Below are 57671 nucleotides of genomic sequence, written 5' to 3'. Positions count from 1 at the left end.
CAAACACCAGTCGCTACACAGCCGGACACGTCGGACATCGGGTTATGGCTACGCGATGCAGCAAGGCGGGACAGGCGTTTTCTACGTTATTGGCATTGTGAGGTAAAATTGTTTCTTTTCATTTTGAGCAGTATTGTAATGGTTGCGGGTTTTATTACCAAGTATAGCCAATAAAGTAGAAAGCCACCGCCACGCATTACAGAATAAGCATTTGTTTGAAAATCCGTGAGTGGGCGAGCATAGCGTTGGAACGGAGACCCTTGTTTGAGCACGCAGCGCGTGCGAGTTTGGGCCGCAGTTCCAACAACAGGCGGCGCAGTCCACGAGCAAAAGGATTTTCACCAAAATGCGTTTCTGTAATGCGTGGCGGTGGCTTTCGGACCTTTATGAAAAACGGAAAACAGAATTGTTTTTTATGTAGAGATAAGAGGGTTTTATGGAACAAAAACAACATGGGGGAAAGCAGGAAATTGAGAAAAAAACTGTTAATAGAAGAAATATGCCGCCAAATACTGGGCAAAGACCGAAGCGTCCGCTTTCCGAGCGCGAACTTTATGAACTGCGCGCGCGCAAAGCACGGAAGATGAAGATCATGCGCCGCCGGCGCCGCATTCTGATTCTGGGATTACTTGCTGTCTGCATTCTGACGGGGGTGCTGGTGGCTGCAATCTCGGGGGCGGTGCGGAAACGGAAGGCGGAGAAAGCGGCTGTGGAGGCTGCGGATCTGCAGGAGAGCATGAGCGCGTCTGCTGCCGAGGAAGAAAGTAAGGAAGCGGAAGAACGGGCAGCATATGTCCAGTCCCTGCCGGATGTTGGTGCAATCTACGGCATTGCGGTCAGTGAAGTGGGCTGGAGCCATTTCTTTGCGGATAATTCCTACAGCATGGCACCGACAACCTCCTATGTGACGGCGATCCGTGCGACGTTAAATGGCCAGCCGGAGGGCATGAGCGGCACGATCCGCTACCGCGTGAATTTGAGCGGTACGGGCTGGCTGGACTGGCAGGAGGACGGCGCTGAGGCCGGGGATTCGGCTGGTACGGCTCCGCTTGAGGCATTGCCATGGAACTGACCGGAGACCTGGGAACTTATTATGAGGTGCTTTACAGCGTGCTTCAGGATTCTAAATGGACAGACTGGGTTTCCGATGGAGCCGAAGCCGGAACGGTTGGTGCGGGACTGCGGGTCGATGGCGTGCGTATTTCCGTGGTAAAGCGGACCGGCGATACGGTTTATGCGGGAAATATTGACCCGAACCGCCCTATGGTGGCGCTGACCTACGATGATGGCCCGTCCCCAACTGTGACGCCGCGTATTTTGAATTGTCTGAAAGAAAACGGTGGCCGCGCGACGTTCTTTATGGTAGGACAGAAGGTTATTAAGAGTCCGGATGTCTTAAACAGATGGTAGCGCAGGGCTGTGAGGTGGCAAACCATACCTTTGACCATACTCTTATGACGAAGGTGTCTCCGACCGATCTGGCGAATCAGCTGGTGGCTACGAACCAGGTGGTTTCCGATGCCTGCGGCATCTCGCCGGTGCTGATGCGCCCCTGCGGCGGAGCGAAGACAGATGCGGGTATGAACATTGCCGGAGCGATTTCCATGCCGGCTATTTTGTGGAGCGTGGATACGCTGGACTGGAAAACGCGTGATGCATCGCAGACAATCCAGACCGTGTTAGATAAGGTAAAGGACGGGGATATCATTTTGATGCACGATTTGTATGATGCCACCGGAGATGCCAGCGAGACGATCATCCCGGAACTGGTAAAGCGCGGGTTCCAGCTGGTGACGGTCAGCGAGCTGTCATCCTACCGGGGCGGTATGATACCGGGAAAAAGCTATTCGCAGTTTCGGCTAGTGAAGACAAATGAAAAATAAAAACAGATGGTAAATGCGGCCTGCCAGCTTTCACGATGGGGAAGCTGGCAGGCCGCATTTTTCATCTGTAGTCAGTGTCTGGCAGGAGAGCAGGAGGAAAGCCGACACCATAATGATTCCAGTAATCTTTTATTTTCTGTGCGTAGTTCTGAGAAAGCTGGATGAGATACCTGTCTGCCGCAGTTAGCATACGGTCTTTGGAGAAGATGATATACCAGTCCCAGGATGGTTCCTGTTCCGGATAAAACCAGACGGAGCCGCTGCCATTTTGTACATAGGACTGTGGCATAATGGTGCAGCACAGTCCGTTGCTGACCAGTCGGTACAGCACATTGTTCATATGGGTTTCGTAGCGGATTTTCGGGAGATATCCAGCATCCTCAAACAGCGGATCAATGACGTTTCGCATAGTGGAACCGGAGAACATGAAGGCAAAGGGATCATTTTTAAAGTGTTTTAAGTCCATTGTATTTAATGGTTTCCCCGTGGGGGCGGCATATTGTGCCATGGGATGTTTACGCGGAATGCCGAGAACCAGCCGTTCCGTGCAGAGGTGTACATAGTCAAAATGGCGGGAAGAAGGCTTGTCTTTTATCATGACAAAGGCCAGATCTAGCCGGTCAGTCTGGACATTTTCCTCCATCTCCCGTACATTTTGCTCAGTCAGAGTGATGGCTACGTTGGGAAAAGCATGGCTGAAATCCTTTGCAATATTAATGAATAGGTCAGCTCCGTGCTCATAGGGAAGTCCAAAGGAAATGGTGCCGCGGGGATTGTCGGACAGATCATTGATCTGGCTGATACAGTTTTGGGCCATCTTTAAAATTCTTCTTGCGTTTTCAATATAAATGAGCCCGGCGTGGGTTGGGCGCATTTCTCTTTTAGAGCGGTGAAAGAGTGGGGTTCCAAGTTCTGTCTCGAGTTTAATAAGCTGCTGGTTTAAACCAGATTGTGAAATGAATAGGCGCTCTGCTGCTTTGGTGACGTTTCCGCTTTCTGCAATTGCGACAATGTATTCTAGTATTTTAAAATTCATAATAAATTCCTTTCTGAAAATTTCTGGCAAATGTTGCAACATAATCTATTTTCAGACAAAATGCACAAAAATTCTCAAATATATTTTTATAAGATAAACAAAAAAGAAGAAGAACTTCTAGAGTGTATCACTATTAGCTGTTTTACTTATTTTAACTCGCATGATAGAATACAGTCAAGTGAGAAAAAGCAGTTTTAATACTACTTAAGGAGGGGAAAAAATGGTAGCTTTAAAATGGCTCGACAAGAATTTTGAAATCTGCTGTATGTCTGTGTTACTGGCAATTATGACAGTCCTTTCATTCACAAATGTTGTGATGCGTTATTGCTTCAACAATGCGTTAAGCTGGTCGGATGAGATCTGCTGTTACTGCCTGGCAATCAGCGCATTTCTTTCCTTGCCGGCAACAATCCGGAACAGATCTATGATCCGTGTGGATACTTTTACCACCATGCTCAGCAAACCGGTGCAGAAGATCATCACCATTGTATGTACGGTAATCGTGGGTGCGTTCACTGTACTTCTGGTAAAGGGCGGATTTGATCTGATTGCTGTTACCGCAAAGACCGGACAGCGCAGCCCGGCTTTACAGATTCCGGTAGCAAACTTCTACTGGATTATGACCATCTGCTTTGTACTGGCTGTACTCAGAGCAGTTCAGGTAGTATTTCTTGATGTGACTGGAAAGGAGAAAGAACAATGACAATCGGATTATTCTTTATTCTTCTTGCAATTTTCCTGGTAATCAGTCTTCCGGTTGGTGCCGTATTCGGACTGATGGCAATCCTTCCAGGGATGATGGGAACACTGAATTACGGAGCAATCGATGTAGCCAGAGCAATGTTCTCCGGTATGAACAGCTTCACTCTGTTAGCAGTGCCGCTGTTTATGGTTTCCGGCATGATCATGGCAGAGGGAGGTATTTCCAAACAGCTCTTTGAGTTCTTCGGATATTTCATCGGCAACAAGACCGCAGGTTTCCCGTGTGCAGTGGTTGTAACCTGTATGTTCTACGCAGCAATTTCCGGTTCCGCACCGGCAACTGTATCTGCAGTAGGTTCCATGACCATTCCATTCCTGGTAAACATGGGATATGATGTGGTATTCTCCACAGCAATCGTTACGGTAGCCGGAGCGCTGGGGGTTATCATCCCGCCGTCCATTTCCTATATTGTATATTCTGCAGCGGCAAACGCTTCACCGTCTGCTCTGTTCATTGCAGGTATCATTCCTGGATGTCTGATTGGTTTCTTCCTGATGGGATACTGCTGGTACTACTGCAAAAAGAATGGTGAGGACAAAGAAAAGCTGCAGGAGAACTACAACAAGATCCGCGAAAAAGGATTCCTGAAGTTATTCAGGGAAAGCTTTTTCGCCCTGATGACTCCGGTTATCATCCTTGGATGTATCTACTCTGGTATTTGCTCTCCGACTGAAGCAGCTGTTATCTCCGTTATCTACGGTTTCTTGGTATGCATTCTGGTTTACAAGAGCATCAAGATCCGTGAAATCCCGAAGATCTTCCTGGCAGGTTCCAAGACCTATGTTAACATTCTGTTCGTAATTGCAGCAGCATCCGCATTTGCAAGAACCATGACTCTGCTGAAGTACCCGCAGTCCATTTCAAAGATGGTACTGTCCGTAACAGACAACAAGATTCTGATTCTTCTGTTAATGAACCTGATCATGATCGTCTGTGGTATGATCATTGATAACATCCCGAACATCATGATCTTGACCCCGATTATGCTCCCAATCGCAAATGCACTGGGCATTAATCCGGTTCACCTTGGTATCTTCATGACCTGTAACCTGGCAATGGGCATGGTTACCCCGCCAATGGGCATCAACCTGTTCGTTGCTTCCGGCATGACCAAGATCCCGTTATTGAATCTTGCTAAGGCAACGGTTCCGTTCCTGATCGCGTTCCTGGTATGTCTGGCACTCATCGTATTTGTTCCGGGACTGAGCTTATGGCTTCCATCCATCCTTGGATAATACGAAACAAAAGGGAAAGTATAATATTTATATATTAAAAAGGAGAAGACTATTATGAAGAAAGCGTTATCTATGTTACTTGCAGGAACCATGGCCATGAGCCTGGTAGCATGTTCCTCCGGAAATTCCGGATCTTCCAGCACTGCAGATACTACAGCAGCTGCAGCAGCGGACACCAAGTCAGAGGGTGGAGACACCGCAGCAGACACCTCCGAGGATTACGGCGATTACAGCTGGAACTTGGCTATGACTGTATCTGAGACTACCACCAACTATAAGATGGTTGAGTACTTCGCAAACCTGGTAAAAGAAAAATCCAACGGCAGCATCAATATCGAGCTGTATCCGGGCGGACAGCTGGCAAACACCACTGAGCAGGATGAGGCCTGTGTATCCGGTTCTATCGAGATGGTCACCGGTATGACCGCTGATCTGACTGACTTCGTAAAAGAGATGGCTCTGTTCGATATGCCGAACGTATTCGATAACATCGACCATATGAGAAACTTCCTGGAAGGCGATTATGCAAAGAAGCAGATCAACGATTACTGTGAGGCATCCGGTATCCATATGCTTGCTTTCTCTGACGCTGGTTTCCGTGAGTTGACCACCAACGTTCCGACCAAATCTGTTGCAGATCTGGCTGGCCAGAAGATCCGTGTTATGACCAACAAATACCACATTGCATACTGGAACGCAATCGGTGCATCTGCAGTTCCGATGCAGTTCAATGAGCTGTTCATGGGACTTCAGCAGGGTACTGTTGATGGACAGGAGAACCCGTACATGAACATCGTTGGTAACAACCTGCAGGAAGTTCAGAAATACGTTGTTGAGACCAACCATGTAGGCCACATTATCGTATTCTTCATGAACAATGATCTGTACCAGAGCCTTCCGGACAACACCAAAGCCCTGTTAGACGAGTGTGCTGCTGAGGCTGCTGAGTATGCTAAGGGCGTTGCAAGTGAATCCATCGAGCAGGATAAGAAGACTGTTGAGGATGCAGGATGCGAGATCGTACAGTTCAGCGATGATGATCTGGCTGTATTAAGAGATAAAGCACAGGTTGTATACGACATGGTTAAGGAAGACCTTGGCGATGACGTAGTACAGGGATTCTTGGATGCAGTTGATGCAGCAAGAAACTAAGTATCACAAAAGAAATTCACAGTGTTAAACCTATGCGGAGAGGCAGAAATGCCTCTCCCTTTTAAAAGCATCAGTTTTTAAAACGATATTAACTCTTGAGAAGAGCCGGAGGATAAAAGATGGATTTTTTGATTAAAAACGGAACAATTTATGATCCTGCACAGCATAAGACATGGAAAGGTGATGTCGCCCTTGTGGATGGAAAAATTGCCGCACCTTCCGAAAACCATTCGTACAGACAGGTCATCGATGCAAAAGGCTGTATCGTCACGACAGGTTTGATCGACTACCATGTACATTACATGCGCGGCGCTTCTGAAGGTGGTGTACAGGCAGATGTTGTTTCCTTCTGCAGCGGCATTACGAGCGTAGTTGATGGTGGAACTGCAGGAACTGGAATGTTTGAGCATATTTACCGCACGATCGTGGCAAATTCCCAGGTGCGCTTCCTGAATATGCTTCTGGTTGCTTCCGGCGGACAGTCCAATAATCAGTATCCGGAAAACCTGGATCCAGCTTTGATGGATGAGAAAAAGATTGTAGAATTCTTTAAGAAATATCCGGAAAACCTGGTGGGATTGAAAACCAGAATCTCCCATGGAATCATTGAGGCAGATAAGGTAGAGGCTTCCATCTGCCGCACAGTTGAGATTGCCGAAAAGGCCGGAACCAGAGTCATTGTCCATGTGACGGACTGTCCGGTCGGACTGGACGAGCTGGCATCTTGGCTGCGTCCGGGCGATATGATCTGCCACATTTACCAAGGCAAGGATCATACCTGCTTAGGAGAGGACGGCAAGGTGCTTCCGGGCTTACTGGAAGCAAGAAAACGCGGCGTGCTTTTCGATGCATCCAACGGAAGAAGCAATTTTGACCTGGAGGTATGCCAGGCAGCAGTAGCCCAGGGCTTTGTCCCGGATGTGATCAGCAGCGATATCAATTCCTCCAGCTGCTTCTTACAGCCACTGCATTCCCTGCCGCGTATCCTTTCCAAGTTTGTGGATTTTGGTATGGACTGGATGGATGTTCTGGACTGCGCGACCAGAAAGCCGGCTGAGCTGATCGGTATGCCGGAGCTGGCTTCCATGGCTGAGGGAACTACTGCAGACGTTGTGATCTTAAAGCACAAGGAGAAAGAAATGCAGTACACGGATCTTGCAGGACATGAGTTTAAGGGCAATCAGGTATTTGTTCCGCAGATGACCTTTAAAGATGGGGAATGTGTTTACTGCCAGGCTGATTTCGCATAGTATCTGATACAGTATTTTCCAGTAGCACAGAAAGGAAAAGAATGAGATGAAATATTCAGATTATCAGACTATTGTGGAAAAGGAATATGAGAGGAACCGGAAGAATATTTTCACCTGTTATTTTTTCATCTTGCTCTCTGTCATATTCTTTGCGGTATTTTTCTTAAGTGTCCGGGAACTGCCAGTAGCAGGTGCCGCGTTCCTTCTGGATTTTGCTGCTGCAGTTTATGCGCTCCGGGCGTTTAAGGGACTGCATCCATACTGGGAAATGCAGCTCGCCTTAAAAGCAAAGGAGGAGCCTACGGAAATGAATGTGGGACGTTTTATTGCGGGTGTGGAGTTTGCCGGGAAAAAACGTCTTCCTTCTTTTCATGGAAGGGCACCGGAAATTTTTGCCGAGACATTTACTGCATTGAAAAAAAGCGGGAAGGTTTCCGTGGCAGATCTGGAGCATTTAAAGACTGTCCTGAAAGCAGTGGGCGTAACGGAGCTGTAACCGTTACTGTTCACGCATGCGTGTCCAGCAACGGGATTTTTAACTCAGAAAATTCCTACCTGTGAACAGGAAGAAATTGCTGACAAATTACTGCCTGTCGTTGGAAACAACTTGCGGACACTCCCTGTATATGGTATAATCAACGCGAAAATATGCCATTGCAGCCTTTTTCGGATCAGAGTGCATTTGCAGTCACGGAGGCGCCAGGTAGTGCGTTTGCTGACTCAGAAAGGCATTTGATCCCAAAAGAGCATAAGCAAAAGGCAACGACAATACAGGAGGTTAAGAATATGAAACATGTTAAGACTTTAAACAATAAAACTCTGAAGGAGTCCATGAAGAAGGGCGGATGCGGCGAGTGCCAGACTTCCTGTCAGTCTGCATGCAAGACTTCCTGCACCGTTGGCAACCAGAGCTGCGAGAACGCAAACAGATAATCAGTCTGTTAGATACTGGCATATAACGGTTTTTTACGATGGCAGAGGTAGACAGAGGTTCCGGAGAAACCGGAACTTTTGTCTGCGTCTGCCTATGTGTGTGTTAGGGACTTACACACATAGCGCTGTTTTCGTGGTTTTTGAGTGTGAAAATGGCAGTGATTGGTGATAAGAAGAAAGAAAAAGTTTCATTTAGAAGGAGAAATCGAGTGATTCATCAGTATAAGAATAACGGATATAACATCGTCATGGATATTGCCAGCGGCTCTGTCCATGTAGTCGATGATGTAGTTTACGATGCGGTTGCACTGTTAGAGCCGGTGATCGGCGAGGTAATGTCTCCGGTACAGATCCCGGAAACCGCAAGAAAGAATGCGGAGGCCGAGCTTTCTAAGACCTATCCGGCAGAGGATGTCAAGGAGCACTGGATGAGGTCCAGGAGCTGATCAATGCCGAGGAGCTGTATACAAAGGATATTTACCAGACCTATGTAACGGATTTCAAAAAGAGAAAAACCGTTGTGAAGGCACTCTGCCTGCACATTGCCCATGATTGTAACCTGGGCTGCAAGTACTGCTTCGCAGAAGAGGGTGAGTATCACGGACGCCGTGCTCTCATGAGCTTTGAAGTAGGTAAAAAGGCACTGGATTTCCTGGTAGCCAATTCCGGCAACCGCCACAACCTTGAGGTTGACTTTTTCGGCGGTGAGCCGCTTATGAACTGGGAAGTCGTAAAGCAGCTGGTTGAGTATGGCCGTTCTTTAGAGGAGCCGAACAACAAACGTTTCCGTTTTACCATCACGACCAACGGCGTGCTGTTAAACGACGAGATCATCGACTTCTGCAACCGGGAGATGAGCAATGTGGTCATGAGCCTGGACGGACGTAAGGAAGTAAACGACTACATGCGCCCGACCCGTAACGGCCACGGCAGCAGCTACGAGATCACGGTTCCGAAGTTCCAGAAGTTCGCAAAGAGCCGCGCCGGCAAGGATTATTATGTGCGCGGAACCTTCACCCGCAATAATCTGGACTTCTCTGAGGATGTAAAGCATTTTGCAGATCTTGGTTTTGACCAGATGTCCATTGAGCCGGTAGTCGGCGCGGAGGATGAGCCGTATGCGATCCGCGAGGAAGACCTTCCGAAGATCATGGAGGAGTACGACAAGCTGGCTGTTGAGTATATTAAGCGCAAGAAAGAAGGAAGAGGATTTAACTTCTTCCACTTTATGATCGATCTGAACCAGGGTCCGTGCGTGGCAAAGCGTCTTTCCGGCTGTGGCTCAGGTACCGAGTATCTGGCAGTTACCCCGTGGGGCGATTTTTATCCGTGCCACCAGTTTGTAGGCCAGGAGGATTTCCTGATGGGCAACGTAGACACCGGTATCACCAGAACCGATATCCGCGATGAGTTCAAGCTCTGCAATGTCTACGCAAAAGAGAAGTGCAGAAACTGCTTTGCAAGATTTTACTGCAGCGGCGGATGCGCAGCCAATTCCTACAACTTCCACGGAACCATTACCGATGCTTATGAGATCGGATGCGAGATGCAGAAAAAGCGTATTGAGTGTGCGATCATGATTAAGGCGGCTCTTGCCGATGAAGAATAAAAGGAGAAGAAAGATGAAGAACAGCAAAGTAAAAGGCCTGATTGGCCTGCTGGTCCTGCTCTTTGCAGTGGGGCTGTTCGGATTCTTCGGCTATGATACGATGGATGACATCAAGCTGGGTCTTGACCTGGCTGGTGGTGTCAGCATCACGTATCAGGCAGTAGAGGAGAATCCGACATCGGAGGAAATGTCCGATACCATTTACAAGCTGCAGCAGCGTGTACAGAATTACAGCACAGAGGCTGCAGTTTACCAGGAGGGAAATAACCGGATCAACATCGATATCCCGGGTGTTTCCGATGCAAACGCGATCCTGGAGGAGCTTGGTAAGCCAGGTTCCCTGATCTTTACCGATGAAACCGGTAAGACCATTTTAACCGGTGACCAGGTAGCATCCGCAAAGGCGGGCATCATTGAGCAGAATGGCCAGAAATCCTATGTGGTAAGCCTGACCTTTACTGAGGAGGGTACCAAGGCATTTGCTGACGCAACCTCCGCAAACGTGGGCAAGCGTATTGCCATTATCTATGATAACCAGATCTATTCCAACCCGGTTGTCCGTGAGGCGATCACCGGAGGCCAGTGCCAGATCGACGGCATGACCGATTACAACGAGGCTGAGAACCTGGCAGCCACCATCCGTATCGGTTCCCTTTCCCTGGAGCTGCAGGAGCTGCGTTCTAACGTAGTTGGTGCACAGCTTGGCCAGCAGGCAATCTCCACCAGCTTAAAGGCAGGTGCGATCGGTTTTGCGATCGTTGCCGTATTCATGATGGTGGTTTACCTGATCCCGGGCGTTGCAGCTGTCATTGCCCTGGCTCTGTATGTTGGCCTGGTACTGATCATGCTGACTGCATTTGATGTGACCCTGACCCTTCCGGGTGTTGCAGGTATCATCCTTTCTGTTGGTATGGCAGTGGATGCGAATGTCATCATCTTCACCCGTATCAAAGAGGAAATCGGTCTGGGACACAGTGTCAAATCTGCGATCAAGGCTGGTTTCTCCAAGGCACTGTCTGCAATCCTGGATGGTAATATCACCACCCTGATCGCTGCAGCAGTCCTGTATTTCCGTGGTTCCGGTACCGTAAAGGGCTTTGCAAGCACCCTGGCGATCGGTATCGTGCTTTCCATGTTTACTGCACTGTTTATCACCAAGGCGCCTGTACGCTTTATATGCAGCCGGCTTTGAGAATCCGAAATTCTACGGAACCAAGAAGGATGGCAAGGCCATCAACTTCCTTGGAAAGAAGAACCTGTGCTTCATCCTTTCCATCGTTGTGATCGTTGCAGGCTGGGCTGGCATGGCTCTGCATAAGGGACAGACCGGCTACATCTTAAATTACGGTATGGACTTTACCGGTGGTACCTCCACCAATGTTACCTTCAATGAGGATATGAGTCTGGATGACATCTCTGCAAAGGTTGTTCCGGTTGTTTCCAAGATCACCGGCGATGCCGATGTGCAGACCCAGAAGGTTTCAGGTACCAATGAGGTTATCATCAAGACTAAGACCCTGGATGTTGACCAGAGACAGCAGCTTGAGGATGCCATGGTTGAAAACTTCGGTGTTGACGCTGAGAAGATCACTGCTGAGAGTATTTCCGGTGCAGTCAGCACAGAGATGAAGAAGGATGCAGTATGGGCTGTTGCGATCGCAACCGTTCTGATGCTGTTATACATCTGGTTCCGGTTTAAGGATATCCGTTTTGCTGCCAGCGCGATCCTGGCTCTGGTACATGACGTACTGGTTGTTGTAACCTTCTATTCCCTTGCAAAGTGGTCCGTTGGTTCGACGTTCATCGCATGTATGCTGACCATCGTTGGTTACTCCATCAACGCGACGATCGTTATTTTCGACCGTATCCGTGAGAACCTGGCACTGAAGAAGGCAGGAAGCAAGCAGATCCTGGAGGAGATCGTAAACTTAAGTATCACCCAGACCTTTACCAGAAGTATCAACACTTCCCTGACGACCTTTATCATGGTATTTGTCCTGTTCTTACTGGGCGTATCCTCTATCCGTGAGTTCGCCCTGCCGCTGATGGTTGGTATCGTTTGCGGAACCTATTCTTCCGTATGCGTAACCGGTGCTCTCTGGTATGTCCTGACAACCAGAAAACAGAAAAAGGCTGAGAAATAATTATGAGATATAAACTGATCACAACGGACGGACGTGCCAAGCGGGCTGAGGTAGAGACCGTACACGGTACGATCCAGACTCCGGTTTTCATGAATGTAGGTACGGTGGCCGCCATCAAAGGTGCGGTTTCCACCGATGACCTGCGCCAGATCGGCACACAAGTGGAGCTGTCCAACACCTACCACCTGCATGTGCGGACTGGCGACAAGCTGATCAAGCAGTTCGGCGGACTCCACAAGTTTATGAACTGGGATAAGCCGATCCTGACAGATTCCGGCGGATTCCAGGTATTCTCCCTTTCTGGTCTGCGCAAGATCAAGGAGGAGGGTGTAACCTTCCGTTCCCACATCGACGGACACAAGATTTTTATGGGACCGGAGGAGAGCATGCAGATCCAGTCCAATCTGGCATCTACCATTGCGATGGCCTTCGACGAGTGTCCGCCGAGCCATGCAGAGCTTTCTTATATCCAGAACTCTGTTGACCGCACGACCCGCTGGCTGGAGCGCTGCAAAAAAGAGATGGCACGTTTAAATTCCCTGCCGGATACCATCAATAAAGAACAGCTTCTGTTCGGTATCAACCAGGGCGGAGTGGTAGATTCCATCCGTATCCAGCACGCAAAGACTATTGCAGATATGGATCTGGATGGTTATGCAGTAGGTGGCCTGGCTGTAGGCGAGACCCACGAGGAGATGTATCACATCCTCGATGTGACCGTTCCGTACCTGCCGCAGAACAAGCCGACCTACCTGATGGGTGTCGGAACCCCGGCAAACATCTTAGAGGCAGTAGACCGCGGTGTGGATTTCTTTGACTGTGTATATCCGTCCCGCAACGGCCGCCACAGCCATGTGTACACCAACCACGGAAAGCTCAATCTGTTAAACCAGAAATACGAGCTTGACCCGCGTCCAATCGAGGAAGGCTGCCAGTGTCCGGCATGCCGCTCCTATTCCAGAGCATATATCCGCCATCTGTTCAAGGCGAAGGAAATGCTGGGAATGCGTTTATGCGTCTTGCATAATTTGTATTTTTATAATAAAATGATGGAAGAGATCCGCGACGCGATCGAACAGCACCGGTACGCAGAGTACAAAGCACAGAAGCTTGCCGGTATGGAGGAGGGCCCGAAGGAGTGATCCGGTTCCTGCTTGCGTAATGCATGAACAGTAACGGGATCTGTGGATGGCTTTTGGGTGTTCCACAAAGGGATTGAAACAAAAACGAAAGTAGGCTGACCCGGGCGAGGCGCAGGTACAGCCGCAAGGAGGACAACATGTTATTAGCAACTTCAACCATGAACCCGACCATGATGATCGTGTTATACGTGGTAATCTTTGGTGGTATCTTCTACTTCATGGGATACCGTCCGCAGAAGAAAGAGAAAAAGAGAGTCGACGAGATGATGGCAAGCCTTGCTATCGGTGACAGCGTATTAACCAGCAGTGGTTTCTACGGCGTGATCATCGACATGACCGATGATACCGTGATCATCGAGTTCGGCAACAACAAGAACTGCCGTATCCCGATGCAGAAGGCAGCAATCGTACAGGTTGAGAAGCCGGAAGCGTAAAACAGCAATTGTGTTAACGGAATGAACAAGGGCCGGAAGCTCCTGACCCGCCATGCGGCGGGGCGGAGCTTCCGGCCCTTTCGTGATTCATGGATCAAATGGTTATTTACTTCTCCCACCGTCCAGATGCACCGCATGGCAGCACCAGTCCGGTTTCGGTGACCGGAAGTCCGATTTCCTGGGCTTCCACGTGACCGCCGAATTTCGGTACGATCTCGGTACTCATCATGTAGGTGAGGACTGCCGGAGCAAGTCCGGTGGTGTAGGAGTTGATGAGGAAGAAGAGCGGGTCATCGGATAAGAGCTGGACACACAGCTTTACAAGCGGATGGATCGCATCTTCAATCTTCCAGATTTCGCCCTTCGGGCCGCGGCCGTAGGATGGCGGGTCCATGATGATGGCATCGTAGTGGTTGCCGCGGCGGATCTCACGCTCTACAAATTTTACACAGTCATCGACCAGCCAGCGGATCGGGGCATCGCTTAAGTTAGAGGATGCGGCATTCTCCTTTGCCCAGCCGACCATGCCCTTGGAGGCATCGACATGAGTGACGGAGGCACCGGCCTTGGCAGCAGCCAGCGTAGCGCCGCCAGTGTAGGCAAAGAGGTTTAAGACCTTGACCGGGCGGCCTGCATTGCGGATCTTATCGCCGAACCAGTCCCAGTTTGCAGCCTGCTCCGGGAAGAGTCCGGTGTGCTTAAAGCTGAATGGTTTTAAGTTGAAGGTAAGGCCCTTGTAGCCGATGGTCCACTGCTCCGGGAGATCAAAAAACTCCCACTCGCCGCCGCCCTTGGCGCTGCGGTGATAGTGACCATTCATATGTTTCCAGCCTTTGTGTGTCTTTGGAGTGTCCCAGATGACCTGCGGGTCCGGGCGGACTAAGAGGTACTCGCCCCATCTTTCCAGTTTTTCTCCTTTTGAACAGTCAATGACCTGATAATCTTTCCAGCCATCTGCTAACCACATATATTTTTTCCACCTTTCGTATTTACGGTTTGTTTTACATTGTATGTCACGTTTCGTTGCCGCCCATATATGCGTCATATATGTGTACGGCAGCTTTTTTAGTTGTTCCGTCTTCCCATTATAACAGTAAAATGAAGAGGTGTCCACGAGTTACTGTTCACAGGCAGGAAGTTTCTGGATCAGGGCAAAGCGAAAACAGTAACAAATTTACTTTTTGGGGAAGCTATAGTATATTAGATAACAGAGAAATCATGGCAGTTTCCAGAGAAAAATGAAACTGTCGCTGCTGTTTGCGCAGCATGTGAACAGCAACAAACTATCAGATCAAAAGAAAGACAAGGTGGATTTTACTATGAAAAAATATGATTATGTACTGGTAGGAAGCGGACTTTACGCAGGTGTCTGGGCTTATGAGGCAAAAAAGCGAGGAAAAACCTGTCTGGTTGTGGAAAAACGCGATCACATCGGCGGAAATGTGTATTGTGAGGATGTCGAGGGCATTCATGTGCACCGCTATGGCGCCCACATTTTCCATACCAGTGACCGCCAGGTGTGGGACTATGTGAATGGGCTAGCGGAGTTTAACCGTTATACCAACAGCCCGGTTGCAAATTACAAGGGCGAGATGTACAACATGCCGTTTAACATGAATACCTTCAGCAAGATGTGGGGCATCAGCACTCCGGCGGAGGCGAAGGCTATCATCGAGGAGCAGAAGACGGCAGTGACCGGGGAGCCGAAGAACCTGGAGGAGCAGGCCATCAGCTTGGTTGGAACCGACATCTACCAGAAGCTGGTGAAGGGCTATACGGAGAAACAGTGGGGAAGAGACTGCAAGGACCTTCCGGCTTTTATCATCCGTAGACTGCCGGTGCGTTTTACTTACGATAACAACTACTTTAATGACCTGTACCAGGGTATCCCGATCGGCGGTTATAATGTGATCATCAACAAGCTGTTTGAAGGCTGCGATATTGAGACCGGCGTGGATTATCTGGAGCATAAGGAGCATTACGATGCGCTTGGCGAAACCGTGGTGTATACCGGAACCATCGATGCGTATTACCAGTATCAGTTCGGCAAGCTGGAGTACCGGTGCCTGCGTTTTGAGTCGGAGGTGCTTGACGAGGAGAATCACCAGGGCGTTGCGGTGCTCAACTATACAGACCGTGAGACTCCGTATACCCGTGTGATCGAGCATAAGCATTTTGAGTTTGGAACGCAGCCAAAGACTGTGATCACCAGAGAGTATCCGGCTGACTGGAAAGAGGGCATGGAGGCATATTATCCGGTGAATGACGAGAAGAACCAGGCATTGTACCAGCAGTATGCGGCTCTGGCGGAGAAGGAAGCACATGTGATCTTCGGCGGCCGCCTGGCAGAGTATAAGTACTATGACATGGATAAGGTTATTGCTTCTGCGCTGAAGCGCACGAAAGAGTGCATGGGAGAATAAAGATGGACCGGGAATGTATGAATGTGGTTTACGCCTCGAATGATGCTTACGCAAGGCATTTAGGCACGTCAATGTACTCGCTGCTTGACCAGAACCGGGACTTTGCAGAGATTACGGTTTATGTCCTGACACTGGGCCTTTCCAGGGAAAACCAGGAGCGGTTAGAGGAGATCGCAGCGCATTTTGGGCGGGAACTGGTCTGCGTTAACATGGATGACCTGCGGGAGCGGATCGGCTATGAGGTGGATACCGGTGGTTTCGATATCAGTGTTATGCTGCGCCTGTTTATGGGCGATATGCTTCCGGAGTCCGTGAAGCGGGTGCTGTATCTGGACTGCGATACGGTGGTGCTCCAGTCTTTAAAGCATCTGTGGAAGGAAAATCTGGAGGGGAACATCGTTGGAGCCGTGATGGAGCCGACGATCTACCAGGCGGTGAAGGAATCCATTGACCTGGACGAGGAAAATCCGTACTATAATTCCGGCGTTCTTCTGGTTGATTTAAAAAAATGGCGCGAAGAAGGAGTTCAGAAAAAACTTCTGGAGTTTTGGAAGAGCAAAGGCGGAAAGCTGTTTGCCAGCGACCAGGATGTGATTAATGGCACGCTGAAAGGGCAGATCCATACGCTGATGCCGCGCTACAATTTCTTCACCAACTATCGCTACTTTTCGTACCGGGAGCTGGTGCGCCAGGGAAAAACGTATAAGGCAGTCACACCGAGAGAGCTGCAGATCGCGAAAAAGCATCCGTCGATCATCCATTACATGGGTGATGAGCGGCCATGGATCGCGGGAAACTTTAACCATTACCGCAGGGCCTACGAGTTGTATCTGGCAAAGACTCCGTGGGCAGGAGCCGTGAAGGAAGAGGGAAAGCGGATGTATATGCTGGCTTACCATATGCTGGATTATGCGACAGCCGTTTGCCCGCCGGTGCGGCGGATGGTGAGCCGGAAGCTGGGAATGAAACTTGTGGAAAATCGGAGGAAATAATAAATGATTACGGTTTTGATGGCAACATATCAGGGAAAGCAGTATCTGGAGCAGCAGCTGGATTCGATTCTGGCGCAGACGGTTCCGGTAAAGATCCTGATCTCCGACGATGGTTCCGATGACGGAACCCGGGAAATGTTAAACGATTATGCCGGATGGTATCCGAAACAGGTCTTTTTACACCACAGAACGGAGCATACAGGCGGTGCTGCCGGAAACTTTTTCTGGCTGATGAAAGAAGCCCTGAAGGATGAAAAAAACGAATACATTTTCTTCAGTGACCAGGATGATGTATGGGAAAACAACAAGGTAAAGGTCATGCTGCACCGGATGCGGGTGCTGGAAAAGGGACTGGGAAAGCAGTGTCCGATTCTTTTGTACTCGGATATGGAAGTGGTGGATGAGGACATGTACGAGATCCATGAGAGCTTTGCAGGCTATACGCATCAGAATCCGGACCGGAACAGCTTTGCAGAGCTTCTGGTGGAAAATCAGGTGACCGGTGGCGCTTCGATGATCAATCGTGCCCTTCTTGAGCGCTGTGCGAAGGAGCCGGAAATCTGCTGTATGCATGACTGGTGGATCGCGCTTACCGCCTCCTGCTTTGGTGTGATTGAATTTATACCGAGGGCTTTATCCAAATACCGCCAGCATGGAAATAATGTATTGGGCGCAAAGGATGCAGGTAGTTTTGAGGAGATGCAGGCCCGCCTCGGTCGCGGGGAAGAGGTGGAGCGGAATTACCGCCGGATGCTGAATCAGGGCATTGCGTTTGGCCGCATGTTCTGGAAAGAGATGGATAAGGGCGAGCGCATGACACTTCGAGCCTTTTTGGCACTCCCATACCAGTCTGTGGCAGGTCGCCTGAAAAATATCCGTTATAATCATTTTTATAAGAATTCCATGCTGCAGACCCTGGCGATGTGCGTAACGATCCCGAAAGCGGAGAAAATGCGCCAGCCGAAAGTGGATGAGGAAAACGCAGAAAATCCCGAAACAAAGGAGTGGGCGCAGTGGCCGGAAAAGTCGGGAGTATGAGTATGCGACTAAGTTGTGTGATCTTAAATTATAATGATGCAGAGACAACGGAAAAACTGGTAAGGTTAATTGCAGATTACGAGTGTTTGCATCAGATTATTGTGGTGGATAATGCTTCTACAGACGATTCGCTGGAGAGGCTGAAACAGTTGGAAGGGCAGGAAAACTGCAGCCAGACTAAGAAAATCAAAATCCTGATTGCGCAAAAAAATGGCGGTTACGGTTCCGGCAACAACACCGGTGTCCGTTATGCGGTAGAGAAGGGCGGTGCCACCCATGTGCTGATCGCAAATCCGGATGTGGTATTTTCCGAGCAGTCTTTAAAAGCAATGCTGGCAGTATTTGCCCGTCATCCGGAGGTGGGGATTGTGACGACCCGGATTCACGATGCCCGCTATCCGGATTTAAAAAATGGATGGCCGCTCCGAAGCTTTACACGGGAGCTTCTCAGCATGGGACCGGTGAGCAGACGCCTGTTTGGCAGGTCATTTGATTACCCGGATTCTTACTTCCAGGGCAGGAATGCGGTATATGTGGGAGCCGTGCACGGTTCCATGCTAATGGTGGACGGAGAGAAATTTCTGGAAGCCGGAGGCTACGATAAAGGAATCTTTCTCTATGAGGAGGAGCAGGTTCTGGGCCGCAGGATGCAGCAGGCGGGATACCGCAGTGTGCTGCTGTTAAACCAGCATTATGACCACGAACATTCCACATCCATTAGCAAATCCTTTTCCGATGCCATGAAACGCCAGAAAATCCGGGAAGAGAGTACGCTGTATTACATGAAGCGGTATCTGAATGTTTCACCATGGCAGGAGTATCTGGCGAAGCTGTGGTTTGCGGGAATACGCTTGGAGATGAGGGTGGCAAAATTCATAGGAATTCAAAGCTAAAGCAGCGAAGACTGTCATAGAATCAGACGGTCTTCGTTTTTTATTGCACATTTTTATCTGCCCTGTAACGGCCTGAACCAGAGAAAGAAGAACGCCAGAACCGGTATGCCCGATTCTGGCGTTCTTTGATCAGTGACTTATTTTGCAGCCCATATATGCGGATGCTTTATTGATTAACCAAAGTATCTCTTTAACAGACCCTCAAATGCCTTCCCGTGTCTTGCTTCGTCTCTTGCCATCTCATGAACGGTGTCATGGATTGCATCGAGGTTTGCAGCTTTTGCTCTCTTAGCCAGGTCGAACTTGCCTTCGGTTGCGCCATGCTCAGCAGCAACGCGCATCTCCAGGTTTTTCTTGGTGGAGTCGGTTACAACCTCGCCTAACAGCTCTGCGAATTTTGCAGCATGCTCAGCTTCCTCATAAGCTGCCTTCTCCCAGTAAAGGCCGATCTCCGGGTAGCCTTCTCTGTGTGCAACTCTTGCCATAGCCAGGTACATACCAACCTCAGAGCACTCACCCTCGAAGTTTGCACGCAGGTCTGCTAAGATATCTTCGCTGACACCCTGTGCAACGCCTACTACATGCTCAGCAGCCCAGGTCATCTCGCCAGCCTGCTCTTTAAATTTGGAAGCCGGTGCCTTACATACCGGGCAGAACTCCGGTGCAGCATCTCCCTCATAAACGTAACCACATACAGTACAAACCCATTTCTTCATAACTCAGTTCTCCTTTACATGTGAATTTTGTAATTATCCAGCTGTTTTTTGGCTGGAGGTTTTATTGTGTTGAGAGATTCCGGCACTGACCTGCCGGGATCTCTCAGTGAAGCTCGAAATTTTCAGAACCTGCCGGGAAATTGTCCAGTCAGGTACAAAACGGTAATACGCATTTGCGATTCAGATACGGTTTGGTATTAATGCTGTACCTGTTTCAGGCACTCTGCGCAGCGTCCAAAAAAGAATACGGTGTGCGCGTCCACTTCGCCTGCGGTGCAAGCCTGCGCTTTCTGGTCAATATCGGAAAGTGGCTCCATGGGGAGATCGATGACAGCACCGCAGCTTCTGCATACAAAGTGATAATGCAGGCTGGTGTCTCCGTCGAAGTGGTCCTTGCCATCACCAAAGGTGAGCTTCTGGACTTCCCCTAACGCTACAAGGAGGTTTAAGTTCCGGTAGACAGTGCCAAGGCTGATGTTCGGGAATTCCTCGCGAATACTTGCGTATACGGCGTCTGCAGTCGGATGATCTTTGCGGTTCATGAGACTAGCTTTGATGGATTCCCTCTGACGGCTGTATTTTAATGTTTTCATCGCGGCTCCTTTCATCAATAAATAATAGTAATGATTACTATGATTGTATTATAGCAAATACGGAGCAGACTGTCAAGTCTTTTTTTCCTTAAATCATTTCTTTTGCGGTTTGTATGAATTCTTTGGTTGCCTGCGACATATAATGACCTTTGTGGTAACCGATAGCTAAAACTCCGTGCGCTTTGGAATAGTCCAGGGAGTAGAAGTTTAACGCAGACTTGGCTTTTTCCTGCGATTCCTCCTGGCCGGAGATGAACATACGCGGATAAAAGGTAATACCCATGCCTTTTTCGGCCAGAGCCAGGACTGTCTGGATATTCTCGGTCTCCAGCACGATATCCGGTGTGATCTGGGCTTCCTCAAACATCTCGTCCGCAATGGTCCGGACACGGTTTCCCTTGTTGATCAGAAGAAATGGGCAGTTTGCCAGAAGCTTTAAGTCGGTATGTTCGGAAAGCTGGGCTTTGATCTCTTTTAAGCGCCCCGGAAATGCATGTTCCAGAACGCTGTCCGGGACGGCGAGCAGGATCTCCTCTTCGCAGATCGGTACGGTTTCGACATTTTCTACTTTAAATGGAAGCATGTCGATGATCAGGTCGATGTTGCCGTGCAGAAGGTCGTCTGCCAGTTCGGAGGAATTGCCCTCGACCAGCTTTAAGTCGATGTTCGGAAAACGATCCTTAAATACAGGCAGGATTTCCGGCAGAATGACACGGCCACGGGTATGGGAAAGTCCAAGTGTCAGCTGACCAACCGAGAAGTCTTTGATATCGGCGAGCTGCCGGTAGGTCTCGTCGCGCAGCTCCAGCATCTGCTTTGCCTTTTCCTTTAAAGCCTGGCCTGCGTAGGTCAGGGTCAGGGGTGTGGTGCGGTTGAAGAGGATGACATCGAACTCTTTTTCCATATTGGAAATATGGTTGCTTAAGGACTGCTGGGAGATGAAAAGCTTTTTGGCTGCTTTGGTAAAATTCAGTTCCTCGGCGGCAACCAGAAAATATTCCAGGTTTAAAAAGTTAATCATGGATGTTACCTCCAAGATAAAGTGTCTGGTTTAGGTAAGGAATATATTGTGCCGCCTTTTCTATCGAAGAATTGACAACGAGCTCCTCCGGAAAATCAATCTCGTGAAGCAGTTCCCAGGCACGGATGTGGTTGCCGACGTCGGCATCACTGTGTGCATCGCTGTCGAGAATGACGGATACCCTGTGGCGGCGGCACAGCTCCAGCATGGTGATATAGTTTTCCTTTGCGTTCAGGCGGTGGCACTGCGGATGCAGGGAACTGGAATTGACTTCGAGAAGTACGTGGTTCTCCTTTGCGGCGCAGACCAGGGTCTCGTAATCGACTGGGAAACGTCCGTCGTCCGGGTGGCCGATGATCTGAACAGCCGGATTTTTCATGGCGCCCAGGTAGGCAGCCGTGTTCTGGGCAACGGTGCCGCTGGTATAGCAGGGATCGTGGATGCTGGCAATGGCAAAGTCCAGCCCGTTCACATAGCGGGGTTCTAAGTCAATGTTCCCCTCATAGTCGATGATGTTCAGCTCACAGCCCAGCATCAGCTTAACGCCGAACTGCTGCCTTGGGACGACCTTGAAGTTAATAAAATAAAAGGGGTGGCAGGCACCCGGGATGCGCGGGGCATGCTCGGTGATGCCAAGAAGTTTCACACCTTTTTCGGATGCAGAGCGGAGCATTTCCTGCATGGTATTGTAGGCGTGTCCGCTCATGATCGTATGGGTATGAAGATCTAAAATATCGTGGATCATAGTGTAAGTTCTCCTGATAAAATATGACATGGATGTAATCAAAATAAGCCTGCCGGATCCGGGCAGGACGGTCCGGTTCCAACATGAAAATTATAACACGCTTTTCGGGAGAAAACCAGAAAACTATAGCAAATTGACAGGAAATATGGTAAAGTGGGTAGTAGTATTGAGACGTTCCCAGAGGGAACGGGAAAAGGAGTAAACATCATGAGCGAAGTAAAAGAAACAATGGAAGATTTTGCCAGCGAGCTGGAGGCATCTTATAAGGAATATGACGCACGCCGCAGTAATGCATATCAGGATCAGGAAGGTCCGGACGCAGAGAAGTGGGCAGAGCTTGCACAGCAGATGCAGGATAAAACCGTATTAAAGGTAAAAGTAAAAGAGGCTGTCAAAGGCGGTTTGGTTGCATTTGTCGACGATATTCAGGGCTTTATCCCGGCATCCCAGGCAGCAGATCACTATGTTGAGAAGCTGGAAGATCTGGTAGGCCAGCACCTCGAGGTGGTTCCGATCACGGTAGATATGGAGAAAAAGAGACTGGTTCTTTCCGCAAGAGCAGTCCTGGAGGAGAAAAAGGCAGCAGAGCGTGCAGAGAAACTTGCTGCTGTTGAAGTTGGTTCTGTTGTGAATGGTACCGTAGACAGCTTAAAGGACTACGGTGCATTCATCAATCTGGAGAATGGTTTGAGCGGACTCTTACACGTTTCCCAGATCAGCAACCAGCGCATCAAACATCCGGGCGTAGTATTAAAAGAGGGTCAGAACGTGACCGTAAAGGTTACCGGCGTAAAAGACGGCAAGATCAGCCTCAGCATGAAAGCTCTGACTGCAGACGGCGAGCCGGAAGAGCCGGTAGAAAAATTCGACTACAAAGAGACCGGCGAGGCAACGACTGGTTTAGGCGCATTGCTGCAGGGCCTGAAGTTCTAAGATTTTTTCCGGCTGCAGCGCATCAATCAAAGGAGGGATAGGGTTGGTATATATCCCAAATGCCTACAGTCAGCTGGATCAATGGAATTCTGTCATGTTTCTGTACGAATCGGCACTGAAGGCAATCAACACCAAAATTGAGATCTTAAACGAAGAGTTCATCCATATGTATGGGCATACGCCCATCGAACACATCAAATCCAGGGTCAAGACTCCGGACAGCATCGTCAAGAAAATGAAGCGCAATGGCTATGAGGTCACCATTGAAAACATGGTAGAGAAACTCAGTGACATTGCGGGAATCCGCATCATCTGTTCTTTTAACCAGGATATTTACCAGATCGCGGACATGATCGCCAGACAAAAAGACGTTACGGTTCTTTATGTGAAGGATTACATCCGCAAACCCAAGCCAAACGGCTACAAAAGTTATCACATGGTGGTGACGATCCCCATTTATCTCACGGAAGGTCCGGTGGAAACCAAGGTGGAAATCCAGATCCGCACGATCGCGCAGGATTTCTGGGCCAGCCTGGAGCACAAGATCTATTATAAGTTTGAAGGAAGCGGTCCGGATTCGCTGCAGGCTGAGCTGAAGGCATGCGCCGATATGGTCGATATGCTGGATGCAAAGATGTTTTCTTTGAACCAGTCGATCCTGGAGACCAGAAAGGCCCAGGAGGACGAACCGGAGCCGAAAGAGTAATCTATGAAGAGATTGACAAAAGATACCTGGCAGATCATACGGCAGAACTGGAAAAATATTCTTTTGTTCGAGCTTTTATACCGTGGAATCACAACACCGGTCTATATGCGGCTTGTCAGCCGCGGGATCCGGCTTGCGCTGAAGGCGGCAGGCTACAGCTATCTGACACCGGCTAATATCGGAAACTTCCTGATACGGCCGGTGACGCTGCTGATATTTGCCGCGGTGGCGTTTGCCGGGATCCTGCTGCTGTCGCTGGAGACGGCCGGACTGATTACTGCATTTCAGGGGTCAGCCTATTATCAGAAGCTGACCCCTTTGCATATTTTGTGGGGCGGGATCCAGAAATTAAAGGATGAGATATTAAAGAGAAACTGGCGTTTGCCGCTTTTGGTGACAGCCCAGTATCTGTTGATCCATCTGCCGTTTATTTTGCGGACGATCGTCCGCTATAAGCCGGCCAATTTTATTTTCCAGGAGCTGAAAAAGCAGCCGGTCGCAGTGGCATTTTTGCTGATCCTGCTGCTGTTTGGGATACTGGCGCTCATTCCAAGGTGTCTCACGGCTTACGGCTGTATGATCGAGCAAAAGCATTTTCACAGCGGGGTAGTGCGGAGCTGGCAGATGACCCACAAGCGGAAATGGAAGATCGCTTCGCTTGCCATGTTCTGGGAGCTTGTGGTGATCGCGTTTGCCATAGCGGTGTATGCGGCTTCCGTCTGCATTGCTGCAATTTGTGCGGTACGTTTTTTCAGGCAGAGCCTGTCTATGGCGATCCTCCTTTCCGCGGCTGGCCGGCTGGAGACCGGAATCATCTATCTGGCTTCGATTTTTGCAACTGTGGCGGTGTATGCGGCACTTTCCGTGGCTTATTACCAGTATAGAAACCGCCGGTTCCACACAGAACGATGGGACTTTGGTTATCCGGCAAAGGGAAGCATAAACCGCAAAACACTGGTGATTGTCCTGACCGCGGCAGTCTGTGTCGGAATGTTTTATATCTATGATCTGGTCCGCAACGGCTCGGAGCTTTCCGAAGAGCTTCTCATCGAAACGGAGATCACGGCGCACCGCGGAAGCTCGGTCACTGCACCGGAAAACACCATTCCGGCGCTTGAGGCAGCCATGGAGGAAATGGCAGACAGTGCGGAGATCGACGTACAGATGACCTCAGACGGGGTGATCGTTCTGGGGCACGATGCCAGCTTGAAGCGGGTGGCAGGGGTGAACCGGTCGATCGCATCGATGACCTTTGCGGAGCTGGAAAAGCTGGATGTGGGCTCCTGGTTTTCACCGGAATATGAGGGCACCAGGATTCCGTCACTTAGCGAGGTGCTGGAGCTGTGCAGCCAGAAGATTGGTCTGAATGTCGAGATCAAATATGTAGGAAAAAACAGCGAGCTGCCGGAAAAAACGGCGGAGATGATCAAAGAATACGGAATGGAGAACCAGTGCGTGATCACTTCCACCAACCTGTCTTACTTAAAGCGGGTGAAGGAGGTGCTGCCGGAGATCCGTACCGGATACATTATCTCTGCGGCTTACGGAAATTTTTATTCCAATGAGGATGTCGATTTTATCAGCATCCGTTCCGGTTTTGTGACCTCTGCCTTGATGCAGAATGCGCATGAACAAGGTAAGGCAGTCTATGCATGGACGGTCAATACCAAGAGCGAACTGGAGCGGCTGACCCTTCTCGGGGTAGACGGCATTATCACAGATCGTCCGGTGCTGGCGAGGGAGATCGTCTACCGGGAAGAGGCAACGGAATCCCTGCTGGAGTATTTGAAGCTGGTATTACGCTAGAATGGTGCCGGGCGATGCTTCAGACTAGAGAATAGAATACAGAACAACGGTGAATCGAAAACCATTACAACAGGAGAATACTATGCGTGTAGTTTTACAGAGAGTGACACAGGCCAGTGTCAAGGTCGACGGTGAGGTCATCGGGGCGATCGGAAACGGATTTCTGATCCTTCTTGGCGTGTCTGATGAGGACAATGAGACGGTAGCCGATAAAATGGCAGATAAGATCTGCAAGCTTCGGATCTTTGCCGATGAAAACGGGAAAACAAACCTGTCCCTGACCGATGTAGGCGGGGAGCTTTTAGTGGTCAGCCAGTTTACTTTGTATGCGGACTGCCATAAGGGGAATCGGCCGAGCTTTATCAAGGCGGGGGCGCCGGATAAGGCAAACCAGCTTTATGAGTATTTTGTGGAGCGCTGCAGGCAGTATGTTCCGAAGGTGGAGCATGGAAGCTTTGGCGCAGACATGAAGGTAGAATTGTTAAATGACGGGCCGTTTACGCTGGTGCTGGATGCCGATGAAAACGGCATTCATGCGTAGATGAAAGAAAAAGTGATTCTTGTTCACGCGTTGCGCAAACAGGAACAGAAGAAGGAGCAGACATCATGAGTAAAAAAGAGAAATCCGCAGGAAAGCTGTTAGAAGAGCAGCTGACATTTTCTTTCCCACATATCGGAAAGGAAGCACCAAAGCAGGTGGACGAGTCAGCAGCGTTCTGCGAAGGATACAAAGCATTTTTGAATGAAGGAAAGACCGAGCGCGAGTGCGTAGAGGCCGCGGTAAACCGCCTGGAAGCAGCAGGTTACCATGCCATTGACTTTACAAAGCAGTACCAGCCGGGGGATAAGGTATACTTCATCAACCGCAAAAAAGCGATCATCATGACAACCTTTGGTGAAAAGCCGGTAAAGGAAGGTGTCCGCATCAATGGCGCACACATCGATTCCCCGCGTCTGGACTTAAAACCGAATCCGGTTTATGAGAAAACGGATATTGCTTATTTCAAGACCCATTATTACGGCGGAATCCGTAAATACCAGTGGGGAACCACCCCGCTTGCCATGCACGGCGTGGTCATTAAGAAGAACGGCGAGACCGTAAAAATTTCAATTGGTGAAGAAGAAGGCGATCCGGTATTCTGCGTCAGTGACCTGCTCCCGCACCTGGCAGCAAAGCAGAATGAGCGCAAGCTAAGCGAAGGCTTAAAGGGAGAAGAACTGAATGTGATCATCAGTTCCATTCCGTTCGTGGATGACAGCGTAAAAGAGCCGGTGAAGCTGATGGCATTAAAGCTCTTAAATGAGAAATATGGTATTACCGAGGCAGACTTTTACCGGGCTGAGATCGTCATGGTCCCGGCATACAAGGCTGCCGATATCGGCCTGGACCGCAGCATGGTCGGTGCTTACGGACAGGATGACCGCGTCTGCGCTTATACGGCGCTGATGGCAGAAATACAGGCACAGCGCCCGGAATACACCACGGTAACGGCGCTGGTTGACAAGGAGGAGATCGGCTCCGAGGGCAACACCGGCATGAATTCCGATTTCTTAAAGCATTATCTGGAGCGTCTGGCCCAGATGCAGGGGGCAGATGTCAAGGATCTGTGCGAGCACGCACTTTGCCTTTCTTCCGATGTCAACGCGGCTTACGACCCGACCTTTGCGGATGTGTATGAGGCGAATAACTCCTGCTACATCAACAAGGGCTGTGTCCTGACCAAGTACACCGGAGCACGCGGAAAGTCTGGCTCCAACGATGCCAGCGCAGAGACCATGGCAAAGGTGATCGGAATCATGGAAGAAAACGGAGTGTACTGGCAGGCCGGTGAGCTTGGTGCGGTAGACCAGGGTGGCGGTGGAACCATCGCCAAGTATGTAGCGCATATGAACATCGATGTGGTGGATCTGGGTGTGCCGATTCTCTCCATGCATGCGCCGTTTGAGCTTTCCTCCAAGCTGGATGTATACAATACATACAAAGCGTTCTGCGCGTTTTATAAATAGGGAATGCGTGTCACTTACGGCTGCTGGGGATGCTTGTGCAAACAGCAGCCGTCTGTCTAAAAAAATGATAAAATTATAAGGAAATGCTTTTTTTCATGCCTGCGATATGTTATAACTGTAGGAAATATTGAGAAAGACAAAATGAGGACAAGAATTATGAGAAAACATGTGAAACTGACCCTTTGCTGTGCGGCAGCAGTACTTCTGGCGGCAGGCTGCGGCAAAAAGTCAGATACAACTGAGACAACCACTGCAGCAAGCGAGACCCAGGCTGAGATCACCGACAAGGGTGAAGTAACAAAGCTTGGCGAATACAAGGGTGTTGAGGTGACGAAGGCAGATACTGCCGTAACCGATGAGGAAGTGGAAGCCCGCATCCAGAATATCCTGGCAGCAAACCCGGAGATCATTGAGATCACCGACCGCCCGGCCCAGGAAGGCGATACGGTAAATATTGATTATGTAGGCATGAAGGACGGCGAGGCATTCGACGGCGGAACTGCAGAGGGGTATGACTTAGAGCTTGGCTCCGGTACCTTTATCGATGGCTTTGAGGACGGTCTGATCGGTGCCACTACCGGGGAAGAGCGCAGCCTGAACCTGACCTTCCCGGAAAATTACGGCAATGCAGATCTGGCCGGACAGGCGGTTGTATTTGATGTAACCGTAAACAAGATCGAAGAAAAGAAATCAGCTGTTTTAGACGATGCGTTTGTACAGCGTGTTTCTGATTTCTCCACGGTCGATGAGTTCCGTGCCGACACCCTTTCCACTCTTCAGAGTGAGAAGGAGCAGAATGCCGAGCAGCAGCTGCAGAACGATGCGTTCCAGGTAGCTATGGACAATTCTGAATTCAGTGTGAACGAGGCAGCAGTAGACCAGTTATACGAAAACCAGCTCAGCTACTACGAAAATATGTTCTCCTATTATGGCTTTACCCTGGAGAGCTATGCAGAGATGAGCGGAATGACCGAAGACGAGTTTAAAGACCAGTTAAGAAAGGATTCGGAAAACGGAATTAAGCAGCAGCTTCTGATCGACGCCATTGCAGAGAAGGAAGGTCTCACGATCGAGGATGCTGACCGTGAGAACATTGCACAGCAGTATGGAAGTGATCTAAAGACCCTGCAGGATACTTACGGGGAGGATGGCATCGACGAGAGAGCCATGATTTATAAGGTAATTGAATTTATTGCTGATAATGCAGTAGTAAAATAAATAGTTATCTGTGTGAATGGTAACAGAAAAAGTTACAGGGAAAAATAAAAGAGACAACCAGAAAAATACAAGGGGGATATCCAGATGCAGCTCTTAAAGGACAGAATCCGTAAGGATGGAAAGATTAAAGCAGGAAACGTATTAAAGGTAGACAGTTTTTTGAATCACCAGATGGACACCGATCTTTTCGTGGAGATCGGTAAGGAGTTCAAGCGCAGATTTGCGGATTGTGAGATCAACAAGATCCTCACCATCGAGGCATCCGGAATCGGCATTGCCTGCGTGGTTGCACAGCAGTTTCATGTGCCGGTGGTATTCGCGAAGAAAACAAAGACCAAGAATATCGCCGGAGATGTTTACACCAGCAAGGTAGAATCCTATACCCATGGACGTGTTTACGATATCATTGTTTCCAAGGAGTTCCTTGGAAAAGGCGATAAGGTTCTTCTGATCGATGATTTCCTGGCAAACGGAAAGGCCCTGGAGGGACTGGCTGCCCTGGTTGAGGCATCCGGCGCAGAGTTAGTAGGAGCTGGCATTGTCATCGAAAAAGGCTTCCAGGTAGGCGGAGACATCATCCGTTCTAAGGGAATCCGTCTGGAATCCCTTGCGATCGTTGACAGTATGGATGAAAAAACGGGCACGATCGTGTTCCGCGGAGATGAAGCGTGAGTAAGAGAAAAGCGTTATTTTTTGACATTGACGGAACGTTACTCAGTGAAGTAACAAAAACGGTTCCAGAGAGTGCCAAGAAAGCCATTTCCATTGCCCGCTCACTGGGACATCTGGTTTTTATCAACACCGGGCGTTCCTACGGGGAAACGGAGCAAATCCACAATATTGCCGAGGCAGATGGCTGGCTTTGCGGCTGCGGAACCTATGTGGAATCCGAAGGCAACATTCTCTTAAACCGGCTGATGCCAGCTGCCCAGGTCCGGCGCATTGCCAGACTTGCGGTAGATTCTGACGCGGATATCTTCCTGGAGGGACCGGGAACCTGTTATTACTGCAGCGCTTCCGGCCGTATGCCGTTTGGGCAGCAGCTCCGCAGTAATTTCGGAAAGCTGGTGGAGTGGATTGCGCCGGAAGCGGTAGATGAGGAAGTAAATAAGTTCTGTGTGCTGACCGACGGGCAGAGTGACCGGACCGGCTTTTTCCGGAACCTGGATCTGGATATTTCTGTGATCGACCGGGGAGACGGCTTTTATGAGTGTGTTCCGGAGGGCTTCAGCAAGGCAACTGCCATTGACGTGGTATTAAAGCATTACGGACTGACGCTTGAGGATGCTTATGTATTCGGCGACAGCACCAACGACATGGCCATGTTTGAGCATGTGCCGAATGCAGTGCTTATGGGAAAACATAGCCCGGAGCTGGAGCCGTATGCCAGTTTTCTGACGAAAACCGTGGAGCAGGACGGCATCTGGTATGCCATGGAGAAGCTTGGATTACTACAGGAATAAAAGCCGTGACTGTGCGGGAAATCCGCCGTTGTCTGCGCTGTGCGTGAGTGGCAACACAAAAAGTGAATGAGAAATCAGAGGAATTGTAAATGAATAACAACACATTGCGGATCGGAACAAGAAAGAGCCGGTTGGCAATGGTCCAGACGGAAATTGTGCGGGAAGTGATTCTGGCACATTTTCCATTTTTAGAGATCGAAATTGTGCCGATGAGCACGAAGGGAGATAAGATCCTGGACCGTTCGCTGACCAGCTTTGGTGGAAAAGGAGTCTTCACTAAGGAACTGGAGGAAGCACTCCTGGAAGGAAAAATCGATATGGCAGTCCACAGTGCCAAGGATATGCCGATGGAATTTCCAAAAGGACTGGCTCTTGGAGCAGTGCTTTCACGGGAGGATGCGTCCGATGTGCTGGTCACGACAACCGGCACTCCGGCCCGGAAACTGGCGCCGGGAAGTGTAATTGGAACCAGCTCCCTGCGTAGACAGATCCAGATTCAGCAGATGAACCCGCAGGTGCAGGTGAAGCTGCTGCGCGGAAATGTACAGACCCGGCTGGAAAAGTTAAAGAGCGGGCAGTATGACGGGATTTTGCTGGCTGCAGCGGGGTTGAAGCGTCTGGAGATCGAGGGGAAAAAACTGAGTGCGGGAAGTGAGGCTGCGGATACCCTGTATTTTGAGCATCTTGACCGGGAACAGTTTGTGCCGGCAGCAGGGCAGGGAATCCTGGCAGTGGAAATCCGGGAAGGAGAGCTGGCAGAGATCATGCAGGCCATCCATTCTGTGGAGACAGAGGCGGAGCTTACGGCAGAGCGGGAGTTTCTGACAATCCTGGGCGGTGGCTGCAATGCCCCGTGCGGAGCGCACTGCAGGCTGGATAGAAAAGCCGGTGAGCTGACGATGCATGTGATGTATGCACAGGACGGCGTGCACCCGCAGTACCGGAGCCAGAGCTGTGTGCTGGAGGCAGAACCTCTCGATTGTGCGAAAAAGCTGGCTCACGACCTGACGGTTGCGGTCCGCTGCAAACCGGTCTATCTGGTTGGTGCAGGACCGGGAGATGCCGGCCTTTTTACGAAAAAAGGGCTGGATTGCGTTCGGAAAGCCGATGTGATCGTTTACGACAACCTGATCTCCGGTTCTATTTTAAATGAGGCCCGGCTGGATGCAGAGCTGATCTATGCAGGCAAACGTTCCGGTCATCACCACATGCGCCAGGAGGAGATTTCTGCGCTGCTGGTGGAAAAGGCGCTGGAAGGGAAAGCAGTTGTCCGCTTAAAGGGCGGCGATCCCTTTATTTTCGGGCGCGGTGGAGAGGAAGCACTGGAGCTTGCGAAAAGAAAGATTCCGTTTGAGATCGTACCTGGTGTGTCATCTTCCTACAGTGTACCGGCTTATGCGGGAATCCCGGTGACACACCGCGGCCTGGCTTCTTCTTTCCATGTGATCACCGGACATGAGGATATCAGCAAGGAAGAGTCTGCACTGGATTACCGGACCCTTGCAAAGGAAGAGGGAACGCTGGTTTTCCTCATGGGATTGAAAAATCTGGATAAGATCGCCTCAAATCTGATTGCTAATGGAAAAGACCCGAAAACACCGGCTGCCGTCCTGGAGCGAGGGACCACGGCAGCCCAGAAAAGCGTGAAGGCCGATCTGGCCCATATCGCAGAGACGGCAGAGCGTGCCGGTTTAAAAACCCCGGCGATTTCCGTGATAGGCCCGGTAGTGGACTTAAAGGATTCCCTTTCCTGGTTTGGAAAAGGGGCTCTTTCCGGAAAACGGATCCTGGTGACCGGAACCAGAGGCTTTGCAAAAGAGATGGAAGATACGGTTCATCCGCTTGGAGCGGAGCTGATCGCATTAAGCCTGATCGAAACAAGACCACTGTGGAATGAACAGATTGAGCAGGCGCTTAGGAAAATCGGAACTTACCAGTGGATCGTGTTCACCAGTGGAAATGGAGTGGATATCTTCTTTGAGATGTTAAGAAAACAGGGGATTGACCTGCGCAGCCTCATGAATGTAAAGTTCGCAGTCATTGGACGGAAAACATCGGAGGCACTTTTACGCCATGGTTTCCAGAGTGATTTTGTGCCGGAAAGCTTTTCCGGGGCGGATCTGGCAGCAGAGTGGATCCCGGCCTTAAAGCCGGAGGAAACGGTTGCCTTATTCCGCGCTGAACGCGGCTCTGTGGTACTGCCGCAGGCACTGGCAAAGGCAGGAATTGCATACGATGATATCGGCTGTTATGAAACCTGGACCGACCTGCGACGCGCAGAAGAATTAAACCGGGTGATCCGGGAGGTGGACTATGTGACCGTAGCAAGCAGCTCTGCGGCCCAGGCGCTGGCTGCAATGCTGGAGCAGGAGGTGAAGGTGCAGATGACTGCAAAGCTCATTTCCATCGGCCCCTCTACCACAAAAACACTTCAGGAACTGGGACTTCCGGTTTACGCAGATGCGGTGGAGTATACAGCGGAGGGCATGGCGGCCGTGATGCAGGCAGATGTGGAAGGCATGCTGTAAGCTGTCTGAAACAAAAAACAGCAGCTGCAGGGACAGCGGTTATAGAATTCCGGCAGCTGCTGGCTGTGCAGCGTGGAAAGAGCAACACGGAGGGAACGATGGTCTGTCAGGTGGCTGCATGGCACACTCGTTTGCAGGACGCGGAAACAGTAACATGGAGGAAAAGATGGGATATGATACAGGATATTTCCCGCTATTTGTAGATTTGCGCGGGAAAAAGATACTGATTGCAGGAGCCGGGAAGATTGCGGCCCGGCGCGCCACGGCTTTGGTGGAATTTGGCGCGGATGTGACGGTGGTGGCACCGGAGGAAAATAATGAGTTTTCAGACCAATCAGACAAGAATCAACAATCCATCGGGGAATGTAGAATCGTTCCGGTTCCGGCACTTGCGGAGAAAGGACTTCTGACCTGGAAACGCCGCGTTTTTACAGAACAGGATCTGGAACAGGCATTTCTGGTTATTGCAGCAACCAATAACTCGGCTGTGAACGATGAAATTGCACGTCTTTGCCATGAACGCGGCATTCCGGTCAACCATGCCGGTGACCAGAACCAGTGTGATTTCCAGTTTCCTGCCATTGTGCGAAACGATTTGGTTGTGATCGGGATCAATGCAGGTGGGAAGAATCATGGTCTGGTGAAGAGGGTGGCTGCCGGATTGCGGGAGTGGATTACAACACACCTATGATCCGCAGCGAACACCACACCAGCAGCAATGCCATAACAGCGTTCATCAGCTATAGCAGCTGGTGTAGAACCGCTTCAGCACATTTCCCGCAAAGGCCCAGATCAGATTTCCGAGTGCGCCAAGGACCATCAGATAAACGGCAAAGAAAAAGAGCATGTAACTTCTGGATTCGTAAGGCAGGATGTACGCGGAAAACATGGTAAGTCCGTAAATGATGATCTTTACATTGACTAATTGCAGGAAAAAGCCCATCAGCCAGGTGGGCTTTTTCTCCTGCGTCTGGCCGGAGGGCGGACGCCGCTTTAAAGTCTGCCAGGCAGATACAAAATATAGGCAGCTCCCAGATACTTCATCACAGGCTGGATTCCCGGGATCACCGTGCCGAGCGTGCTGCAAAAAAGCCCGGAAAGGCACATCAGCGTGAGGGAACCGCTCCAGATGCCTGTCATAAAACGCAGATTGCCGGACACCCCGTACTTGCTTGCCGTGGAAAGCAACAGGATATTGTTGGGGCCCGGTGACCACACGGTGAGAATGGCGGAAATGGTCATCTCGATCAGGACAGACAGCGGCATGAATGATTCCCCCTTTTTTCTTGAATCTCTATAAATTCTGTATTTATAAACTTTATAATTGTTTCATATTCTAGTAATTACTGCAAATGTTTCTTCTCTTCATACTGCTTCAACAATTCCAGTGCTTCTTTTGACATCGGATACAGTACTGCAATGTTAAACAGTGTCATAAGTCCGATTCCTACATCGCCCAGATCCCAGACAACCGTATACTGCTCAAGGCCACCGATAAACAGCATGATGAGAGCCAGCACCTTGTAGGCAGTCTGATAACACCAGCGGTTTCCAAAGAGGTATGCCACGTTGGAACGGGCGTAGAAGAGAATGCCGATGAAGGTGGAGAAGCTGAACAAAGCCAGGGTCACTGCAATAAAAATGACACCGGCATATCCCAGGTGGTACTGCATGGCGGTCTGCAGGAGATCCATGCCGGTAAGGCCGCCTGTCAGCTCTTCCGGAACCAGCAGCATGATCATGGCAGTGCAGCTGCAGATTACAAGGGTGTCAATCAGAACGCCAAGCGACTGGGTCAGACCGGTATGGACCGGATCTTTGCTCTGGGCGGCGGCAGCCGCGCAGGGAGCGGAGCCGGAACCAGCTTCATTGGAAAACAGACCGCGCTTGACCCCGTTCATAAGAACAGCTCCGAAACCGCCGGATACCGCTTGACGCATGCCGAAGGCCTCTGAAAAGATACGGCTGAATACGGACGGAAGCTTTGGCAGATTGACCAGGATGATGAACAATGTAAGCAGGAAAAAACCAACCGCCATGATCGGAACCATAATATCCAGAACTTTTATGGTTGCGTTTTTCCGAAGCACAATGACTGCAGCCAGTAATACCAGAAGGATCGTGGTGACGATAGGCGGAATCCGGAATGCGTTGGCAAAAGCAGAGCTTACGGAATTGCTGATTACCTGGCTGATGCCGCACCAGCAGATCAGGCCGGAGATGGCAAATAGGGAGGCAGTCAGGGAATGTCTGAGGGTTTTTCCGGTTTTTGCTTCGACAAAATGGTGAATGTAGTAAGCCGGTCCTCCGTGATAGCCGCCGTAAAGAGGGTCCGGTTCTTTGTATTTTTGTGCCAGAGCAGCTTCTACAAAGGCAGTAGAAGCACCGAGAAGGGCAGTCACCCACATCCAGAATACGGCACCGGCACCACCCAGGGAAACTGCAGCTACGACGCCTACCAGATTTCCCATGCCAACACGGGTGGCAGTGGAGATGATGAGCGTCTGAAATGAGGACAGGCTGTCCGGCGTTTCTTTTTTCTCTTTCAGGGCTTTCATCATGTCAGAGAACAGGCGAACCGGAAGCAGCCGGGTACGGATGGTAAAGTAGACTCCGGCCGGGATGAGCAGCAGAAGCATCAGGGAGATGCCCACAGAGCTTCCCATGACCGGAAGGGTAAACAGATCACCCCACAAAAAGGCATAAACGGTTTCAATGAGCTTTGTAATCAATGGTAAAAATCCTTTCTGAATCATGTTTTGGCAGCTGCGCAGGGAGGCGCAGCTGCTGTAATGGCTCTATTATATAATTTGTAGCGCAGTTTGTAAATCCGGAAGTCATTCTTGTTTTTTGCACAGCGGGTTGCTACAATATGGATAAAAGGAAACTGTTCAGCAGACCTGTGCCTTTGCTGCACGGATATGCGGATGAACAGTTACGATAAAAGCAGAATGTCAGGGGGGAGAAGATGGCAACGATCATCGATGTTGCAAAGCTTGCAGGAGTGTCACAGGGAACAGCGTCGAATGTTTTAAACGGTAAGGGAAATGTCAGTAGCGAAAAAATCCGTGCGGTGGAAGAAGCAGCGCGCAGGCTGGGCTATACGATAAATGAAAGGGCCAGGATTCTTCGCAAGGGAAGCGGAAATATCATCTGTGTGATCGTCCCTTCCATGGAAAACCGGAATTATCGGGATTTTTATTATTGCCTGAAAAATTATGCAGAGGTCCGGGGGTTTATTGTAGAGTTATTGGTTACAAATAATAATCGCAAAAGCGAATATGATATGCTCCAGAGAGCTAAGGCAGTGATGGCATTTGGAGTTGCAGCAGTCACCTGCATGAATCAGGAAGAGTGCAGGGAAGCCTATGCCGGATTTGAAAACCTGTGTTTTGTCGAACGGCACGGGGCAGAACATTATCCGTATTTTGGATTTGATTATGAACTGGCAGGAAAACGGATTGCTGAAAAAGTGATCTCAGAGGATTTTCATCGCATTGCAGTCATCACAGATCCATGCGCTTTTCCAATGAGCATGATTTCAGCAGAGGACTGTGCAGCCGGTTCCGTGGTGGAAAAGTAAAATATACACATATTACAACAGATAACCGCCGTGTTTCTCATTCCATGATCGATCTTTTGATGAAGGAAGAGGATTATGATGCTGTGGTGACAAGTAATATACGGTTTGCAGAAAAAATCCGGCATGTGGTGGAGAATTTTTCTCTTGAGCAGCCAATTCCGATTTTTACGCTATCTTCCGTGACATCACTTCCGGAGCAGGATTACCGGAAATATGAACTGAATTACGGCCTGCTGGGGCGGGCTGTTGCAGAAACACTCATTGGAGAAAGCGGTGAGAAGCAGGCACAGCCGGAGCAGCTTTTTGAAAATGATGGATTTCGCCTGTGGAATCAGATGGAGTGTGGCAGCAGGCCGGTAAAGCAGCTGCGCATCCTTACGATTGACAGCCCGGAGACTATGATCTTAAAGGGACTCGCAAGGCTTTATACAAAAGAAACCGGTACACAGATCCTGTTTGATGTCTATGCTTATGACGATATTTATGAACAGTTTCTGAAAGCAGAGAAAAAGGATGTCTATGATATTTTCCGCCTGGATGTTACCTGGCTGTCGTGGCTGGCGGAGCGCATTCTGGTACCGCTGGACGAAATTGACGCAGATATTGGCTCCTGCTATCAGGAATATATTCCGTCTCTGATCAAAAAGTATTCTGTGGTGCACGGCAGAGCCTATGCGCTTCCGGTTACACCGAGCACGCAGCTTCTGTTTTACAGAAAAGATCTCTTTGAAAACACTGCCGTGCGGAGACTTTACAGCGAAACGTATCATTCAGAATTGAAGGTGCCGAAAAGCTTTACAGAGTACAATCAGATTGCAGAATTTTTTGCGGAAAATGAACATCTGGAGCAGAATTACTATTCAAATCTGACATTGGGAAATCTGGGTGTTACGGCAACGGAATTTCTGACAAGGCTGTTCAGCCATAAAAAGCATCTTTATGAAAAGGACGGAAGAGTGGTGATCAATGACCAGGCTGGAATTCAGGCCCTCGAGGAGCTGGTGACGGCAAAACGGTATTCTGACAAGAAGGTTGTCAGATGGTGGACGACCTCAGCAAAGGATTTTGCGGAGGGGAAGCTGGCCATGATGATCAATTTCAGTAACTATGCATCAGAAATTCTGGGAGCAGGCTCCAGGGTTGTCGGTAATATCGGAGTTGCCATGGTGCCGGGACGCAATCCAATCTACGGCGGAGGCACGATTGGCATTTCGAAAAACAGCAGCTGCAAGCAGGATGCGCTTGCTTTTATAAAGTGGCTGACCAGCGACCCGGTGGCTTCTGGCATGGCAGCTCTGGGAAGTGTTTCTCCCAGCATCAAAACATACAGTAAATACCATATTATTGATGTTTTTCCATGGCTGGAGCTGTCAAAGGATTGTTTCGGCAAATCCCATACCCAGAGGATTCCGGCAGATTCTGACAAGACATTTAATGAGACCAAGTTTTTAAATATTCTTGGTATGGCGGTGGAAAATGTACTGATGGGATTTTTGCCGGTGGAGGAATCCCTAAACCGGGCCCAGCAGCTGGTAGATGAAGAAATTAACACAGCTGTTTAGCAGTGCGTGGCGCAAAGAGAGCAGAACAATGAAAAGAAAGGTTCTGCTCTCTTTTTTTGTCTGTCGGGCAGCGATAGTGCCGTATATTAAATGATGCAAATTATAACGTTATAATATTTACTTACATTTTACTGGGATTTTATCAAAAACAAGAGAAAACCATGATAGGATAAGGACGAAACAGGGTACGGAATATTGTCAAGAAGTTTCGAGATGGCGCCAGATAGATTCTGAAAATGTACATATTTTTATACTGTTTACAAAGTTGCCAGGAAAACACATGAAAAAATCACAATAAAAGAGAAAAAGAAAATGAAAATAGAAGCAAAATACACAAGTATAAGATTGACACGTTTCAAAAAGCAGTGTATGATTGGATTATCAAATACAGGGAGGGTTTTACAATGAAAAAAAGAATGTTAGCAATGGCACTGATTACAGCAATGGGCGCAAGCCTTCTGGCAGGCTGCGGCGGTAAAAGCAGCTCTGACGGTACAACCGCGGCAGCTGCAGACAGCAGTGCGGCAGAAGAATCTTCCGAAGCAGCTTCTTCGGATGCATCCGGTGAAAAACTGGTTGTCTACACCAACAGCGGCACCGACGGACGTTCAGAGTATCTGATCGAGAAAGCGAAAGAGGCAGGCTTTGATATTGAGGTGGTTGCGTTGGGGGCATCTGAGGTTACCGAGCGAATGATCGCTGAGAAGAATAACCCGCTTTGCGATGTTACCTTTGGCCTGAATAACATCGAGTACGAAAAATTAAAAGCCAATGGTCTTTTACAGCAGTGGAAGCCGGACTGGACAGACGGAGTCGACCAGAGCCTGATCGATCCGGAGGGATATTATTATCCGATCACAACAACACCTCTGGTTCTGATGGGAAATGCAGATTTCAGTCCGATGCCGGAGGATTGGACAGATCTGGTCAAAGATGAATATAAGGGACTGTATCAGCTACACCGTTTGGGAGGAGGAACTGCAAAGACTGTATTTGCCAGCATCATCAGCCGTTATCCGGATCCGAACGGTGATCTGGGAATCTCTGACGAGGGATGGGAAATCGCTTCTAAGTTCCTGGGTAATGCGCACAACATCGTAGACAGTGGTGAAGATGCAATCGGTAATGTTATCAACGGAAGCTTACCGTTAGATGAGCACTGGGCATCTGGTGTTCTTCAGGAACAGAAAGCGCGTGATTATAAATTCCAGATCATGACTCCGGAGGTTGGCGAGCCGTTTGTCGTAGAGTCTTTGGCAATTTCTTCCGGAACCAAGAAGTACGATACCTGTGTTGCATTTTTAAACTGGCTGGGAAGCTCTGATGTTCAGCTTGACTGGTCTAACCATTATGGAACCATTCCGTGCCAGAAAGAAGCACTGGCTCAGGTATCTGACGACATCAAGGAAATGATGGAAATTCTGAAGCCGCAGGATCTTGACTGGAGCTTTATCGCTGAAAATGTGGACTCCTGGGTTGAGAAAGCGGAACTGGAATACGTGCAGTAATAATAAAAAATGCAGAGTGCCTGGATGAGAGCGAAAACACAGGCGGCACTGCCGGAAACATAGTTAGGAGAACACCATGATAAAATATGAAAATATCGAAATTAAATATGGAGATTTTGTGGCCATTGACAATCTGAACCTTGACATCAGAGAAGGAGAATTCTTTACCTTTCTTGGACCGAGCGGTTGCGGAAAAACGACATCTTTAAGAGCACTGGTTGGCTTTCTGACTCCGTCAAAGGGGAAGGTTTATGTGGGAGACAAAGACGTTACGAATCTCCCGGTCGAGAAAAGAAATATTGGCATGGTGTTCCAGAGCTATGCACTTTTTCCGACAATGACGGTATATGACAATATCGCGTTTGGCATGAAGGTCAAAAAGCTGACCCGGGAGGAAATCGACCGGAAGGTGCATGAGGTTGCAGCCAAGATCAAGATCACGGAGGAGCAGCTGCGCAAAAACGTGGCTGATCTGTCCGGTGGTCAGCAGCAGAGAGTGGCGCTGGCCAGAGCTATTGTACTGGAGCCCAAAATCCTCTGTCTGGATGAGCCGTTGTCCAACCTGGATGCGAAGCTGAGAATTGACATGCGAATGGAACTGAAGCGTCTTCAGAAGGAACTCGGAATTACAACCTTATATGTCACCCACGATCAGGAAGAGGCACTGACATTGTCTGACCGGATTGCAGTCTTTAACAATGGTTATGTAGAACAGGTTGGAACCCCTTATGAGATCTATAACGAATCAAAAAGTGAATTTGTATGTGATTTCATCGGGGATATCAACCGTATGCAGAAGGAGCTTCTGGAAGAAATCAACCGTCAGTCAGCAAGAAAGCTTGATACCGGGAAAACCGGATTTGTGCGGATTGAGCGATGTATCGGAGAACCAAAAGAGGGTTATGCCCATCTTACCGGACTGGTTGAAGAAGCAGAGTTCAATGGTGTGCTGACCAAATATGTTCTGAAATGCTACGGTCAGAGGCTTAAATATCTGGAAAAGAATGACGGACGCAGATTGTACACAGAAGGCGAGCAGATGGATTTGTATGTCAATGCGAATGACATCATGCAGTTTTAGGAGGGATATTTATGGCTAAATTCAGGGGAAAAATCCAGGATGGAACGATAGATATTCCCGGTCTGATCATAAAAATCGCTCTGATCTGGTTTATTCTTACATTTCTGGTGTTTCCGAATGTGAATCTGCTTTTGCGGGTATTTATAAAAGATGAACACTTTACTCTGGAAGCAGTTTCTAAGATCATGCGCTCAGCCAGGGCAATGAAGAGCTTGAAAAACAGTTTTATCCTGGCAATCGCATCGATCATTACGGTGAATATTTCCGGTATTCTGATCGTGCTGTTTACGGAATATTTTGACATCAAAGGTGCTAAAATCCTGAGTATGGGATTTATGACTACTCTGATCTACAGTGGTGTCGTTCTTGTTACCGGATATAAATTTGTGTATGGCTCCACCGGAATTATTACGAAGGTGCTGCTGCAGATTTTTCCGAACCTCAATCCAAACTGGTTTACGGGTTTTGGAGCGGTATTGTTTATCATGACCTTTTCCGCCACATCGAATCATATGATGTTTCTGACGAGTGCCATACGGGGACTCGATTATCATACGATCGAAGCGGCAAAAAACATGGGTGCGTCTCAGCGTACGATCCTGTTTAAAGTCGTTCTGCCGACGATGAAGCCGACCATCTTTGCCATTACGGTCCTGACCTTTATCGCGGCACTCAGCACGATGTCCGGACCTCTGATCGTGGGCGGACCGGATTTCCAGACCATTAATCCGATGATCAAAACCTTTGCTAATATGACAGGTTCCCGGGATATCGCCGCTTTGCTTGCCATCATCCTGGGTCTTGCAACAACCGTTCTTCTGGCAATCATGCAGCATATTGAGAAAAAGGGTAATTTCATTTCTGTTTCCAAGACCAAAGCGCGGATGGAAAAACAGAAGATTGAGAATCCGGTACTGAATGTACTGGCTCATATCACAGCATATGTGATGCTGGTCATCTATATGCTTCCGATCTTAAATGTACTGGTGTTTTCCTTTACCGATGGCCTGACCATTAAGACCGGTCAGATCCGGAAGGATTCCTTTACGCTGGAAAATTATGCCAAGCTGTTTCGGTCTCCGGCCGCATTCAAACCATATCTCGCGAGCGTGGTATATTCCCTTCTGGCGGCACTGGCTGTTGCGGTAATCTGTATTGTGGTGGCCCGTATTGTGACAAAGGCAAGGAAAAAATATGATAAGCTTTTTGAGATTTTCATTCTGATTCCATGGCTGCTTCCGTCTACGATGATCGCACTTGGACTTATGATGACCTACGATGAACCGAGATTTCTGCTCGCAGACAAAGTACTGGTGGCTACTCCGGTGATTCTGCTGATTGCGTATATCATCATCAAGATTCCGTTTTCTTACCGTATGATCCGCGCGGGCTTTATCGGACTGGACGGCAACATGGAGGAAGCAGCTCAGGTTATGGGAGCAAAACCATTTTATACAATGCGCAAGGTAATTCTTCCGATCCTTATGCCGATTGTTCTGTCTGTGATCGTTCTCAACTTTAATGGATTGTTATCGGAGTACGATTTGTCGGTATTCCTGTATCATCCCTCCTATCAGCCGCTTGGCATTGTGATTAAAATGGCCACGGATGAGACAGCAACGATCGATGCCCAGGCTATGGCATTTGTATACACAGTAATCCTGATGATCATTTCTACGATTGCCCTGTGGCTTGGCCGATATCATGGAATCCAGACCATAAAATCATTTTTTGCAAAAGAAAACAGCAGGAGGAAAGCATCATGAAATCAATAAAAGAGCTGAGACAGGAAAAGGGAGTATTGGTTGCGGCCCATAGAGGAACGAGCGCAGGAAATATTCCTCCGAACTCCATTGCAGCGTTTGATATTGCCCTGAAGGAGGGTGCAGACATTCTGGAGATGGATCTCTTTCAGAGTGCGGATGGTGAAATTTTTGTATTCCATACCGGAATGGAGCCAAGTCATCTGGATCATCATATCAAGATTGAAACCTACACGGCAGCAGAGATTAAGCAGATGCGTCTGTGCAACTGTGATCTGATCGAAACCTTTCTTCCGGTCAATACCTTTGACGAGGTGTTGGAGCATTTAAAGGGAAAATGCAAAATGAATCTGGACCGAAGCATCGGCATCATTGAGCCTGTCATGAAAATGGTGCGCAGACATGGAATGGAAGACCAGATCCTGATGAAGAGCGATCCTTCGGAGCAGTCTCTGAAGCTGATCGAAGCATATGCACCGGATATCGATTATATGCCGATCTTTATGGAGGAGGACCATGCTTCAGAGAAAATCGAAAAAATGAAGATTCATTATGCCGGAGCAGAACTTGTGTTTAAGACAGAGCAGTCACCGATCGTGCAGGAAGCCTACCTGGAAGAACAGAAGAAGAAAGGTCGTGTTTTATGGGGCAACGCGATTTTGTATTCCAGCCGTGTGCCGCTGGCGGGAGGGCATTCCGATGATATTTCACTGCTGGAAGATCCGGCTCAGGGATGGGGATGGCTTGCTCAGAAGGGCTTTGATATTATCCAGACAGACTGGACCATGCATTGTGTCAATTATCTCAGGGAAAATAATTATCGGAAGTGATAAGGTATGAAGTTAAATTTTTTGGGCTGTGGTTCCGCGTTTAATCCGTTGGATGGAAACACCAGTGCATACTTTACGATCGGAAGAAAGCTGTACATTGTGGATGTTGGAGAAAGTGTTTTTCTGAAGCTGTATCAGAAAGATCTTCTGAGACAGTATGATGAAATCCTGATTTTGATCACGCATCTGCATGCAGATCATGTGGGAAGTCTGCCGTCGCTTATTTCATATGCATATTATGTGCTGGGAAAAACGGTGATGGTCATGCATCCTGATCCCGGGCTGTGGCAGCTTCTGGATCTGATGGGGATTGACCGCGCGGCCTATCACCGGCTGGAGTGCCATGCTCTGGAAGATGGTAAGTTAAACATCAATGCGGTTCCGGTCAGACATGCAGATGATATGCGCTGTTATGGCTATGTGATCGAGTGCGACGGGGAGAGCATATATTACAGTGGGGATTCCTATGAAATTCCGGAATCCATTCTTCAAAAATTCCGAAATAGAGAGATCATCCGGATTTATCAGGATACTGCGGAATTTTCTTCCGGCCATCGCTCGCATTGTCCATTAGAAGAACTGGAGCGCGATATTCCGGAAGATCTGAGGAAATATGTGTACTGTATGCATTTTACAACAGATTTCACGGAAAAATTAAAGACAATGGGATTTTGCCAGGTCATGCAGCCGGTGAAAATCTGAACAGGAAAATCCTCCGGACGTTCAAGTTCGGAGGATTTTCTTGTTTTTTTTCAGGATGACCCTTATAATGATTCTGAAATGTTGGAACAAACAGGAAAGAGAGATTTACGATATGAACAGCATGCAGATTCCTGCCCATGTGGAGCAGATCATCCGGACCTTAAACAGCCACGGCTACGAAGCCTTTGCGGTGGGCGGCTGTGTGCGTGACACACTCTTAGGAAGAACGCCGGGAGACTGGGATATTACAACCTCGGCAAGACCGGAGCAGGTAAAGGCCTTGTTTCGCCGCACCATCGATACCGGTATCCAGCATGGAACGGTGACCATCATGCTGGACCGCACCGGCTACGAGGTAACGACTTACCGCATCGACGGGGAGTATGAGGATGGCCGGCATCCGAAACAGGTGGAATTTACTTCTGACCTTCTGGAGGATCTGCGGCGGAGGGATTTTACCATCAACGCTATGGCTTACAGCCATGAAACCGGGATTGTAGATGCCTTTGATGGCATGGCAGATTTAAAAGCGCACCGGATCCGCTGCGTGGGCAATGCCATGGAGCGTTTTACGGAGGACGCACTCCGTATTCTCCGGGCCATCCGTTTCTCTGCCCAGCTGGATTTCGAGATTGAAAAGGAAACCTTTGATGCCATTTCCGTGATCGCGCCAAATCTGGCCAAGGTCAGCAAGGAGCGTATCCAGATGGAGCTGACCAAGCTTCTTTGCTCCGACCACCCGGAAAAGATCCGTGAAGTTTATGAGACCGGAATCAGCACCTATGTATCACCGGTGTTTGCACAGCTTGACTGGAAGCAGGCACGGACATCGGCAGAGCTTCCAAAGGAAAAGTATGTGCGTTGGGCAGCTTTCCTTCGCTGCGGCAAGGGACCGGAGCAGGCAGTGCAGGTGCTTCGCGACTTAAAGCTGGACAATGACACGATCTCCAAGGTGAAGACACTGGTTACCTGGGCCGGTGTGGTGCCGGAAGCTTGTGAGGTGGAGGTGCGCCGCATGATGAGCCGCATGGAGCCGGAGGTCTGGGACAGTCTGATGGATTTAAACGGATATGGATCGGAAATCCGCACGCTGGTGGAAACCATCCGTGAGCGTGGTGACTGTCTGGGCTTAAAAGAGCTTGCCGTCAAGGGACAGGACCTGATCGCAGCAGGGGTAAAGCCAGGAAAAGAGATGGGATCCATGCTGCACGGGCTTTTAGAGCATGTGCTGGAAAAACCGCAGGATAATGAAAAGGAGACGCTGCTTGGCATAATCCGGAAATCCATTTCATAGGTTGGAGAAAACGTTACATTACTGTTCACGAAAGGCGTGGCAGCAATGAAGGTTTGGTCCGGAGTTTTGGGGGACTGCCGGATTGCCGCATATGAAGTGGAGGGGTGAGCGTGATCGACAGTTATCTGGAGGTTTTAAAGCAGTACGAAGGAGAAGCAATAAGCGTACGGCGCGGACGTGGGGCCTGGATCTGTGAGTATCCGGATGGACTCCGGCTTCTGAAGGAATACCGGGGAACACAAAAACGCCTGGAGTTTGAGAGTGCGGTGCAGGAGGAGCTATTGCAGATGGCAGTCTGCCGGGTAGATAGTTATGTGAAAAACCGGGAAGACGGGCTGATGACAGCTGGGCCGGATGGGGTAAAGTATGTTTTAAAGAACTGGTTTTCTGAGCGCGAATGCAGTCTGCGTGACCGGAAGGAGATCCTTTTTTGTATTCGCCAGATCGCTGCGCTTCACAAGACACTCCAGAAGATTCTGTGGCGGGAGGAATGGAGCCTTGGCTCCACGGTGCTGCCGGCGCTTTCAGAGGAAATGGCACGTCACAACCGGGAAATGAAGCGGGTGCGGAATTTTATCCGCACGAAACGAAAGAAAACAGAATTTGAATTACGTGTCATGCAGAACTTTGATGAGTATTACCATCAAGCACTGCATGCAGAAAAAGGGCTGGAGCCGCTGGATCACGATCAGGCGGGAAACCGGCTCTTTTTGTGTCATGGGGATTTAGACCAGCATCACATCCTGCTTTTGCCAGAAAGCCAGACAGCGGCATTTACCGGGTTTAGCCAGATGCATCTGGGACGTCAGATGAGCGATCTGTACCGTTTTATGCGGAAAGTCATGGAAAAGCATGGCTGGGATGAATTTTTGGGATATGCCATGCTGGAGGCCTATAATGCTGTGCTGCCTATGACGGAGGATGACCGGAACTATCTGTATTTCCTGTTTTTATATCCGGAAAAATACTGGAAACAGCTGAACTACTACTACAATGCGAATAAGGCCTGGATCCCGGAAAAAAATGTAGAAAAATTAAAGACGCTGGAAGCACAGCAGGGCTCAAGAAACCGTTTTTTGCAGAATGTATTTCAAGATCCGGATTTTTCTGGCTAGGATTATAAGAATTTGAAATTATCGGAATTTTGTCGTGTTTTGTCGTTCATAAATTGACAATGCAGACATCTTCGGCTTCCTTTTTTTCCCTTGCTGAGGTATAATAAAGATAGTGTTAACTGTGAAGATACTTGGCAGTTACAGCATGAAATCATGAGGGAGCACAGGAGGAAGGTTTTTTATGAAGGATTACATGAAGATTTACCAGGAATGGCTGTCTAATCCGTATTTCGACGAGGACACCAAGGCAGAATTAAAGGCAATCGAACATGATGAAAACGAGATCAAAGAGCGTTTTTATATGGATCTGGAATTCGGTACGGCAGGTCTGCGCGGAATTATCGGTGCAGGCATCAACCGCATGAACATTTATGTAGTGCGCCGTGCGACCCAGGGTCTGGCAAACTACATCATCAAACAGGGAGGCAGCAGTAAAGGCGTTGCCATTGCTTACGATTCCAGACACATGTCCCCGGAGTTTGCGGATGAGGCAGCACGCACCCTGGCAGCCAACGGCATCAAGGCTTACAAGTTTGAGTCTCTTCGTCCGACTCCGGAGCTGTCCTTCGCAGTGCGCGAGTTAGGCTGTATCGCCGGCATCAACGTGACGGCAAGCCACAACCCGCCGGAGTATAACGGTTACAAAGTATACTGGGAGGATGGCGCACAGTTTACCCCGCCTCACGACAAAGGCGTAACCGAAGAGGTTCTTGCCATTGAGGATCTGTCCACCGTGAAGACCATGAGCGCAGAGGATGCCATGGCAGCAGGCCTCTATCAGGTGATCGGCAAGGAAATCGATGACAAATACATCGCACATGTTAAAGCACAGGTTGTAAACCAGGATGCCATCGACAAGATGCAGAAGGACATTACCATCGTTTACACCCCGCTTCACGGAACCGGCAACATCCCGGTGCGCAGAGTCTTAAAAGAGATCGGTTTTGAGAATGTTTATGTAGTACCGGAGCAGGAGCTTCCGAACGGTGACTTCCCAACCGTAAGCTATCCGAACCCGGAGGCAGCAGAAGCATTTGCACTCGGCTTAAAGCTGGCTGAGGAGAAGAACGCAGACCTCGTTCTTGCAACCGACCCGGATGCAGACCGTCTTGGCGTTTATGTAAAAGATACCAAATCTGGTAAATACATTTCCCTTACCGGAAACATGTCCGGTTCCCTGCTGTGCGAGTACGTGCTGAGCCAGAAGGCTGCAAAGAACGCGATTCCGGCAGACGGCGAAGTTGTAAAATCCATCGTAAGCACGAACCTCATCGACGCAGTGGCTGCTTCCTACGGCTGCAAGCTGGTAGAGTGCCTGACCGGATTTAAGTGGATCGGCCAGCAGATCTTAAAAGAAGAGCGCACCGGCGTTGGTCACTATATGTTCGGCATGGAAGAGAGCTACGGATGTCTGATCGGTACCTATGCCCGCGATAAAGATGCCGTTTCCGCTACCGTTGCCCTCTGTGAGGCTGCTGCATACTACAAGACCAAAAACATGACTCTGTGGGATGCCATGGTAGAGATGTATGAGAAATACGGCTACTACAAAGACGCTGTAAAATCCATCGGTCTGTCCGGCATCGAAGGTCTGGCAAAGATCCAGTCCATCATGGAGCACTTCCGCAATAATACACCGGAAGGCTTTGGCGACTACAAGGTACTCTCCGCAAGAGATTACAAGAACGACACCATCCGCAACATGGCAACCGGAGAAGTAACTCCGACCGGCCTGCCGTCCTCCAACGTGCTCTATTACGACATGAACGACAATGCATGGCTGTGCATCCGTCCGTCCGGCACCGAGCCGAAGATCAAGTTCTACTATGGAATCAAGGGAACCTCCTTAGAGGATGCTGACGCGAAGTCCGAGGCACTTGGAAAAGCGCTGATGGGTGAGGTGGACAAGCTGCTGTAAGATATAACAATTTATTTCACTTTAATAGGGCCGTGTGAGTTGCCTTTCGGCAACTCACACGGCCCTTGTCATATACTTAAATTGTTATTTCTGATATATACGCTGGATGTGTTTGACCATCCACTCGTAGCAAGCGCGGATCGTATACACCACCGTCTGGTCGATGAGGAACCCATACGCAAAGGAAGCAAGGATGACGAAAATGACGGTTCCTGCAAAAACCAGAGGCTGCTTCCAGGTGATGTCCAGGTTCAGGGTGTAGATGACGATATGGTAGAGTACCCACCAGTGCAGCAACAGGATCGTGAAACTGTGTTTTCCGAACATCATGACCAGGGAATCCCAGAAATGTTTTCGTTCCGGCTTTTTGTGCAGGGCGAGGGCGAAGATGCCGCAGGCCATGAAAATGGAAAGCGGAGCCATGTGGACATAGTAGTTGACATAAGCCTGCCAGTACACATAAGGGTTCACGGACAGGACCACTTTCAAAAAGGACAGCAGGGCAGCAATCCAGATCCAACGGTCGTAAGTCCGTGTTTCCGGGCGGGATACCCAGTAGCCGATCATGCGATGCCGATCCACTGGGCGAAAAAGGGCAGCAGGTCCGCGGTCATGGTGGTGTAGGTCCGAAGAAAGGAACACAGCAGGATGAGACCGGATAAAGCAGTAAGGGTGCGGTAGGTCATGGATTCAAACATGTAGCGGAGAAAGGGTACTGCTATATAGATGGAGATGGTCATGTAGACCAGCCACAAAAACGGGCAGTCTTCCTGGATGGAACCGGTCAGGATCCGGTAAAAGGCATCTTTGACGGTGGCTGCGCACACCGGATGCAGTCTTCCGTTCTGCCATATATAAAAGAAAAAGTAAATGACAGATGTGAGCACGACTTTGGAGAAGCGCCTTTGGTAGAAGGCTCCGATCCCTTCTTTGGTTCCGCGGCCAAACAGCAGGGCACCGGTCAGCATGAGAAAGCAGGTGTTGCCCAGATAGAAGCAGGTACGAAGGACGGCTGCAGTCTTCAAAAGAAGCGGTGGAACTTCCTGGATCAAGGCGGTAGTTTCTTCATTAATCTCCATGGAAAGCACCGGCAGGGCAATGTCGATGCAGTGGATCATGAGAACGGAGAAAACCGCAAACAGGCGGATATAGTCGAAGCGGATGTCGTAGGCCGGGGTGGCGGCGGTAAAGCCGATGGCTGTGCTGACGGATGTTTTTCTGTCTCTCAGATGAAGAAACAGGGAAGAAAGCGCAAGAACCCCAAACAGGAGAACGTGGTTTGGACGGAGAATGCCGTAGGCTTTTTTGTCGCACCAGATCAGAAATACCAGGGCACAGACGGAGAGGATGCCCCAGAAGAGGCATCGGGTGAATTTGGTCTGGAGGCGGAATGTTTTTTTGTCAGTCATAGAAACTCCTTATCAGGCAGATGGGTTACGGAATCGTGTTACTATGCGATACAGCAAAGCCCGGGAGAGACGCGAAGCGGCCGTTCCGGGCTTTTTTAATGCTTATGAATGAATTACGAATGTGCAGCAGTCCAATTACTGATTTTGGAACTTTGCAAGGATGCGAGCAGTTTCTGCATTGATCATATCCTGGGTGACATTCGGATCAGACGGATCCCAAGTCTGCTCGAATGGAATCTCGTATGCGATCGTCGGGCGCTCAAACGGTCCAACAACGGAAGAGTTGTAAACCTGAACGGTGGTTCCCAGTGCACAGTGATCGTAAACCCACTTTGCATCGCCGCTGATCAGGCGGATACAGCCTGCGGAACGGGCGATTCCCATGTTGTTGTAGGTGCTTGCCCATACGGTCATCGGGTTTGCAGCATCGTAGATGATGGAGTGGATCAGGATCGGGAGTCCGGCACCAAGACGGGTTGCATACTGGGTGTAGACATCGTGGATCATGAGTCTCCAGCGGTATTTTTCCGGAGTTTTAAAAGTTCCAACCGGAGTATCGTCACCTACGGAGGTCAGGAAAGATTTTACCGGGATGATATAACCATTTCCGCCATCCTGTGCGTAGATGGTCATGCAGTTTAATTCTTTGTTGATCTTGATCAGGTACGGACCGTTGCTGCCAAGGAGGGATTCGACATCACTCCACATCTTGCCATCTTCCCCGAAGTAATACTTCAGACCGTCGATGTACTGCCAGCCGGTTACCGGAACGGAGTCCTTGAAGTAGTAGCGGTCATTGCCAAGCCAGCCCCAGCCGGTGTAATTGTCGCCGTTGCCATGGATGTAGCGCATCTGGCCGTCTACATACTGGATGCCGTCTGCGTGGGCGGATACCAGGTGATTAGAGGTATTTAAGCCACTGTCGGTGTTCTTTGCGAAGTAAGCCAGACGGAAGCCGGTTAAATGGAGTCCGGTGTTCATGGTACCAACGGTTTCTCCGTTTTTGCCCCAGCCGGTCTCAGTGCCGTCGCTCAAGGTTGCGCAGTAATAAATGTCGTACTGGTCGTTGACCGGACCTGCGAAGCGGTACTGGATCGCTTCAACCGGATACCAGGCATTGCCGTCAAAGGAGGTCTGCTGACCGCCGACTGCCCATCCGGTCCATCCGGTGGTGGAGTTGTAGGTGCGGTAGCGGACATCGCCGAAAATGTTCTCCAGATAAGTACAGATGGCGGTGAAACCTGCGCTCTCGGTGGAAATCTGCTGGTCATTTAAGAAAGCGCCGGACCAGTTTTTGCTGTCGTTGTATAAGATTGCGGTGGTCAGACGCGGCTGGCGCAGCGGAACAGACAGCGGACTGGTATGATTTGCAGCTGCTTCTGCTTCTGCAGCAGCCTGCTCGGATTCCAGCTGGTTTGCCTGATCCTGGGTCAGGGCGTTGGTCTGGCCGCTTGTGGCATCCTGGGAATTGTCGGCAGCTGCACTGGTTTCCGGTGCGGAGGTCTGCGCTCCGGTCTGGGAAGCTGCCTGTGAGGTGCCGGATGTCTGAGTCTGTGAAGCGGATTCAGAACTGCCGGATCCCGGAGCTTCGGTGGAAAAAGTATGACCGCCGGATGTGTTTTCCGGGGAAGCTGCAGTGCTTCCCGGACCGGACACCTCGGTCTTTTTAGTAGTGTCAATCACGCCGCTTGTCGCTGCTGTGGCATCTGTTTCCGCGAAGGCGCTGGTAACAGATCCGGCCATCATCATGCCGGCCATAAGCAGGGCAAGTCCTGCTTTTGTATGTTTACGCATGGAAAAAACCTCCTGAAAATAATAAATATTACCATTCATTGTTAATCTATCATAAAAGAGGTAAAAAGACCATATCTGATTTACAATTTATCGGCAATCATGTAAAATAAAAGAGATTGGCAATAAAATCGTAACAAAATTGTCATAGAAATGGAAAACCGTGGAAGTCCGGGGCGGGAAAATGGAAAAGCAAGAGGAAAGAAAAGCAATGGAACAGAGTGTAGAAATGAGCAGAAAGGATATCATACAGAAACAGGATTCTGAAAAGACAGAGAAACATAATTCTGGAAAGATGGAAAGAGGTCAGGATATCATGGTCAGCATCTGCTGCATCACATACAATCAGGCCGCTTATATCCGCGATGCGCTGGAGGGTTTTGTAAACCAGGAAACTGATTTTCCTTATGAAGTCCTGATCCATGACGATGCCTCGACCGATGGCACTGCCCAGATCATTCAGGAATATGCAGACCGGTATCCGGAACGGATCTTTCCAATCTTACAGACGGAAAACCAGTATTCCAAAGGACTGACCAATGTCAGCGGCACTTTTAATTTCCCACGGGCCCGGGGCAGATACATTGCCATGTGCGAGGGCGATGATTACTGGACCGACACAAAAAAGTTGCAAAAGCAGGTGGATTATCTGGAGGCAAATCCAGGCTGCTCGCTCTGTTTTCACAGTGCAAAGGTAGAAGTGCAGGGAAAGGCGTTGACAGAGCATGACATGCGGCCTTACAAAGGAAGCCGCATGATCTCGCCGGAGGAGATCATCGACAAGACATCCGGCTATCCGACCGCTTCGTTGATGTTTTACCGGGAGATGGTCGACGCACTGCCGGACTTTTACAACCATGCACCGATTGCGGATATCCCGCTGCAGCTTCTTGCGGCAAACCGTGGCTGGGCGTGGTATATGGATGAGCCCATGTGCGTTTACCGGCTGGGCGGTGCCGCTTCCTGGACACGCTCATGAAGCAGGGCAACTATGAGAAAAAGCAGCAGGACTATGCCGCTGCCATGACAGAGATGTACCGCGGGTTCGATGCATTCAGCGGCGGCCGGTTCCACAATACGGTGGAGCATGCCATAAAACGGCTCATTTTCCTGACGCAGGTAAATACAAAGCATTTTGATACGGTGTTAAATAAGGAAAACCGGGAATTTTACCGGGAATTAAATGCAAGGACACGGTTCTTTATCCGGTTTGAAACTTCAGCACCAAAGTTATATGCGTGGCTGCAGCAGCAGTTCCACAGGGGATGATCTGGAAACAGTGAGAATTTTGATGCAGTTTTCGAACATCCAGATTGTACAAGAGGTGCATCAGGCATTTGGAAATAAGAGAAAGAGATTTAATTTATGAACGAAACAGGAATGAAGAATAAGGTGGCAAGCGGACTGTTCTGGAAGCTTCTGGAAAATGGAGGTGCCAGGGCATTCAGTTTGTGATCGCGATTCTCTTAGCGCGGCTTCTGACTCCGGCGGAGTACGGAGTTGTGGGGATCATCATGATCTTTATCACCATTGCAAATGTATTTGTCCAGAGCGGTTTCTCCACGGCTCTGGTGCAGAAAAAGCAGGCTGACGAGGTGGATTTCTCATCGGTCTGCTATTTTGAACTTGCGGCATCCGTACTTTTTTATCTGTTGCTGTATCTGGCGGCACCGGCGATTGCGCAGTTTTATGGCATTTCGGTATTAAAGTCTATTGTGCGGGTGCTTGGCATCGTGCTGTTTCCGGGTGCGGTCATCTCGGTGCAGACGGCGTATGTGTCCCGGAACATGGAGTTTCGCGGCTTATTCTTTTCGACACTGGCGGCTTCGGCCATTTCCGGTGTGATCAGTATTGTGATGGCGCTCCGTGGACTTGGCGTGTGGGCCATGGTGGGACAGCAGATCAGCTATTACATCAGCCTGATGATCGTGCTGTTTCTGACGGTTTCCTGGAAGCCGGGGCTCTTTTTTGCTTTCGACCGGATCCGGACGATGTTTGCGTTTGGCTGGAAGCTTCTCTGTGCTTCCCTTCTGGACACGGTATTTAATAATCTGTATGGACTTTTGATCGGAAAGATATATAATGAAGAGTTGTTGGGCAGCTACAACCGGGGAGAGCAGTTTCCAAAGCTGATCGCCACCAATCTGGGTGCGGCGATCCAGGCGGTCCTGCTTCCGGCGTTTTCTGCCAGTCAGGACGATACCGATAAGGTGCGGGAGATGGTGCGCCGGGCGATCCGCTTAAGCTCCTTTGCGGTCATCCCGATGCTGATGGGGCTTTTCGCCGTGGCGGACACTCTGGTCTTAGCACTTCTTGGAGAAAAATGGCTGATCTGTGTGCCGTTTCTCCGAATCATGTGCGTTTCTTACTGCTTCTGGCCGATCCATATCACGAATCTGCAGGCCATCAATGCAGTGGGGCGCAGCGATATCTTTTTAAAACTGGAGCTGGTGAAGAAGGCACTCAGCCTTCTGGCACTGGTGATCGGCATGCAGTTCAATGTGTTTATCATGGTGTGCATCAAAGCCTTTCAGGATTTTGTGTGTACCTTTGTCAATGCGGCACCGAATAAGAAGCTGCTTGGATACGACATCGCCCATCAGTGGATGGATGTAGCTCCGCCGGCGGTGCTGTCGGTTGTGATGTGCGCGGCAGTTATGGCATTTGGCGCATGGCTTCCGGACATGTCAGTATGGCTGAAACTGGGACTGCAGATTATCTGCGGTGCGGTTGTTTATATTGTGCTGGCTGCTGCCTTCCGTCTGGAGAGTTTTTGCTTTTTGATGGGAATGGTAAAAGAGAAGCTGCGCAATGTGTAAAGAACGAGAAGAAAAAGCTGCCAGGTACGCACAGCGGGTAAACCGCAGCAGGAAAACGCTGGGCAGTCCGGCACTCGAGGAGAAATAAAGTTATGAAAAAAACAGTGATCATTACGGCAATCGGTTCCTTTTCCGCGCAGGCGTCTATTTCGGCCTGCCATGCGGCGGGAATGCGCGTTGTTGGATGTGATATTTACCCGGCTGAGTGGGTGGTCAATTCGCAGGATGTAGATGTGTTTTATAAAGCGCCTTACGCGACAGACCGCGGAAACTACCGGAATTTTTTAAAGGAGCTTTGTAAAAAGGAGCAGGCAGATGTGCTGATCCCCCTCACGGATGTAGAAATTGATGTGCTCCAGGAGTGGAGAACAGAATTTTCGGAAGATTTTAAAGAATTAGGCGCAGAAGTGTGGATTTCCGATGTTGACGCGATCCGTTTATGCCGGAATAAGGAAAAGATGGAAACATTTTTACGGGAGCGGAAGCTTTGCCGGACCATTCCAGGCGTGCGGTTGCCGGAACTGGAAGCATTATTGGAGCGTGGTGGTCTGCCGGCAGAATCTTGGAAGAACGAAAATGAACAACGGGTTTCCGGCTTTGCAGCCTTACGTTTTCCTCTGGTTGCAAAGCCGTTTGACGGCCGCAGCAGTCAGGGACTGAAAATCCTGGAATCCGAGTCGGATCTTCGTTTTCTGTTAAATAGCTGTAGCGAAGAGCGAAAGCAGCAGTATCTGGTGCAGCCGAAGATTGGCGGAACTGTCATCACCGTGGATGTGGTGCGGAATCCGGAAACAAAGCAGACCTTCTGTCTGCCAAGACGGGAGCTTCTGCGTACCTTAAATGGCGCGGGAACTTCTGTCTGTGTATTTCGCAGTGAGCTGTTAGAGCAGCAGTGCCGGGATATTGCCGAAGCGGTTGGAATCCGTGGCTGTGTAAATATGGAATTTATTGAGGCAGACAGGGATGCAGGGGAGTATTATTTTCTGGAATGCAACCCGCGGTTTGCAGGCGGCGTGGCATTTTCCGGGGCGGCGGGCTACGATATGGTGAAAAATCATATCCGCTGCTTTACGGGAGAAAAGCTGGAAGAAATAGCTGTGACCGGGGAACAGTATATTGCGAGACGGTATGCAGAATATAGAATGGATCGTGCAGACCGGGCGGCTGGAGAAGACCAGGGAACCAGCGCATGCCAGATGAATGGAGAAAACCAGGAAACCAACGCTGACTGGGTACATGGAGAAAGCCAGGAAACCAGTGCAGTTCAGGGAAAGGAAGACGAAAACAGATGATAAAACGATACGAAGAGCCGGTTATGGTGACACGTTCCTCACTGCCGCCGCTGGAAGAATATGTGGAGATGTTAAAACCCATCTGGGACAGCGCCTGGCTGACCAACATGGGGGAATACCACGAAACTTTAAAGGAAAAACTGAAAACCTATCTAAAGACACCGAATCTGGAACTGTTTGTAAACGGCCATATGGCGCTGGAACTGACGCTGCAGGCTATGAAGCTGACCGGGGAAGTCATCACCACGCCGTTCAGTTTTGCCTCCACGACCCACGCCATTGTGCGCAATGGTCTGACTCCGGTCTTCTGCGATATCAATGAAGAGGACTACACCATCGATGTGGACAAACTGGAGAGCCTGATCACGGAAAAAACTTCTGCGATTGTTCCGGTTCATGTATACGGAAATCCCTGCGATGTGAAACGCATTCAGGAGATTGCGGACCGCCATGGTCTGAAGGTCATTTACGATGCGGCACATACCTTTGGCGAGACGATCGACGGAGTCGGGATCGGTCAGTTTGGCGATGCATCCATGTTCAGTTTCCATGCGACGAAGGTGTTCCACAGCATCGAGGGTGGTGCGGTCGCATTTCAGGATCCGGAATTAAAGGATCTGTTATACCAGCTGAAAAACTTCGGAATCACTGGCTATGAGCAGGTAGAATATGTGGGTGCAAACGGAAAGATGAACGAGTTCCAGGCTGCGATGGGTCTTTGCAACCTGCGCCATGTAGATGCGGATATTGAAAAGCGGAAAAGACTGACGGAGCGTTACCGCGAACGGCTTGGCGGCGTGCAGGGTATCCGCCTGTGCAAAGAAAAAGAAGGGGTGCGCTATAATTATGCTTACATGCCGGTTGTATTTGAAGGCTACGGAGCAGACCGGGACGAGATTTTTGATGCACTGAAGGAGTACAATATCTATGCACGGAAATATTTTTACCCGTGCATCAATGACTATGCCTGCTACCGGGACCAGTTTTCTTCGGATGACACACCGGTGGCAAAGCGGATTGCGTCGGAGGTTCTGACCCTGCCGTTATACCCGGATCTTTCCCTCGAAACGGTGGATGAGATCTGTGATATCATACTGAAATGTGGAGAAAAGAAACAATGAACAAGGTGCTGATCGTAATTCCCGCCTACAACGAAGAAGCGAATATTGAGATGGTTGTGCGGGAACTGGAGGAAGGCTATCCGCAGTTTGATTATCTGGTGGTCAACGATGGCTCCAGGGACCGGACTGCGGCAATCTGCCGGGAACATGGCTTTAACCTGCTGGATCTTCCGGTCAATCTGGGACTGGCGGGCTGTTTTCAGGCAGGCATGAAATATGCCTATTACAAGGGCTACGAATATGCGATCCAGTTTGACGGAGACGGACAGCACCGTCCGGAATTCATCGAATCCATGCAGAAAAAGATGGAAGAAGGATACGAGATCGTCATTGGAAGCCGGTTTGTAAACGGGAAGAAGGACTGGTCCATGCGTATGGTGGGAAGCCGTCTGATTGAGGCGGCTATCCGACTGACCACAGGCGTGACCGTGGCAGATCCGACATCCGGCATGCGGATGTTCAACCGGGAGATGATCCGGGAATTTGCGTTGAATTTAAATTACGGACCGGAGCCGGACACCGTGTCTTACCTGCTCAAGCAGGGGGCAAAGGTGGCTGAAGTGCCGGTGCATATCGCAGAGCGTGCCGGTGGTGAGAGCTACTTAAAGCCGATGGTGGCGGTGCGTTATATGGCGCGGATGCTGCTCTCGATTTTGCTGATCCAGAATTTCCGGAGCAAAAAGCTGGTAAACGGAAAAGGGAGAAAATAATCATGAAACACTGGACGCACCTTCTCATGAAAACAAGGCTGAGCCTGGAAAAAGAAAATATGATCTGGAACATGACCGGAAGCTTCTTCTATGCGTTTGCCAGCATGGTACTTTCCTTTCTGGTGCTGCGCATAGCCGGAGAAGAGCAGGGCGGCATTTTTTCCTTTGGGTTCAGCACGGTCGGGCAGCAGATGTTTCTGCTGGCGTATTTTGGCATCCGGCCGTTTCACATTACCGACGGGGCGAACCAGTACCGGTTTGGGGATTATCTCCATCACCGCTATGGGACCTGCTTTCTGGCGCTGCTTCTGGGGGCCGGATATCTGGCTGTGACCGGGTATTCCTGGCAGAAGGTCCAGATCATTTTTCTTTTGATCGCCTATAAGGTGATCGATGGTTTTGCCGATGTGTACGAATCGGAATTCCAGCGGCAGGGGTGTCTGTACCTGACCGGACGTTCCAATACATTCCGTACCATTCTCTCGGTCGGAGTCTTCCTGGTAACGTTAT

At 49.6% G+C, this 57671-nt stretch carries 54 protein-coding genes and 2 pseudogenes (1 of these 56 cut by a window edge); 44 read left to right on the top strand and 12 right to left on the bottom strand.

The window, feature by feature from the left end:
* Positions 1–436: 436 nt before the first annotated feature.
* Genes DXA97_RS01365 through DXA97_RS01355 form a run of 3 tightly spaced genes read left to right on the top strand, consistent with a single transcriptional unit; the run spans position 437 to position 1883 of the window.
* Entirely contained in the window at positions 437–1072 is a 636-nt protein-coding gene (locus DXA97_RS01365; RefSeq protein ID WP_118718298.1) for a hypothetical protein, read from the top strand.
* Positions 1063–1410, top strand: a complete 348-nt coding sequence (locus DXA97_RS01360) for a polysaccharide deacetylase family protein (RefSeq protein ID WP_118718297.1) — start codon at positions 1063–1065, stop codon at positions 1408–1410. The genes DXA97_RS01365 and DXA97_RS01360 overlap by 10 nt, the downstream gene beginning before the upstream one ends.
* Positions 1404–1883 (top strand): polysaccharide deacetylase family protein, encoded by a 480-nt coding sequence (locus DXA97_RS01355; RefSeq protein WP_118718296.1) that lies wholly within the window; start codon positions 1404–1406, stop codon positions 1881–1883. The genes DXA97_RS01360 and DXA97_RS01355 overlap by 7 nt, the downstream gene beginning before the upstream one ends.
* 61 nt (positions 1884–1944) lie before the next feature.
* Here the strand turns inward: DXA97_RS01355 and DXA97_RS01350 are convergent, their stop codons facing one another.
* Positions 1945–2919 carry a LysR family transcriptional regulator gene (locus DXA97_RS01350; RefSeq protein WP_118718295.1) on the bottom strand — a complete coding sequence of 325 codons (975 nt, stop codon included), beginning with the start codon at positions 2917–2919 and terminating at the stop codon, positions 1945–1947.
* Between the two features lie 220 nt (positions 2920–3139).
* Here DXA97_RS01350 and DXA97_RS01345 point away from each other — a divergent pair, with 220 nt between their 5' ends.
* The 10 genes and pseudogenes from DXA97_RS01345 to yajC all read left to right on the top strand — a co-directional run bounded on the left by DXA97_RS01345 (position 3140) and on the right by yajC (position 13581).
* Positions 3140–3622 (top strand): TRAP transporter small permease, encoded by a 483-nt coding sequence (locus DXA97_RS01345; RefSeq protein WP_118718294.1) that lies wholly within the window; start codon positions 3140–3142, stop codon positions 3620–3622.
* Positions 3619–4917, top strand: coding sequence for a TRAP transporter large permease (locus DXA97_RS01340; RefSeq protein WP_118718293.1), 1299 nt, complete (start codon positions 3619–3621; stop codon positions 4915–4917). Before DXA97_RS01345 ends, DXA97_RS01340 begins: the two co-directional genes overlap by 4 nt.
* Before the next feature lie 54 nt (positions 4918–4971).
* On the top strand, positions 4972–6069 hold the full coding sequence (locus DXA97_RS01335; protein ID WP_118718292.1) for a TRAP transporter substrate-binding protein: 1098 nt from the start codon (positions 4972–4974) through the stop codon (positions 6067–6069).
* A 119-nt stretch (positions 6070–6188) separates the two neighbouring features.
* On the top strand, positions 6189–7319 hold the full coding sequence (locus tag DXA97_RS01330; protein ID WP_118718291.1) for a metallo-dependent hydrolase: 1131 nt from the start codon (positions 6189–6191) through the stop codon (positions 7317–7319).
* 46 nt (positions 7320–7365) lie between these two features.
* On the top strand, positions 7366–7815 hold the full coding sequence (locus tag DXA97_RS01325) for a hypothetical protein (RefSeq protein ID WP_118718290.1): 450 nt from the start codon (positions 7366–7368) through the stop codon (positions 7813–7815).
* A gap of 290 nt (positions 7816–8105) precedes the next feature.
* Complete coding sequence (gene scfA / locus DXA97_RS01320; RefSeq protein WP_118531699.1) at positions 8106–8252, top strand: six-cysteine ranthipeptide SCIFF; 147 nt, start codon at positions 8106–8108, stop codon at positions 8250–8252.
* 209 nt (positions 8253–8461) lie between these two features.
* Positions 8462–9861: pseudogene (gene scfB / locus DXA97_RS01315) on the top strand (thioether cross-link-forming SCIFF peptide maturase).
* A gap of 13 nt (positions 9862–9874) precedes the next feature.
* Positions 9875–12005, top strand: a pseudogene (secD, locus tag DXA97_RS01310) (protein translocase subunit SecD).
* Between the two features lie 2 nt (positions 12006–12007).
* A complete protein-coding gene (gene tgt / locus DXA97_RS01305; protein ID WP_118541299.1) occupies positions 12008–13147 on the top strand; it encodes a tRNA guanosine(34) transglycosylase Tgt in 1140 nt (379 codons plus the stop codon).
* A gap of 158 nt (positions 13148–13305) precedes the next feature.
* The gene (gene yajC, locus DXA97_RS01300) at positions 13306–13581 is read left to right on the top strand and encodes a preprotein translocase subunit YajC (protein WP_118718374.1); all 276 of its coding nucleotides are present in this window, start codon (positions 13306–13308) and stop codon (positions 13579–13581) included.
* A 106-nt stretch (positions 13582–13687) separates the two neighbouring features.
* Here yajC and DXA97_RS01295 read toward each other — a convergent pair whose 3' ends face one another.
* Positions 13688–14548, bottom strand: coding sequence for a class I SAM-dependent methyltransferase (locus DXA97_RS01295; RefSeq protein WP_118718289.1), 861 nt, complete (start codon positions 14546–14548; stop codon positions 13688–13690).
* Positions 14549–14900: 352 nt separating this feature from the next.
* On the opposite strand from DXA97_RS01295, the gene glf reads away from it, so the two are divergent.
* From glf to DXA97_RS01275, 4 genes are read left to right on the top strand one after another with little or no spacing between them, the layout of a single operon-like run.
* The gene (gene glf, locus DXA97_RS01290) at positions 14901–16004 is read left to right on the top strand and encodes a UDP-galactopyranose mutase (protein ID WP_118718372.1); all 1104 of its coding nucleotides are present in this window, start codon (positions 14901–14903) and stop codon (positions 16002–16004) included.
* A 2-nt stretch (positions 16005–16006) separates the two neighbouring features.
* On the top strand, positions 16007–16996 hold the full coding sequence (locus DXA97_RS01285; protein WP_243107502.1) for a glycosyltransferase family 8 protein: 990 nt from the start codon (positions 16007–16009) through the stop codon (positions 16994–16996).
* 3 nt (positions 16997–16999) lie between these two features.
* On the top strand, positions 17000–18034 hold the full coding sequence (locus DXA97_RS01280; protein WP_118718288.1) for a glycosyltransferase family 2 protein: 1035 nt from the start codon (positions 17000–17002) through the stop codon (positions 18032–18034).
* Positions 18035–18036: 2 nt separating this feature from the next.
* Positions 18037–18927 carry a glycosyltransferase family 2 protein gene (locus DXA97_RS01275; protein ID WP_182436764.1) on the top strand — a complete coding sequence of 297 codons (891 nt, stop codon included), beginning with the start codon at positions 18037–18039 and terminating at the stop codon, positions 18925–18927.
* A gap of 173 nt (positions 18928–19100) precedes the next feature.
* Here DXA97_RS01275 and DXA97_RS01270 read toward each other — a convergent pair whose 3' ends face one another.
* The 4 genes from DXA97_RS01270 to DXA97_RS01255 form a co-directional block, all read right to left on the bottom strand.
* Positions 19101–19643: an NADH peroxidase gene (locus tag DXA97_RS01270; protein ID WP_118531709.1), complete on the bottom strand. Its 543-nt coding sequence runs from the start codon at positions 19641–19643 to the stop codon at positions 19101–19103.
* Positions 19644–19840: 197 nt separating this feature from the next.
* Positions 19841–20236 carry a transcriptional repressor gene (locus tag DXA97_RS01265; protein WP_118718286.1) on the bottom strand — a complete coding sequence of 132 codons (396 nt, stop codon included), beginning with the start codon at positions 20234–20236 and terminating at the stop codon, positions 19841–19843.
* Positions 20237–20324: 88 nt separating this feature from the next.
* Positions 20325–21257: a LysR family transcriptional regulator gene (locus DXA97_RS01260; RefSeq protein ID WP_118718285.1), complete on the bottom strand. Its 933-nt coding sequence runs from the start codon at positions 21255–21257 to the stop codon at positions 20325–20327.
* Positions 21250–22002 (bottom strand): phosphatase, encoded by a 753-nt coding sequence (locus DXA97_RS01255; RefSeq protein ID WP_347561410.1) that lies wholly within the window; start codon positions 22000–22002, stop codon positions 21250–21252. Before DXA97_RS01255 ends, DXA97_RS01260 begins: the two co-directional genes overlap by 8 nt.
* A 207-nt stretch (positions 22003–22209) precedes the next feature.
* Here DXA97_RS01255 and DXA97_RS01250 point away from each other — a divergent pair, with 207 nt between their 5' ends.
* The 10 genes from DXA97_RS01250 to DXA97_RS01205 all read left to right on the top strand — a co-directional run bounded on the left by DXA97_RS01250 (position 22210) and on the right by DXA97_RS01205 (position 33354).
* Positions 22210–22935: a S1 RNA-binding domain-containing protein gene (locus tag DXA97_RS01250; RefSeq protein WP_118541319.1), complete on the top strand. Its 726-nt coding sequence runs from the start codon at positions 22210–22212 to the stop codon at positions 22933–22935.
* Positions 22936–22978: 43 nt separating this feature from the next.
* Positions 22979–23641, top strand: coding sequence for a GTP pyrophosphokinase family protein (locus DXA97_RS01245; protein WP_118541321.1), 663 nt, complete (start codon positions 22979–22981; stop codon positions 23639–23641).
* A gap of 3 nt (positions 23642–23644) precedes the next feature.
* Positions 23645–25447: a glycerophosphodiester phosphodiesterase gene (locus tag DXA97_RS01240; RefSeq protein ID WP_118718284.1), complete on the top strand. Its 1803-nt coding sequence runs from the start codon at positions 23645–23647 to the stop codon at positions 25445–25447.
* Between the two features lie 82 nt (positions 25448–25529).
* The gene (gene dtd / locus DXA97_RS01235) at positions 25530–25988 is read left to right on the top strand and encodes a D-aminoacyl-tRNA deacylase (RefSeq protein WP_118718283.1); all 459 of its coding nucleotides are present in this window, start codon (positions 25530–25532) and stop codon (positions 25986–25988) included.
* Positions 25989–26053: 65 nt separating this feature from the next.
* Positions 26054–27454 (top strand): aminopeptidase, encoded by a 1401-nt coding sequence (locus DXA97_RS01230; protein WP_118718282.1) that lies wholly within the window; start codon positions 26054–26056, stop codon positions 27452–27454.
* 156 nt (positions 27455–27610) lie between these two features.
* Positions 27611–28672, top strand: a complete 1062-nt coding sequence (gene tig, locus DXA97_RS01225; protein ID WP_182436763.1) for a trigger factor — start codon at positions 27611–27613, stop codon at positions 28670–28672.
* A gap of 84 nt (positions 28673–28756) precedes the next feature.
* A complete protein-coding gene (locus DXA97_RS01220) occupies positions 28757–29344 on the top strand; it encodes a xanthine phosphoribosyltransferase (RefSeq protein WP_118541331.1) in 588 nt (195 codons plus the stop codon).
* Positions 29341–30135, top strand: a complete 795-nt coding sequence (locus DXA97_RS01215) for an HAD family hydrolase (RefSeq protein ID WP_118541333.1) — start codon at positions 29341–29343, stop codon at positions 30133–30135. The genes DXA97_RS01220 and DXA97_RS01215 overlap by 4 nt, the downstream gene beginning before the upstream one ends.
* A gap of 89 nt (positions 30136–30224) precedes the next feature.
* Entirely contained in the window at positions 30225–32663 is a 2439-nt protein-coding gene (hemC, locus tag DXA97_RS01210; protein ID WP_118718280.1) for a hydroxymethylbilane synthase, read from the top strand.
* Between the two features lie 166 nt (positions 32664–32829).
* On the top strand, positions 32830–33354 hold the full coding sequence (locus tag DXA97_RS01205) for a bifunctional precorrin-2 dehydrogenase/sirohydrochlorin ferrochelatase (RefSeq protein ID WP_243107501.1): 525 nt from the start codon (positions 32830–32832) through the stop codon (positions 33352–33354).
* A gap of 45 nt (positions 33355–33399) precedes the next feature.
* Here DXA97_RS01205 and DXA97_RS01200 read toward each other — a convergent pair whose 3' ends face one another.
* The 3 genes from DXA97_RS01200 to DXA97_RS01190 form a co-directional block, all read right to left on the bottom strand.
* Positions 33400–33606, bottom strand: a complete 207-nt coding sequence (locus tag DXA97_RS01200) for a hypothetical protein (RefSeq protein WP_118718279.1) — start codon at positions 33604–33606, stop codon at positions 33400–33402.
* A 50-nt stretch (positions 33607–33656) separates the two neighbouring features.
* Complete coding sequence (locus tag DXA97_RS01195; protein ID WP_118718278.1) at positions 33657–33929, bottom strand: LysE family transporter; 273 nt, start codon at positions 33927–33929, stop codon at positions 33657–33659.
* A 77-nt stretch (positions 33930–34006) separates the two neighbouring features.
* The gene (locus tag DXA97_RS01190) at positions 34007–35419 is read right to left on the bottom strand and encodes an alanine/glycine:cation symporter family protein (protein WP_347561409.1); all 1413 of its coding nucleotides are present in this window, start codon (positions 35417–35419) and stop codon (positions 34007–34009) included.
* Positions 35420–35631: 212 nt separating this feature from the next.
* Between DXA97_RS01190 and DXA97_RS20575 the strand changes: the two genes are divergently transcribed.
* The 10 genes from DXA97_RS20575 to DXA97_RS01145 all read left to right on the top strand — a co-directional run bounded on the left by DXA97_RS20575 (position 35632) and on the right by DXA97_RS01145 (position 48019).
* On the top strand, positions 35632–36246 hold the full coding sequence (locus DXA97_RS20575; protein WP_243107500.1) for a LacI family DNA-binding transcriptional regulator: 615 nt from the start codon (positions 35632–35634) through the stop codon (positions 36244–36246).
* Positions 36180–37808, top strand: a complete 1629-nt coding sequence (locus DXA97_RS01185; RefSeq protein ID WP_243107499.1) for an extracellular solute-binding protein — start codon at positions 36180–36182, stop codon at positions 37806–37808. Before DXA97_RS20575 ends, DXA97_RS01185 begins: the two co-directional genes overlap by 67 nt.
* A 404-nt stretch (positions 37809–38212) precedes the next feature.
* Positions 38213–39316, top strand: coding sequence for an extracellular solute-binding protein (locus tag DXA97_RS01180; protein ID WP_118718277.1), 1104 nt, complete (start codon positions 38213–38215; stop codon positions 39314–39316).
* Positions 39317–39392: 76 nt separating this feature from the next.
* Positions 39393–40397, top strand: coding sequence for an ABC transporter ATP-binding protein (locus tag DXA97_RS01175; RefSeq protein ID WP_118718276.1), 1005 nt, complete (start codon positions 39393–39395; stop codon positions 40395–40397).
* Between the two features lie 11 nt (positions 40398–40408).
* Positions 40409–42163, top strand: coding sequence for an iron ABC transporter permease (locus DXA97_RS01170; RefSeq protein ID WP_118718275.1), 1755 nt, complete (start codon positions 40409–40411; stop codon positions 42161–42163).
* The gene (locus DXA97_RS01165) at positions 42160–42990 is read left to right on the top strand and encodes a glycerophosphodiester phosphodiesterase family protein (RefSeq protein WP_118718274.1); all 831 of its coding nucleotides are present in this window, start codon (positions 42160–42162) and stop codon (positions 42988–42990) included. The genes DXA97_RS01170 and DXA97_RS01165 overlap by 4 nt, the downstream gene beginning before the upstream one ends.
* 6 nt (positions 42991–42996) lie before the next feature.
* Positions 42997–43692, top strand: coding sequence for an MBL fold metallo-hydrolase (locus tag DXA97_RS01160; protein WP_118708876.1), 696 nt, complete (start codon positions 42997–42999; stop codon positions 43690–43692).
* A 67-nt stretch (positions 43693–43759) separates the two neighbouring features.
* Complete coding sequence (locus DXA97_RS01155; RefSeq protein ID WP_347561408.1) at positions 43760–44986, top strand: CCA tRNA nucleotidyltransferase; 1227 nt, start codon at positions 43760–43762, stop codon at positions 44984–44986.
* A 110-nt stretch (positions 44987–45096) separates the two neighbouring features.
* Positions 45097–46101, top strand: coding sequence for a spore coat protein CotS (locus DXA97_RS01150; RefSeq protein WP_118718273.1), 1005 nt, complete (start codon positions 45097–45099; stop codon positions 46099–46101).
* Positions 46102–46282: 181 nt separating this feature from the next.
* Positions 46283–48019, top strand: coding sequence for a phospho-sugar mutase (locus DXA97_RS01145; RefSeq protein ID WP_118718272.1), 1737 nt, complete (start codon positions 46283–46285; stop codon positions 48017–48019).
* Between the two features lie 84 nt (positions 48020–48103).
* Here the strand turns inward: DXA97_RS01145 and DXA97_RS01140 are convergent, their stop codons facing one another.
* From DXA97_RS01140 to DXA97_RS01130, 3 genes are all read right to left on the bottom strand, one after another.
* Positions 48104–48586 carry an acyltransferase family protein gene (locus DXA97_RS01140; protein ID WP_118718271.1) on the bottom strand — a complete coding sequence of 161 codons (483 nt, stop codon included), beginning with the start codon at positions 48584–48586 and terminating at the stop codon, positions 48104–48106.
* On the bottom strand, positions 48583–49428 hold the full coding sequence (locus DXA97_RS01135) for an acyltransferase family protein (RefSeq protein ID WP_118718270.1): 846 nt from the start codon (positions 49426–49428) through the stop codon (positions 48583–48585). The genes DXA97_RS01140 and DXA97_RS01135 overlap by 4 nt, the downstream gene beginning before the upstream one ends.
* Positions 49429–49563: 135 nt before the next feature.
* A complete protein-coding gene (locus tag DXA97_RS01130; RefSeq protein WP_118718269.1) occupies positions 49564–51222 on the bottom strand; it encodes a L,D-transpeptidase in 1659 nt (552 codons plus the stop codon).
* Positions 51223–51430: 208 nt separating this feature from the next.
* Between DXA97_RS01130 and DXA97_RS21770 the strand changes: the two genes are divergently transcribed.
* The 7 genes from DXA97_RS21770 to DXA97_RS01100 all read left to right on the top strand — a co-directional run.
* The gene (locus DXA97_RS21770) at positions 51431–52198 is read left to right on the top strand and encodes a glycosyltransferase (protein ID WP_347561407.1); all 768 of its coding nucleotides are present in this window, start codon (positions 51431–51433) and stop codon (positions 52196–52198) included.
* Complete coding sequence (locus DXA97_RS21765) at positions 52153–52488, top strand: hypothetical protein (protein ID WP_347561406.1); 336 nt, start codon at positions 52153–52155, stop codon at positions 52486–52488. The genes DXA97_RS21770 and DXA97_RS21765 overlap by 46 nt, the downstream gene beginning before the upstream one ends.
* 182 nt (positions 52489–52670) lie before the next feature.
* Positions 52671–54038: a lipopolysaccharide biosynthesis protein gene (locus DXA97_RS01120; protein WP_347561405.1), complete on the top strand. Its 1368-nt coding sequence runs from the start codon at positions 52671–52673 to the stop codon at positions 54036–54038.
* A 92-nt stretch (positions 54039–54130) separates the two neighbouring features.
* The gene (locus DXA97_RS01115; RefSeq protein ID WP_118718268.1) at positions 54131–55330 is read left to right on the top strand and encodes an ATP-grasp domain-containing protein; all 1200 of its coding nucleotides are present in this window, start codon (positions 54131–54133) and stop codon (positions 55328–55330) included.
* Positions 55327–56451, top strand: a complete 1125-nt coding sequence (locus tag DXA97_RS01110) for a DegT/DnrJ/EryC1/StrS family aminotransferase (protein WP_118718267.1) — start codon at positions 55327–55329, stop codon at positions 56449–56451. The genes DXA97_RS01115 and DXA97_RS01110 overlap by 4 nt, the downstream gene beginning before the upstream one ends.
* The gene (locus DXA97_RS01105; protein WP_118718266.1) at positions 56448–57161 is read left to right on the top strand and encodes a glycosyltransferase family 2 protein; all 714 of its coding nucleotides are present in this window, start codon (positions 56448–56450) and stop codon (positions 57159–57161) included. The genes DXA97_RS01110 and DXA97_RS01105 overlap by 4 nt, the downstream gene beginning before the upstream one ends.
* 2 nt (positions 57162–57163) lie before the next feature.
* A protein-coding gene (locus tag DXA97_RS01100) for a hypothetical protein (protein ID WP_243107498.1) crosses the window boundary here: on the top strand, positions 57164–57671 show its 5' end (the start). The gene runs 782 nt beyond the window's last position; 508 of the gene's 1290 nt are visible here — the first part of the coding sequence; the start codon lies at positions 57164–57166; the stop codon falls past the right edge of the window.

The sequence above is a fragment of the Clostridium sp. OF09-36 genome (assembly GCF_003481985.1).
In the GTDB taxonomy this organism is placed as follows: domain Bacteria; phylum Bacillota; class Clostridia; order Lachnospirales; family Lachnospiraceae; genus Brotaphodocola.
This window is presented reverse-complemented; position numbering and strand designations above follow the sequence as displayed.

Coding starts and splice junctions, on each gene's coding strand:
- DXA97_RS01365 (WP_118718298.1), top strand. CDS start 437: ATGGAACAAAAACAACATGGGGGAAAGCAGGAAATTGAGAAAAAAACT.
- DXA97_RS01360 (WP_118718297.1), top strand. CDS start 1,063: ATGGAACTGACCGGAGACCTGGGAACTTATTATGAGGTGCTTTACAGC.
- DXA97_RS01355 (WP_118718296.1), top strand. CDS start 1,404: ATGGTAGCGCAGGGCTGTGAGGTGGCAAACCATACCTTTGACCATACT.
- DXA97_RS01350 (WP_118718295.1), bottom strand. CDS start 2,919: ATGAATTTTAAAATACTAGAATACATTGTCGCAATTGCAGAAAGCGGA.
- DXA97_RS01345 (WP_118718294.1), top strand. CDS start 3,140: ATGGTAGCTTTAAAATGGCTCGACAAGAATTTTGAAATCTGCTGTATG.
- DXA97_RS01340 (WP_118718293.1), top strand. CDS start 3,619: ATGACAATCGGATTATTCTTTATTCTTCTTGCAATTTTCCTGGTAATC.
- DXA97_RS01335 (WP_118718292.1), top strand. CDS start 4,972: ATGAAGAAAGCGTTATCTATGTTACTTGCAGGAACCATGGCCATGAGC.
- DXA97_RS01330 (WP_118718291.1), top strand. CDS start 6,189: ATGGATTTTTTGATTAAAAACGGAACAATTTATGATCCTGCACAGCAT.
- DXA97_RS01325 (WP_118718290.1), top strand. CDS start 7,366: ATGAAATATTCAGATTATCAGACTATTGTGGAAAAGGAATATGAGAGG.
- scfA (WP_118531699.1), top strand. CDS start 8,106: ATGAAACATGTTAAGACTTTAAACAATAAAACTCTGAAGGAGTCCATG.
- tgt (WP_118541299.1), top strand. CDS start 12,008: ATGAGATATAAACTGATCACAACGGACGGACGTGCCAAGCGGGCTGAG.
- yajC (WP_118718374.1), top strand. CDS start 13,306: ATGAACCCGACCATGATGATCGTGTTATACGTGGTAATCTTTGGTGGT.
- DXA97_RS01295 (WP_118718289.1), bottom strand. CDS start 14,548: ATGTGGTTAGCAGATGGCTGGAAAGATTATCAGGTCATTGACTGTTCA.
- glf (WP_118718372.1), top strand. CDS start 14,901: ATGAAAAAATATGATTATGTACTGGTAGGAAGCGGACTTTACGCAGGT.
- DXA97_RS01285 (WP_243107502.1), top strand. CDS start 16,007: ATGGACCGGGAATGTATGAATGTGGTTTACGCCTCGAATGATGCTTAC.
- DXA97_RS01280 (WP_118718288.1), top strand. CDS start 17,000: ATGATTACGGTTTTGATGGCAACATATCAGGGAAAGCAGTATCTGGAG.
- DXA97_RS01275 (WP_182436764.1), top strand. CDS start 18,037: ATGCGACTAAGTTGTGTGATCTTAAATTATAATGATGCAGAGACAACG.
- DXA97_RS01270 (WP_118531709.1), bottom strand. CDS start 19,643: ATGAAGAAATGGGTTTGTACTGTATGTGGTTACGTTTATGAGGGAGAT.
- DXA97_RS01265 (WP_118718286.1), bottom strand. CDS start 20,236: ATGAAAACATTAAAATACAGCCGTCAGAGGGAATCCATCAAAGCTAGT.
- DXA97_RS01260 (WP_118718285.1), bottom strand. CDS start 21,257: ATGATTAACTTTTTAAACCTGGAATATTTTCTGGTTGCCGCCGAGGAA.
- DXA97_RS01255 (WP_347561410.1), bottom strand. CDS start 22,002: ATGATCCACGATATTTTAGATCTTCATACCCATACGATCATGAGCGGA.
- DXA97_RS01250 (WP_118541319.1), top strand. CDS start 22,210: ATGAGCGAAGTAAAAGAAACAATGGAAGATTTTGCCAGCGAGCTGGAG.
- DXA97_RS01240 (WP_118718284.1), top strand. CDS start 23,645: ATGAAGAGATTGACAAAAGATACCTGGCAGATCATACGGCAGAACTGG.
- dtd (WP_118718283.1), top strand. CDS start 25,530: ATGCGTGTAGTTTTACAGAGAGTGACACAGGCCAGTGTCAAGGTCGAC.
- DXA97_RS01230 (WP_118718282.1), top strand. CDS start 26,054: ATGAGTAAAAAAGAGAAATCCGCAGGAAAGCTGTTAGAAGAGCAGCTG.
- tig (WP_182436763.1), top strand. CDS start 27,611: ATGAGAAAACATGTGAAACTGACCCTTTGCTGTGCGGCAGCAGTACTT.
- DXA97_RS01220 (WP_118541331.1), top strand. CDS start 28,757: ATGCAGCTCTTAAAGGACAGAATCCGTAAGGATGGAAAGATTAAAGCA.
- hemC (WP_118718280.1), top strand. CDS start 30,225: ATGAATAACAACACATTGCGGATCGGAACAAGAAAGAGCCGGTTGGCA.
- DXA97_RS01205 (WP_243107501.1), top strand. CDS start 32,830: ATGGGATATGATACAGGATATTTCCCGCTATTTGTAGATTTGCGCGGG.
- DXA97_RS01200 (WP_118718279.1), bottom strand. CDS start 33,606: ATGGGCTTTTTCCTGCAATTAGTCAATGTAAAGATCATCATTTACGGA.
- DXA97_RS01195 (WP_118718278.1), bottom strand. CDS start 33,929: ATGCCGCTGTCTGTCCTGATCGAGATGACCATTTCCGCCATTCTCACC.
- DXA97_RS01190 (WP_347561409.1), bottom strand. CDS start 35,419: ATGATTCAGAAAGGATTTTTACCATTGATTACAAAGCTCATTGAAACC.
- DXA97_RS20575 (WP_243107500.1), top strand. CDS start 35,632: ATGGCAACGATCATCGATGTTGCAAAGCTTGCAGGAGTGTCACAGGGA.
- DXA97_RS01185 (WP_243107499.1), top strand. CDS start 36,180: ATGCGCTTTTCCAATGAGCATGATTTCAGCAGAGGACTGTGCAGCCGG.
- DXA97_RS01180 (WP_118718277.1), top strand. CDS start 38,213: ATGAAAAAAAGAATGTTAGCAATGGCACTGATTACAGCAATGGGCGCA.
- DXA97_RS01175 (WP_118718276.1), top strand. CDS start 39,393: ATGATAAAATATGAAAATATCGAAATTAAATATGGAGATTTTGTGGCC.
- DXA97_RS01170 (WP_118718275.1), top strand. CDS start 40,409: ATGGCTAAATTCAGGGGAAAAATCCAGGATGGAACGATAGATATTCCC.
- DXA97_RS01165 (WP_118718274.1), top strand. CDS start 42,160: ATGAAATCAATAAAAGAGCTGAGACAGGAAAAGGGAGTATTGGTTGCG.
- DXA97_RS01160 (WP_118708876.1), top strand. CDS start 42,997: ATGAAGTTAAATTTTTTGGGCTGTGGTTCCGCGTTTAATCCGTTGGAT.
- DXA97_RS01155 (WP_347561408.1), top strand. CDS start 43,760: ATGATTCTGAAATGTTGGAACAAACAGGAAAGAGAGATTTACGATATG.
- DXA97_RS01145 (WP_118718272.1), top strand. CDS start 46,283: ATGAAGGATTACATGAAGATTTACCAGGAATGGCTGTCTAATCCGTAT.
- DXA97_RS01140 (WP_118718271.1), bottom strand. CDS start 48,586: ATGATCGGCTACTGGGTATCCCGCCCGGAAACACGGACTTACGACCGT.
- DXA97_RS01135 (WP_118718270.1), bottom strand. CDS start 49,428: ATGACTGACAAAAAAACATTCCGCCTCCAGACCAAATTCACCCGATGC.
- DXA97_RS01130 (WP_118718269.1), bottom strand. CDS start 51,222: ATGCGTAAACATACAAAAGCAGGACTTGCCCTGCTTATGGCCGGCATG.
- DXA97_RS21770 (WP_347561407.1), top strand. CDS start 51,431: ATGGAACAGAGTGTAGAAATGAGCAGAAAGGATATCATACAGAAACAG.
- DXA97_RS01115 (WP_118718268.1), top strand. CDS start 54,131: ATGAAAAAAACAGTGATCATTACGGCAATCGGTTCCTTTTCCGCGCAG.
- DXA97_RS01110 (WP_118718267.1), top strand. CDS start 55,327: ATGATAAAACGATACGAAGAGCCGGTTATGGTGACACGTTCCTCACTG.
- DXA97_RS01105 (WP_118718266.1), top strand. CDS start 56,448: ATGAACAAGGTGCTGATCGTAATTCCCGCCTACAACGAAGAAGCGAAT.